At 46.8% G+C, this 55,549-nt stretch carries 64 protein-coding genes (2 of these 64 cut by a window edge); 29 read left to right on the top strand and 35 right to left on the bottom strand.

The window, feature by feature from the left end; genetic code table 11:
• A protein-coding gene (locus QRD89_RS05440; protein ID WP_286096461.1) for a transglycosylase domain-containing protein crosses the window boundary here: on the bottom strand, positions 1–1,934 show its 5' portion. The gene continues 211 nt to the left of window position 1, outside the view; only the first 1,934 of its 2,145 coding nucleotides appear in the window; the start codon lies at positions 1,932–1,934; the stop codon falls past the left edge of the window.
• A gap of 96 nt (positions 1,935–2,030) precedes the next feature.
• On the opposite strand from QRD89_RS05440, the gene QRD89_RS05435 reads away from it, so the two are divergent.
• Complete coding sequence (locus QRD89_RS05435; protein ID WP_008634803.1) at positions 2,031–2,537, top strand: antibiotic biosynthesis monooxygenase family protein; 507 nt, start codon at positions 2,031–2,033, stop codon at positions 2,535–2,537.
• A gap of 79 nt (positions 2,538–2,616) precedes the next feature.
• On the opposite strand, the gene QRD89_RS05430 is transcribed toward QRD89_RS05435, so the two are convergent.
• Together QRD89_RS05430 and QRD89_RS05425 are read right to left on the bottom strand one after the other, a co-directional pair.
• Positions 2,617–3,114 (bottom strand): thioredoxin family protein, encoded by a 498-nt coding sequence (locus QRD89_RS05430; protein ID WP_008634799.1) that lies wholly within the window; start codon positions 3,112–3,114, stop codon positions 2,617–2,619.
• Positions 3,111–3,536, bottom strand: a complete 426-nt coding sequence (locus QRD89_RS05425; protein WP_152522229.1) for a disulfide oxidoreductase — start codon at positions 3,534–3,536, stop codon at positions 3,111–3,113. Before QRD89_RS05425 ends, QRD89_RS05430 begins: the two co-directional genes overlap by 4 nt.
• A gap of 205 nt (positions 3,537–3,741) precedes the next feature.
• Between QRD89_RS05425 and QRD89_RS05420 the strand changes: the two genes are divergently transcribed.
• Complete coding sequence (locus tag QRD89_RS05420; RefSeq protein ID WP_008634790.1) at positions 3,742–4,179, top strand: ferritin-like domain-containing protein; 438 nt, start codon at positions 3,742–3,744, stop codon at positions 4,177–4,179.
• Between the two features lie 123 nt (positions 4,180–4,302).
• The gene (locus QRD89_RS05415) at positions 4,303–5,481 is read left to right on the top strand and encodes a M20 family metallopeptidase (RefSeq protein ID WP_286096460.1); all 1,179 of its coding nucleotides are present in this window, start codon (positions 4,303–4,305) and stop codon (positions 5,479–5,481) included.
• Here QRD89_RS05415 and QRD89_RS05410 read toward each other — a convergent pair.
• The 3 genes from QRD89_RS05410 to QRD89_RS05400 all read right to left on the bottom strand — a co-directional run bounded on the left by QRD89_RS05410 (position 5,478) and on the right by QRD89_RS05400 (position 8,240).
• Positions 5,478–6,179: an EcsC family protein gene (locus QRD89_RS05410; protein WP_008634779.1), complete on the bottom strand. Its 702-nt coding sequence runs from the start codon at positions 6,177–6,179 to the stop codon at positions 5,478–5,480. The genes QRD89_RS05415 and QRD89_RS05410 overlap by 4 nt on opposite strands.
• Positions 6,180–6,289: 110 nt before the next feature.
• Positions 6,290–7,504, bottom strand: coding sequence for an ABC transporter permease (locus tag QRD89_RS05405; RefSeq protein ID WP_286096459.1), 1,215 nt, complete (start codon positions 7,502–7,504; stop codon positions 6,290–6,292).
• Positions 7,497–8,240 (bottom strand): ABC transporter ATP-binding protein, encoded by a 744-nt coding sequence (locus QRD89_RS05400; RefSeq protein ID WP_062512852.1) that lies wholly within the window; start codon positions 8,238–8,240, stop codon positions 7,497–7,499. Before QRD89_RS05400 ends, QRD89_RS05405 begins: the two co-directional genes overlap by 8 nt.
• A gap of 135 nt (positions 8,241–8,375) precedes the next feature.
• On the opposite strand from QRD89_RS05400, the gene QRD89_RS05395 reads away from it, so the two are divergent.
• The 4 genes from QRD89_RS05395 to QRD89_RS05380 all read left to right on the top strand — a co-directional run bounded on the left by QRD89_RS05395 (position 8,376) and on the right by QRD89_RS05380 (position 11,109).
• Positions 8,376–8,798 (top strand): HIT family protein, encoded by a 423-nt coding sequence (locus tag QRD89_RS05395; RefSeq protein WP_062512850.1) that lies wholly within the window; start codon positions 8,376–8,378, stop codon positions 8,796–8,798.
• Between the two features lie 127 nt (positions 8,799–8,925).
• The gene (locus QRD89_RS05390) at positions 8,926–9,465 is read left to right on the top strand and encodes a tryptophan transporter (protein ID WP_008634771.1); all 540 of its coding nucleotides are present in this window, start codon (positions 8,926–8,928) and stop codon (positions 9,463–9,465) included.
• Positions 9,466–9,613: 148 nt separating this feature from the next.
• On the top strand, positions 9,614–10,021 hold the full coding sequence (locus tag QRD89_RS05385) for a YtxH domain-containing protein (RefSeq protein ID WP_008634769.1): 408 nt from the start codon (positions 9,614–9,616) through the stop codon (positions 10,019–10,021).
• Positions 10,022–10,536: 515 nt separating this feature from the next.
• Entirely contained in the window at positions 10,537–11,109 is a 573-nt protein-coding gene (locus QRD89_RS05380) for an HTH-type transcriptional regulator Hpr (protein ID WP_008634767.1), read from the top strand.
• Positions 11,110–11,161: 52 nt separating this feature from the next.
• Here QRD89_RS05380 and QRD89_RS05375 read toward each other — a convergent pair whose 3' ends face one another.
• On the bottom strand, positions 11,162–11,494 hold the full coding sequence (locus QRD89_RS05375) for a DUF1878 family protein (protein ID WP_008634765.1): 333 nt from the start codon (positions 11,492–11,494) through the stop codon (positions 11,162–11,164).
• A gap of 228 nt (positions 11,495–11,722) precedes the next feature.
• Here QRD89_RS05375 and QRD89_RS05370 point away from each other — a divergent pair, with 228 nt between their 5' ends.
• From QRD89_RS05370 to QRD89_RS05360, 3 genes are all read left to right on the top strand, one after another.
• Positions 11,723–12,274, top strand: a complete 552-nt coding sequence (locus QRD89_RS05370; RefSeq protein WP_008634763.1) for a DUF3267 domain-containing protein — start codon at positions 11,723–11,725, stop codon at positions 12,272–12,274.
• Between the two features lie 119 nt (positions 12,275–12,393).
• On the top strand, positions 12,394–12,576 hold the full coding sequence (locus QRD89_RS05365) for a hypothetical protein (protein ID WP_008634761.1): 183 nt from the start codon (positions 12,394–12,396) through the stop codon (positions 12,574–12,576).
• Between the two features lie 233 nt (positions 12,577–12,809).
• Positions 12,810–13,700 (top strand): peptidylprolyl isomerase, encoded by an 891-nt coding sequence (locus QRD89_RS05360; protein WP_008634760.1) that lies wholly within the window; start codon positions 12,810–12,812, stop codon positions 13,698–13,700.
• A gap of 40 nt (positions 13,701–13,740) precedes the next feature.
• Here the strand turns inward: QRD89_RS05360 and QRD89_RS05355 are convergent, their stop codons facing one another.
• From QRD89_RS05355 to QRD89_RS05330, 6 genes are all read right to left on the bottom strand, one after another.
• Positions 13,741–13,932: a sporulation YhaL family protein gene (locus tag QRD89_RS05355; protein ID WP_008634758.1), complete on the bottom strand. Its 192-nt coding sequence runs from the start codon at positions 13,930–13,932 to the stop codon at positions 13,741–13,743.
• Positions 13,933–14,004: 72 nt separating this feature from the next.
• On the bottom strand, positions 14,005–15,267 hold the full coding sequence (locus tag QRD89_RS05350; RefSeq protein WP_008634757.1) for an MDR family MFS transporter: 1,263 nt from the start codon (positions 15,265–15,267) through the stop codon (positions 14,005–14,007).
• A gap of 92 nt (positions 15,268–15,359) precedes the next feature.
• The gene (locus QRD89_RS05345) at positions 15,360–18,281 is read right to left on the bottom strand and encodes an ATP-binding protein (protein ID WP_286096458.1); all 2,922 of its coding nucleotides are present in this window, start codon (positions 18,279–18,281) and stop codon (positions 15,360–15,362) included.
• A complete protein-coding gene (locus QRD89_RS05340; protein WP_286096457.1) occupies positions 18,278–19,525 on the bottom strand; it encodes a metallophosphoesterase family protein in 1,248 nt (415 codons plus the stop codon). Before QRD89_RS05340 ends, QRD89_RS05345 begins: the two co-directional genes overlap by 4 nt.
• A gap of 120 nt (positions 19,526–19,645) precedes the next feature.
• Entirely contained in the window at positions 19,646–20,899 is a 1,254-nt protein-coding gene (locus QRD89_RS05335; RefSeq protein WP_286096456.1) for an ABC transporter permease, read from the bottom strand.
• Entirely contained in the window at positions 20,892–21,791 is a 900-nt protein-coding gene (locus QRD89_RS05330; RefSeq protein WP_008634754.1) for an ABC transporter ATP-binding protein, read from the bottom strand. The genes QRD89_RS05335 and QRD89_RS05330 overlap by 8 nt, the downstream gene beginning before the upstream one ends.
• Before the next feature lie 160 nt (positions 21,792–21,951).
• Here QRD89_RS05330 and QRD89_RS05325 point away from each other — a divergent pair, with 160 nt between their 5' ends.
• Complete coding sequence (locus QRD89_RS05325) at positions 21,952–22,137, top strand: YhzD family protein (RefSeq protein WP_026578335.1); 186 nt, start codon at positions 21,952–21,954, stop codon at positions 22,135–22,137.
• 46 nt (positions 22,138–22,183) lie between these two features.
• On the opposite strand, the gene QRD89_RS05320 is transcribed toward QRD89_RS05325, so the two are convergent.
• From QRD89_RS05320 to QRD89_RS05310, 3 genes are all read right to left on the bottom strand, one after another.
• Positions 22,184–22,954 (bottom strand): enoyl-CoA hydratase, encoded by a 771-nt coding sequence (locus QRD89_RS05320; protein ID WP_286096455.1) that lies wholly within the window; start codon positions 22,952–22,954, stop codon positions 22,184–22,186.
• Between the two features lie 162 nt (positions 22,955–23,116).
• A complete protein-coding gene (locus QRD89_RS05315) occupies positions 23,117–23,476 on the bottom strand; it encodes a YlbF/YmcA family competence regulator (RefSeq protein WP_008634748.1) in 360 nt (119 codons plus the stop codon).
• Between the two features lie 86 nt (positions 23,477–23,562).
• Positions 23,563–24,699 carry a DUF445 domain-containing protein gene (locus QRD89_RS05310; RefSeq protein ID WP_286096454.1) on the bottom strand — a complete coding sequence of 379 codons (1,137 nt, stop codon included), beginning with the start codon at positions 24,697–24,699 and terminating at the stop codon, positions 23,563–23,565.
• Positions 24,700–24,832: 133 nt separating this feature from the next.
• On the opposite strand from QRD89_RS05310, the gene QRD89_RS05305 reads away from it, so the two are divergent.
• A complete protein-coding gene (locus QRD89_RS05305) occupies positions 24,833–25,009 on the top strand; it encodes a hypothetical protein (RefSeq protein WP_008634745.1) in 177 nt (58 codons plus the stop codon).
• Positions 25,010–25,079: 70 nt separating this feature from the next.
• Here QRD89_RS05305 and QRD89_RS05300 read toward each other — a convergent pair whose 3' ends face one another.
• Positions 25,080–25,361 carry a metal-sensitive transcriptional regulator gene (locus QRD89_RS05300; RefSeq protein WP_286096453.1) on the bottom strand — a complete coding sequence of 94 codons (282 nt, stop codon included), beginning with the start codon at positions 25,359–25,361 and terminating at the stop codon, positions 25,080–25,082.
• A gap of 120 nt (positions 25,362–25,481) precedes the next feature.
• Here QRD89_RS05300 and QRD89_RS05295 point away from each other — a divergent pair, with 120 nt between their 5' ends.
• Both QRD89_RS05295 and QRD89_RS05290 read left to right on the top strand, forming a co-directional pair.
• A complete protein-coding gene (locus tag QRD89_RS05295; RefSeq protein WP_286096452.1) occupies positions 25,482–26,375 on the top strand; it encodes a PucR family transcriptional regulator in 894 nt (297 codons plus the stop codon).
• Positions 26,376–26,518: 143 nt separating this feature from the next.
• Positions 26,519–27,616 (top strand): ABC transporter ATP-binding protein, encoded by a 1,098-nt coding sequence (locus QRD89_RS05290; protein ID WP_008634738.1) that lies wholly within the window; start codon positions 26,519–26,521, stop codon positions 27,614–27,616.
• 98 nt (positions 27,617–27,714) lie between these two features.
• Here the strand turns inward: QRD89_RS05290 and QRD89_RS05285 are convergent, their stop codons facing one another.
• The 3 genes from QRD89_RS05285 to fumC form a co-directional block, all read right to left on the bottom strand.
• Complete coding sequence (locus QRD89_RS05285; protein ID WP_286096451.1) at positions 27,715–27,948, bottom strand: hypothetical protein; 234 nt, start codon at positions 27,946–27,948, stop codon at positions 27,715–27,717.
• A 64-nt stretch (positions 27,949–28,012) separates the two neighbouring features.
• Complete coding sequence (locus QRD89_RS05280; RefSeq protein ID WP_008634733.1) at positions 28,013–28,216, bottom strand: alpha/beta-type small acid-soluble spore protein; 204 nt, start codon at positions 28,214–28,216, stop codon at positions 28,013–28,015.
• A 131-nt stretch (positions 28,217–28,347) separates the two neighbouring features.
• Entirely contained in the window at positions 28,348–29,739 is a 1,392-nt protein-coding gene (gene fumC, locus QRD89_RS05275) for a class II fumarate hydratase (RefSeq protein ID WP_026578329.1), read from the bottom strand.
• Between the two features lie 340 nt (positions 29,740–30,079).
• On the opposite strand from fumC, the gene QRD89_RS05270 reads away from it, so the two are divergent.
• Entirely contained in the window at positions 30,080–30,700 is a 621-nt protein-coding gene (locus QRD89_RS05270) for an NAD(P)-dependent oxidoreductase (protein WP_286096450.1), read from the top strand.
• 218 nt (positions 30,701–30,918) lie between these two features.
• Here the strand turns inward: QRD89_RS05270 and QRD89_RS05265 are convergent, their stop codons facing one another.
• The 3 genes from QRD89_RS05265 to wrbA all read right to left on the bottom strand — a co-directional run bounded on the left by QRD89_RS05265 (position 30,919) and on the right by wrbA (position 33,055).
• Entirely contained in the window at positions 30,919–31,698 is a 780-nt protein-coding gene (locus QRD89_RS05265) for a M15 family metallopeptidase (protein WP_286096449.1), read from the bottom strand.
• A 126-nt stretch (positions 31,699–31,824) separates the two neighbouring features.
• Positions 31,825–32,067: an IDEAL domain-containing protein gene (locus tag QRD89_RS05260; RefSeq protein ID WP_008634724.1), complete on the bottom strand. Its 243-nt coding sequence runs from the start codon at positions 32,065–32,067 to the stop codon at positions 31,825–31,827.
• A gap of 382 nt (positions 32,068–32,449) precedes the next feature.
• A complete protein-coding gene (gene wrbA, locus QRD89_RS05255) occupies positions 32,450–33,055 on the bottom strand; it encodes an NAD(P)H:quinone oxidoreductase (protein ID WP_286096448.1) in 606 nt (201 codons plus the stop codon).
• A gap of 309 nt (positions 33,056–33,364) precedes the next feature.
• Here wrbA and QRD89_RS05250 point away from each other — a divergent pair, with 309 nt between their 5' ends.
• Positions 33,365–34,243 (top strand): cation diffusion facilitator family transporter, encoded by an 879-nt coding sequence (locus QRD89_RS05250; RefSeq protein ID WP_008634720.1) that lies wholly within the window; start codon positions 33,365–33,367, stop codon positions 34,241–34,243.
• 37 nt (positions 34,244–34,280) lie between these two features.
• Here the strand turns inward: QRD89_RS05250 and QRD89_RS05245 are convergent, their stop codons facing one another.
• The 3 genes from QRD89_RS05245 to QRD89_RS05230 form a co-directional block, all read right to left on the bottom strand.
• Entirely contained in the window at positions 34,281–34,814 is a 534-nt protein-coding gene (locus tag QRD89_RS05245) for a GNAT family N-acetyltransferase (RefSeq protein WP_008634718.1), read from the bottom strand.
• A gap of 582 nt (positions 34,815–35,396) precedes the next feature.
• Positions 35,397–35,690 carry an AzlD domain-containing protein gene (locus QRD89_RS05235; RefSeq protein ID WP_008634714.1) on the bottom strand — a complete coding sequence of 98 codons (294 nt, stop codon included), beginning with the start codon at positions 35,688–35,690 and terminating at the stop codon, positions 35,397–35,399.
• Positions 35,687–36,427, bottom strand: coding sequence for an AzlC family ABC transporter permease (locus QRD89_RS05230; RefSeq protein WP_286096447.1), 741 nt, complete (start codon positions 36,425–36,427; stop codon positions 35,687–35,689). Before QRD89_RS05230 ends, QRD89_RS05235 begins: the two co-directional genes overlap by 4 nt.
• Positions 36,428–36,827: 400 nt before the next feature.
• Between QRD89_RS05230 and nhaC the strand changes: the two genes are divergently transcribed.
• Both nhaC and QRD89_RS05220 read left to right on the top strand, forming a co-directional pair.
• Complete coding sequence (nhaC, locus tag QRD89_RS05225; RefSeq protein WP_008634710.1) at positions 36,828–38,228, top strand: Na+/H+ antiporter NhaC; 1,401 nt, start codon at positions 36,828–36,830, stop codon at positions 38,226–38,228.
• Positions 38,229–38,462: 234 nt separating this feature from the next.
• Positions 38,463–39,254, top strand: a complete 792-nt coding sequence (locus QRD89_RS05220; protein WP_193743870.1) for an MBL fold metallo-hydrolase — start codon at positions 38,463–38,465, stop codon at positions 39,252–39,254.
• Positions 39,255–39,274: 20 nt separating this feature from the next.
• On the opposite strand, the gene QRD89_RS05215 is transcribed toward QRD89_RS05220, so the two are convergent.
• Positions 39,275–40,054 (bottom strand): cobalamin-binding protein, encoded by a 780-nt coding sequence (locus QRD89_RS05215; protein ID WP_062512830.1) that lies wholly within the window; start codon positions 40,052–40,054, stop codon positions 39,275–39,277.
• Between the two features lie 95 nt (positions 40,055–40,149).
• On the opposite strand from QRD89_RS05215, the gene QRD89_RS05210 reads away from it, so the two are divergent.
• The 3 genes from QRD89_RS05210 (at position 40,150) to QRD89_RS05200 (ending at position 42,242) form a co-directional block, all read left to right on the top strand.
• Positions 40,150–40,977: an alpha/beta fold hydrolase gene (locus QRD89_RS05210; protein WP_008634704.1), complete on the top strand. Its 828-nt coding sequence runs from the start codon at positions 40,150–40,152 to the stop codon at positions 40,975–40,977.
• A gap of 20 nt (positions 40,978–40,997) precedes the next feature.
• Entirely contained in the window at positions 40,998–41,849 is an 852-nt protein-coding gene (locus tag QRD89_RS05205; RefSeq protein ID WP_008634703.1) for a hypothetical protein, read from the top strand.
• A gap of 195 nt (positions 41,850–42,044) precedes the next feature.
• Positions 42,045–42,242, top strand: coding sequence for a cold-shock protein (locus QRD89_RS05200; RefSeq protein WP_008634702.1), 198 nt, complete (start codon positions 42,045–42,047; stop codon positions 42,240–42,242).
• Between the two features lie 73 nt (positions 42,243–42,315).
• Here the strand turns inward: QRD89_RS05200 and map are convergent, their stop codons facing one another.
• Positions 42,316–43,071 (bottom strand): type I methionyl aminopeptidase, encoded by a 756-nt coding sequence (gene map / locus QRD89_RS05195; RefSeq protein ID WP_008634701.1) that lies wholly within the window; start codon positions 43,069–43,071, stop codon positions 42,316–42,318.
• Positions 43,072–43,158: 87 nt separating this feature from the next.
• Positions 43,159–43,713 carry a sugar O-acetyltransferase gene (locus QRD89_RS05190; protein WP_026578320.1) on the bottom strand — a complete coding sequence of 185 codons (555 nt, stop codon included), beginning with the start codon at positions 43,711–43,713 and terminating at the stop codon, positions 43,159–43,161.
• 89 nt (positions 43,714–43,802) lie between these two features.
• Here QRD89_RS05190 and QRD89_RS05185 point away from each other — a divergent pair, with 89 nt between their 5' ends.
• The 3 genes from QRD89_RS05185 to QRD89_RS05175 all read left to right on the top strand — a co-directional run bounded on the left by QRD89_RS05185 (position 43,803) and on the right by QRD89_RS05175 (position 46,725).
• Positions 43,803–44,306 (top strand): GNAT family N-acetyltransferase, encoded by a 504-nt coding sequence (locus QRD89_RS05185; protein ID WP_008634692.1) that lies wholly within the window; start codon positions 43,803–43,805, stop codon positions 44,304–44,306.
• 66 nt (positions 44,307–44,372) lie between these two features.
• Entirely contained in the window at positions 44,373–45,095 is a 723-nt protein-coding gene (locus tag QRD89_RS05180) for an ABC transporter ATP-binding protein (protein WP_008634682.1), read from the top strand.
• A complete protein-coding gene (locus QRD89_RS05175) occupies positions 45,088–46,725 on the top strand; it encodes a putative ABC transporter permease subunit (protein WP_286096446.1) in 1,638 nt (545 codons plus the stop codon). The genes QRD89_RS05180 and QRD89_RS05175 overlap by 8 nt, the downstream gene beginning before the upstream one ends.
• Positions 46,726–46,778: 53 nt before the next feature.
• Here the strand turns inward: QRD89_RS05175 and QRD89_RS05170 are convergent, their stop codons facing one another.
• Positions 46,779–47,198: a universal stress protein gene (locus QRD89_RS05170; protein ID WP_026578319.1), complete on the bottom strand. Its 420-nt coding sequence runs from the start codon at positions 47,196–47,198 to the stop codon at positions 46,779–46,781.
• 241 nt (positions 47,199–47,439) lie between these two features.
• Here QRD89_RS05170 and QRD89_RS05165 point away from each other — a divergent pair, with 241 nt between their 5' ends.
• Positions 47,440–48,912, top strand: coding sequence for a SulP family inorganic anion transporter (locus QRD89_RS05165; protein WP_286096445.1), 1,473 nt, complete (start codon positions 47,440–47,442; stop codon positions 48,910–48,912).
• A 29-nt stretch (positions 48,913–48,941) separates the two neighbouring features.
• On the opposite strand, the gene QRD89_RS05160 is transcribed toward QRD89_RS05165, so the two are convergent.
• Both QRD89_RS05160 and QRD89_RS05155 read right to left on the bottom strand, forming a co-directional pair.
• Positions 48,942–49,508 carry a GNAT family N-acetyltransferase gene (locus QRD89_RS05160; RefSeq protein WP_008634676.1) on the bottom strand — a complete coding sequence of 189 codons (567 nt, stop codon included), beginning with the start codon at positions 49,506–49,508 and terminating at the stop codon, positions 48,942–48,944.
• Between the two features lie 24 nt (positions 49,509–49,532).
• Positions 49,533–49,829: a hypothetical protein gene (locus QRD89_RS05155; RefSeq protein WP_008634674.1), complete on the bottom strand. Its 297-nt coding sequence runs from the start codon at positions 49,827–49,829 to the stop codon at positions 49,533–49,535.
• 129 nt (positions 49,830–49,958) lie between these two features.
• On the opposite strand from QRD89_RS05155, the gene QRD89_RS05150 reads away from it, so the two are divergent.
• From QRD89_RS05150 to QRD89_RS05140, 3 genes are all read left to right on the top strand, one after another.
• On the top strand, positions 49,959–50,828 hold the full coding sequence (locus QRD89_RS05150; protein ID WP_008634668.1) for a DMT family transporter: 870 nt from the start codon (positions 49,959–49,961) through the stop codon (positions 50,826–50,828).
• Positions 50,829–50,922: 94 nt separating this feature from the next.
• Entirely contained in the window at positions 50,923–51,462 is a 540-nt protein-coding gene (locus QRD89_RS05145; protein ID WP_286096444.1) for a dihydrofolate reductase family protein, read from the top strand.
• 117 nt (positions 51,463–51,579) lie between these two features.
• Positions 51,580–52,557 carry a S66 family peptidase gene (locus QRD89_RS05140; RefSeq protein ID WP_026578317.1) on the top strand — a complete coding sequence of 326 codons (978 nt, stop codon included), beginning with the start codon at positions 51,580–51,582 and terminating at the stop codon, positions 52,555–52,557.
• A gap of 37 nt (positions 52,558–52,594) precedes the next feature.
• On the opposite strand, the gene QRD89_RS05135 is transcribed toward QRD89_RS05140, so the two are convergent.
• Entirely contained in the window at positions 52,595–53,344 is a 750-nt protein-coding gene (locus QRD89_RS05135) for a (S)-benzoin forming benzil reductase (RefSeq protein ID WP_286096443.1), read from the bottom strand.
• Between the two features lie 133 nt (positions 53,345–53,477).
• On the opposite strand from QRD89_RS05135, the gene QRD89_RS05130 reads away from it, so the two are divergent.
• Complete coding sequence (locus QRD89_RS05130) at positions 53,478–54,113, top strand: YczE/YyaS/YitT family protein (RefSeq protein ID WP_008634660.1); 636 nt, start codon at positions 53,478–53,480, stop codon at positions 54,111–54,113.
• A gap of 25 nt (positions 54,114–54,138) precedes the next feature.
• Here QRD89_RS05130 and QRD89_RS05125 read toward each other — a convergent pair whose 3' ends face one another.
• Positions 54,139–54,585 carry a hypothetical protein gene (locus QRD89_RS05125; RefSeq protein ID WP_235601453.1) on the bottom strand — a complete coding sequence of 149 codons (447 nt, stop codon included), beginning with the start codon at positions 54,583–54,585 and terminating at the stop codon, positions 54,139–54,141.
• Positions 54,586–54,698: 113 nt separating this feature from the next.
• Positions 54,699–55,549, bottom strand: the 3' portion of a protein-coding gene (dat, locus tag QRD89_RS05120) for a D-amino-acid transaminase (RefSeq protein ID WP_286096442.1). 40 nt of this gene lie beyond the right edge of the window; only the last 851 of its 891 coding nucleotides appear in the window; its start codon lies off the right edge, out of view — the gene reads right to left on this strand; it ends in the stop codon at positions 54,699–54,701.

The following is a 55,549-nucleotide window of genomic DNA, read 5'->3' as shown; positions in this document are numbered from 1 at the left end:
ATCGTGTGCCGGAACGAAGCAATACCGCCAAACCCGGCATCAGCACGGGCATCATCAATGACCGGCAGTTCGATTGGATCAGGCAGGCTCTCCACGCCGTCCGGTTTATCGAACGTTTCCTGCAGAGGTTGCTGCTGATCGATCCGGCTAAGAATTTCTTTCATCAACCGTGTCGGATATACACTGCTCCCATTCAGGACCTGATTGCCTCCGCTCTCATCATAGCCCATCCAAAGAGCGCCTGCGTACTGCGGGGTATAGCCTGTGAACCATACATCCTTCTTACCATTCGTGCCCGTCTTGCCCGCAAGCGCCTTCGGATAATTTCCAGCACCAGCTGTACCTTCTTCCACTGTCGCTTGCAGCATTTCCGTCATATACCAGGACGTCTGCGCATCAAACACTTTCGTTACAGAAGGCTTATGCTCATGGATGACTTCATCATTCCGGTCGAGGACCTTCCGAATCGTGTAGCTGTCCCGTACCGCTCCTCCTTCCGGAAAGGCGCCGTAAGCTTCTGTCATTTGTATAGGCGAATAGCCGGTCGACAAACCTCCCAGTGCGATAGCAAGACCTTTATCTTTCGTCGGCAGGCCAAGCTTATCCAAGTACCCTTTTGCATAGGATATTCCGATTTTATCGAGCAGCCAGACGGCCGATACGTTCTTTGATTCCATCAAGGCCTGATACAGGGAAACTTCCCCGTCATATTGACCATCATGATTCTTCGGTTCAAAATCTCCGAACCCCTGAAACTCATCGGACAAAAGGGAGAACGGGTCATAGTCGCCGGTCATAAGAGCCGGCCCGTACACCGCCAGCGGTTTAATGGTGGAGGCCGGGGGCCGCTTCGCCTGTACCCTGTTGAAGTCTCCATGCTGGAAATTGCGTCCTCCGACCACGGCTACCAACGCACCGGTTCGATGATCCATCAACGTGAAAGCACCTTCGACTTCTCCCGCTGATCCGGGCACGAATTCCCCATTCTTCATTTCCCCTGCTGCGATCTTTTGAATCTCCGGATCCATTTCTACGATGATTCGGTATCCTCCCCTTTTCAGTTCATCACGGGAAATATGGTACCGATCCGCTGCTTCATCGATGACGAGATCCACATAACTGTTCGACCACGTTTCCGGCTCTTCGTCGTCTTTTTCAACAGCAAGTGTCGATCCCTGCATCTGCTTCATCGTGGCAGCGTCAATGGCGCCCACGTCATACATACGGGAAAGTACAACATTTCTTCTTTGTTCCGCTTCTTCCGGATGATCAAAAGGAGAGTACGTGTTTGGTGCTTTCGGAAGTCCAGCGAGCAGGGCTCCTTGAGCCACGGTCAAATTTTCCACGGATGTCTGGAAGTAATGCTGGGAAGCGGCCTCAATTCCATAAGCGCCTTCCCCGAAATAAATTCGGTTCAAATACAGTTCCAATATCTCATCTTTCGTGTAATTCCTTTCCAGGTAGGAAGCCGCCATCATTTCTTTCGTCTTTCTCATCCACGTCTTCTCATTGGAGAGGAACAGGTTCTTCGCCACCTGCTGGGTGATTGTACTCGCTCCTTCCACTTTCTTCATGGCGATAATATCTTTATAGACGGCTCGCATAATGCCTTTAAAGTCTACACCGGAATGGTCCCGGAAGCGGCTGTCCTCCACTGCGATGAAAGCTTCCTGCACGTGCTCCGGAATTTGGGAGATCGGGACGACCTGACGATTCTCCGTATAGATCCGCTCGATGACGTCTCCATCCGGCGTTTCTACCGTCGTCATTTCATTCAATATCAAATCTTCTTCCTCTACAACAAACCGACCGCCGAAAAGAATCGTCATATAGCCGATGAGTGCAAGCAGGAAGAAGGAACCAAGGACAATGCCCGGCCACTTCAACCGTTTGCTCCACGGCGGCAGTTTTTCTGTTATTTTCTTGAAGTTCAACTATTTGCATCCTTTCCTGCTATTCTCCTTCCTGCTTGCCATGGTGGATCGGCGGTTGGTAAACTGGAACCAACGTGAAGAAAGGAGACATCGGTTATGAAGGTTTCGATGACGCATGGTACATTAAACTATCTATCCAAACTGAAAGAGCAGCATCCACAAGCCCCTCTGTTTTTCATGCAGGACGGAGATAAGACCGTCGCTTATTATGAAGGGGAGGATACATCCATCTTTGAAGAAGGACGGGATTATGAAACCGTCGACCACGTCGGAACCGTTCAAGCGGACGGCTTCGTGGTCATGAATAACATCCCTGTCAGCGACGAAGGCCGTCCCGTATTCGAGGACCGCTTCAAACAACGGGCTGGAAATGTGGAACAGCGCGAAGGTTTTCAAGCCATCCGCATCCTCCGTCCTTTGAAAGGTAACACCTATGTCGTCTTCACCCAGTGGCGGAACGAACAGGATTTTGAAGATTGGAAGAACTCCAAATCCTTTGACGATGCCCATAAGAAGTCCGGACCGAAGCACGCGAAGAAGCCTTCTTTCATCGACGGTGACGCTTATATCACCAAATACCATATGACACAGCTAGACGGGTAGTATAGAAAAGTGAGCGGCACGAGGCCGCTCACTTTTTTTGTTGCCTGAAATATCAGAGGAAACCCGCGAAGCTGCTCGTTCAGCCCTGCCCTTCCTCTTCTGCGTCCTTCAGCACTTCCTGATGAAAGAAATCATCGAAAGCTGTGACGGACTGCTCGCCGACGATCCGTGCCTGCTCTTCCCCGTCTTCAAAATGGACGAGCGTCGGCGTCGATTCAATGCCGTATTCCTGGAATTGATCTTCAAACTCATCCAAATTCAGCTTCTTCATATCAACTCCGAGTTCATCGGTCATCGGAACAAGCACCGGGGTCGTCCGCTGACAGTGGACACAGGTAGGACTGTAAAAGTAGACCGTAACCGGCTCCCCGGACGCGATTTCTTCCTGTAGATCGTCCGGCTGGATCTGGTTCTGATAGTTCGGATCATCGAGCTGATCGATCGTCGCCTGATCCAAGTTGTCTTTTCCATAAGGATTATCCGCCGTCTTCTGGCCGTTTTGATAGTTCACGACGACAATCAGGACGACAATTAATACAGCGAGAATACTTGCAAAAATGATCATATTCTTTTTCATGCTTCTTTTCTCCCCTTCTGTCTAACAAGTGTCAAATGAATGATGAAGATGATAAGGAATGCGATACCGGCCAGAAAAGGAATCGTGATGAAGCCGAATACGTTGATGTATTGCCCGTTACAAGGGACAAGTCCGCAGCTGTCGGTCGTCGACAGTGCAGGAATTTTCTGGATACAGTAATGATAGATCGATACGAGTGAACCGATTCCACTCATGAAGAGCCCCGGCAGGGCGATGTCCATATTTTTCTTAATCAGAGAAGTACCGTAAATCAGGACGAGCGGGTACATAAGGATCCTTTGATACCAGCACAGCTCGCACGGAATATAGCCGAGCACTTCGGAAAAGAACAAACTCCCGGCGGTAGCGACGAGCGCCACTGCCCATATAAGGAAAACCCGTGTTTCCATGTCTTTTTTCATACGCCAAATCCTTTCTTAACCTCTCTCTCACCTGCCATTATACAATGGATCCAAAGGAAAACAAAGGGATTTCCCGGCTGCCGGACAACCGCCTATTTCCAGGGAAATACCCACCGTCTTCCTCCATATATGAGTGCTGATGTTTAAAGGAAAAGGCACGGGGAATGATAATTATAGACCATGTTTTACGAAAGGATGTTGCTCGATGGATGAAAAAATGAAAGCATTGATCGAAGGCTTAAACGAGGATTTGTCCCATGAGTATGCGGCATCGATCATGTACACGTATAATGCCGCTGTCGTCACAGGCTTGTACCGGTCTGTTTTAAAGCCGTTCTTTGAAAGTGAAGTAGCCGACGAGCAGGGCCATGCCCTCTATCTGGCTGAAAAAATCAGCACACTGGGCGGAACGCCTACGACGACTCCGGCAGAAGTAAAACAGTTGAAGGATGTCCGGCCGATGCTCGAAGAAGCGAAAGAGGCAGAACGCCAGACGATTCAACGGTATGAAGAACGTAAAGCGCAGGCAGAGGAACTCGGGCTGACAGAATTGTCCGTCAAGCTTGATGATATGATTGCAGATGAAACCGGCCATATGGAAGAAATCGGCCGCCTGCTGCAGGATTCACGCCTTCACGATTAACAGCATATCCAGAAAAGCCCCGGCCGTGCCGGGGCTTTTCTTATTATCAGAATAATAATATTTGTTTGTGAATGCCTCGGGAGTGTATTAAAATTTACACATAGGAAAAGGAGGCAGATAAACATGTGGGAAAATATTTTCCAAGCGATCGACGATTTGTACGACAAGATGGTCGAAACGAGAAGGTACTTACATCAGCACCCGGAAGTTTCCTTTGAAGAGGAACAGACAGCGAAATACATTGCAGATACATACGAGAAGCTGGGCATCCCGTATGAAACGGGCATAGGAGGTAACGGCGTCATCGCCACTCTGAAAGGCGGGAAACCAGGTAAGACCGTCGCTCTGCGTGCGGATTTCGACGCACTTCCGATTCAGGAGGAAAACGATGTCCCCTACCGCTCGAAAAACGACGGTGTCATGCATGCCTGCGGCCATGACGGTCATACAGCAGCGCTCCTCGGGTTAGCAGAAGCCGTTCTGCCGTATAAAGAAGAGATTCCGGGAACGATCCTGTTTCTTCATCAACATGCCGAAGAATATGCTCCCGGCGGGGCGAAGCCAATGGTGGAAGCCGGCGCTATCGACGGCGTCGATGCTGTCTTCGGTACCCACTTATGGGTCGATGCCCCATTCGGAACGATCCAGACGTCCAAGAGCGCGTTCATGGCCGGTGCCGACCGCTTTGAGATCACCATTCACGGTAAAGGCGGACACGGAGCAATGCCTCATCAAACAAAAGATGCTATTGTCATCGGCTCCCAGCTCGTCACTTCCCTGCAGCAAATCGTGAGCAGACGTGTAGACCCACTTAAAACGGCTGTTGTCACTATCGGAACGTTCGAGGCAGGACAAACATTCAACGTCATTGCTGACTCCGCTAAAATTACCGGTACCGTCCGGACGTTCGAAACAAAAGTCCAGGATTCCATTATCGAAGAAATCGAGAAGATCCTGAAAGGGACATGTACCGGTTATGATGCAGCGTACACCCTGGAATATCATAAAGGATATCCTCCCGTCATTAATCATGCGGAAGAGGCCGAGTTAATCCTAAAAAATGCTCCGAAAGCAGAAGCCGGGCTGAAAACAGAAGAAATAGCCCCAAGTATGGCCGGCGAAGACTTTTCCTATTATTTGCTGGAGAAACCGGGCGCCTATTATTTCACCGGAGCAAGACTACCGGACCACTATTACCCTCATCATCACCCGAAATTCGACTTTGATGAGCGGGCAATGAAACACGCTGCAAAGACGCTGTTCCAAACATTCCTCAGCTACCAGGAAAACCATAAACATTAAAGAATCCGGAGACGGCAGCACTGCATCGCCGTCTCCCCTAAATGATGAAGCATTCTGCCATTTACGGCGAATCCCACTACAGCCCCGACTCCAGGGAGCAGTTGGAACAGCTTCACAAAATCAATCGTATCCCGATATTCCTGCTGAAGAGTCTGCCAATCCATCTGCTTCGCTTCTTCCGGAAGCTCTTCCCACTTCCAAAGCTTTTCTTTCACCCCTGCTCTCGCCTCATCACTTGAGAAAGCGAGCAGAAATATATGAAGAAGATAAAGCCTTTCTTCATACCTTTCCACTTGCCATCCATAAACCTGACCTGCATCAAATAAAAACTTCATTTTTATACTTAAGAGCAGTGGGAAGTCGGCCAACCCAATCCAGAAACCTCCGAGGCCTGTTCCAGCCCCCTCTAATGCCGCACTCCTGCTATATTTACGGCGCAGTTCCATCACTTTCTCTTCCTTTTCTGCAAACGTCCATTCCGGGTCTACTTCGACCCGATCTATATATTTCGATGTTGTCAAAGCGGTTTCGATCATTCCTTTGACGGCTTCCGTGACTACCTTATGCACGTTGTCCGGAATTTTATCATTCACTTTCGTCTGAAACCGCTTGGATGACCGCTGCAGCCGGGAAGGTCGTTTCTCAAGCGCGCGGGCCCATCGCTCGGCTTCACTCTTTACACGTGATTCATAGGACATGTATCTCCCTCCATTCCGATTATTATATGAAAAATCCGGACATGCCGGTCTTCCGAGGAGGAATGCCGGGACAATGTCCGGATGAAGCCGGGCCGTAAACGTGTACGTTTCTAAACCAGCTTTTGTTTCACATAACTATTTATAAATAGATAGCTGAATACTGCTCCGCCTCCCCAAACGATGACGAGACCGACAGGGTTCCATTGGACAAGGAATAAGAGTCCGAAGAGAAATGTCTGAAACAGCATAAGCTGCTTCATCCAACTAAGCAGCGCTTTCGTTTTCCATTCCTTCTTTAATGGATAAATATCCATCCAGGCAATCGTCCGGTGATGGTTCCAGAGCGACATCATTTGAAAAGCGGTCAAATAAAGAAACAGGAGAGCGAAGGCCGCTTTGAACCAGACATTCGGAACGAACCAGACAGCGAGACCGCCTATGACGATCAAACGGAAATACATGCCCAGATAATCACTGCTTCTGACGAACGTAATCCGGTATAAATAAGCGAAAGCCTGGTCTTGCCGATAGGTAAGTCCACCAATCAGTGCCCGCACTAAACCATGTCTTTTCTTGACGGTGTTCTTCAAATGAGGGACATCCGTAAACATATTGGCGATCCTGTAAAACGTACGCATCCTTTGCTGGTCTTTTTGTACAAGCAGATCCCAAGTCAGCCCGGCTTTTTTCCTGGAAAGGTTGTACGAATAAAGAACGACGACTACAAGCAGAACGGTTACGATACTTGCAAACAACCACTCCCCTTTCGCCAGGAAGTAAAAGATGACCATATTCAGGACGGCTTTTACAAGCTGGTCCGTGACTCGGATCCGCGGACTGCGTTCTTTCAGCATCCACCAGTTCGACAACATATTCCACACCTTGATGATGAGTGCGACTCCGATCATCATTAAATAATGGCGGGTGCCGAATTCCGGATAAGTGGCGAAATACAGCGGCCCAAGTGCAGCACCTATCAGGAAAATGAGGTATAGCTGGATGACATAGCTGTAGTACAAGCAGCGTCTGAAATAATCTCCAAGATGATATTCTGCAGGAAGAAGAAATACTAAGTCCGGCTCTTTGAGAAGCGTGCGTACCGGGCTGTAGCTCACCATATATCCGAAAGCCGCACCTACGATCAAAGCCGTTGGAAAGCCTTCCGGGATATCCTGCAGCCACTGCTGATAGAAATAGGCGAGAGCGGAAACGAAGAAGAACATCGCGACGGCCATGTGACCGTTAAAAATGTACTTCAAGTACCGGTTCGTTTCTTTCATATGTGCGGAGAAGCGTTTTTTCCAAAATTCCTTGGCATTAATCATGCTGCTCTTCCTTCGTCAGTTCCACATAGATATCATCAAGTGATGCCTGCGCTTTACCAAACGAACGGCGCAGTTCTTCCAGCGTGCCTTGTGCGCGTATTTCCCCGTCATGAAGAATGATGAAACGATCGCAGTACTTCTCGGCCGTCGCGAGGATATGGGTCGACATCAGGATTCCAGCCCCTTTGTCGCGCATATCCTCCATCATCTGAAGATAGGACTGGATTCCGAGCGGATCGAGACCGACGAACGGTTCATCGACGATATACAGCTCTGGTTCGATCAGGAAAGCACACATGATCATCACCTTCTGTCTCATCCCTTTCGAGAAATGAACAGGGAACCATTTCAGCTTCTTCTCCATCCGAAATTCTTTTAAGAGCGGGTCCATCCTTTTCTTGAATTCATCCTCCGGAACGTTGTAAGCCATCGCGGTCAAATGCAGGTGTTCATAAAGAGTCAGTTCATCGTACAGGATCGGCATTTCCGGTATATAACCGAGCTGCTGCCTGTATTTCTCCGGCTCTTCATCAAAAGAAGTTCCGTTGATGGCGACCTTTCCTTTCTTCGCCTGCATCATGCCGATGATGTGTTTGATCGTCGTACTCTTCCCTGCTCCGTTCAGTCCGATCAGACCGACAATTTCCTGTGGATTTACATCGAAGGAAATGCCGTGCAGGACGTTTTTGTGCGTATAACCTCCGTGGAGATCTTCAATATGTAATAAAGGTTCCATTGTATTCCCCCATTTTCTTGAACATCACGTTTGCCAAAATTTTATCATATTTCCTTCCGCGATACACTTTTCGCCGTCGAGAACAGCAGAGTTTCTGTGATACAATGAATGACAAAAGAAAAGGAGTGTTGACATATGGCAGAATCGTGTATTTTTTGTAAAATTATCGACGGCGAAATCCCGTCGGCAAAGGTATATGAAGATGAAGACGTGTACGCCTTCCTCGACATCAGCCAAGTGACGAAAGGACATACCCTCGTCATCCCGAAACACCATACACAAGACGTGTACCACACCGATCCGGAAACAGCTGCCCGCCTGTTTTCGAAGGTACCAGCCATAGCGAACGCAATCAAAAAGCAGTATGAACCGATCGGAATGAATATCCTGAACAATAACGAAGCTCCGGCAGGACAGTCGGTTTTCCATCTACATATCCACCTGATTCCCCGCTACGGCGAAGGGGATGGGTTTGATGCCAAGTGGGAAGTGCATACCGACGACTACTCAAGCGATGACCTGCAGACAATCGCAGCCCAGATCGGGAGCCATCTTTAAAACAGCCGTCTTTTTTGATTTTTAACGAGCTTTTGATATAATATCTGCATACGATCGCAGGTGGTCATGAGGACACACCTGGACGTAAATACAGTAGAGACCAGCATAGTTGAGGAGAGGTTTGTAAATGAATATTCGAGTATTAGTCATGTTATCGTTGTTAGTAGGAATTGGAGCCGTGCTTCACGCCGTAGCACCGCCGTTTTTCTTCGGGATGCGTCCGGATATGATGCTTGCCATGATGTTCTTAGGGATTCTGATGTTTCCAAAAGTACCATATGTGCTTTTAATTTCCCTTGCGACTGCGTTCATATCCGCACTTACGACCACAGCCCCGGGCGGCCAACTGGCCAATATCATTGATAAGCCCGTTACTGCTTTCGCATTTTTCGCTCTCGTACTGATGACGAAGAAAATCTCTCATCATAAAGTCACACAGCCTGTACTTGCCGGCATCGGCACGATGATCAGCGGATCGATTTTCCTAGCCGTTGTTCTTTATATCATCGGGTTGATGGATGCCAGTTTCGGTATTATGTTCGCAACCGTCGTGTTGCCTGCAACTGCCTTTAACATCCTGTTCATCGCGGTAGTCTACCCGATTGCCACGAAAATCATGAAACGGACATCCATCGCCAAGACAGCCGCCGGTGTGACAGCAAAATAACAGCAGAGGATGCTGCAAGGGCACTACGGGCGTAGTGCCCTTGGTTTACTACTTCGGGGAGCAAGGAATTTTTTGTTGTTTTTCATGTTTCAATCATACATATTAAGAGAAAATATAAATAAGAGCCATTTTCGAAAGGAGACGGAATATGCCAAACGGTAAATCATTAGCTTTAGGTTTTCTTGTCGGAGGTACGGCAGCAGCCATTTACACCCTGCTTAATACGCCTTCTTCCGGGCGGGACTTCAGGGAGAACGCGAAACTGAGGAGTGAGAGTTTGAAGAACACCGTCCTCAGTTTGAAAGAAGAAGGATTCCAGTTGAAGGATCAGATTGCTCAGACTTCCAAAGAAGGCGCGGAGCTGATCAAAGAGCTGTCCGAAGACGTGAAGACTTCCATTGAAGGCTGGAAGCGTACCGTAGAGCCTCATCAGAAGAACATTCAAAAGTACTTGGAACAGATCGAAGAAAGCTTGAAAGAGCTGGAAGAGAAGGCCAAAGCAGAACAGCCGGGCCACACAACCCAGCCAAGTCATGAAGTCATTAACCACCAGTAAACGACACGGAATCCCGCTGCATGAAGCGGGATTCTTTTTTATTCAGCCGTCTGTTTGGAGTGTATATCAGATAGGGCTTGGTCGATTTCAGCTCTATGCAGATTTTTCACGAGCGATACTCCCCTTTTGTTCTTCACGTCTGTTTTTTTAAAAAGATTCTGAAACGACTCAAATTCCATGGAACGAATGGAAAATGAAATCCTCCATACTTTAAAAGATGTATTTTGACCCAAAACCTTGAAGCTTCCATCCAAAACGAACCAATTTATGTTAAAATACCTATACATTTATAGTTTGAAATCGTCAGTCTCGGGAAAGTGTTCCATAAGGGAGGACACCCGGCTGCGAGAAATTTTTATACTATATCAGCACATTATATCTTGATAATTCATAGAAATTTTATATCATTAGTAGTGGAGAAAGATATCATCGTAAACTAACGCATTATATCTTTTTATGTTAGGACAAACGTGTCAAAATATAAGCTAAGACAAAACCAAAAGAAGGTGAGATGTATGAAGGATAAAGTTTCCAAGCGAGAGGCGATTTTCTATAGTCATAAAATGGCGCAGTTGTCCAAGGCGCTTTGGAAAGCCATCGAAAAGGATTGGCAAGATTGGATTAAGCCGTTCCAGTTGAACATTAATGAACACCATATTTTATGGATTGCTTACCATTTAAAAGGTGCGAGCATCTCAGAGATCTCAAAATATGGAGTCATGCATGTATCCACTGCCTTCAATTTCTCGAAGAAAATGGAAGAGCGAGGCCTTCTGCAGTTTTCCAAACGGGAAAATGATAAGAGAAACACGTACGTGGAATTGACTGCAGACGGAATCGAACTGTTGGAAGCAACACTAAATGAATACAATCCAGAAGATAATTCTGTGCTGCGTGGTGTGATGCCGATGACAGAAATGTATGGGAAATTACCGGAATTCCTTGATTTATCTGCCCTGATTAAAGAGATCTACGGAGATGAATATATGGAAATTCTAGAACGTTCTCTTGAGAATATTGAGCAGGAGACAAACATCAAACAGCCTACGGATATCGAAAGTTACAAGCAACAGTCTAAATCTTCGTAAATAACAGGCAATAAAAAACCCTTTCCTCGAACCGATTCGGGGAAAGGGTTTTTTATGGTTTATGTAGTAGTAATAGTCTGCTGATCAACTCTTCGTACAATCCTTCTTCTAAAAGAGCTTCCAAGGATTCGCCGACAGGGAGCTTGGGACAGAGCATCCCGGCATAGTGCAGCAGCAGCGGCGTATGATCCATTAATCCGATTTCCTTCTCCTGTTCATAGCGAGCTTCTAAAGTATCCAGCAGATGCATCGTCTGCCGATACTCCCTCTTTGTCACTTCCCGATCAATAACCAGCCTTGTAAAAGGATATCTATCCATCTCTTCCACGTCCAGCAGCAACTGCAAATGAAACGCACATAAATCCCCATTATTTTCTTTATTCACAATCTTCCCTCCACAACGCCTTGTTAACGCTTTATTTACAGGGGTTACCTATCCGTTCCCTGCAAGTTTAAAAGACAATCATTTTTTTACATAAAACCTATTGCTTTTTGTGTAGAAACATACTATTATTCCATTTGTGCCGCTTAATCGGCTGTCAAACAATCAAACATATCTTATTGATATTCATTATACAATTACACCATTTTTAGTAGCAAGGGAGGGATTCTTATGATGAACTGCTGGAAATCAGTCAACATCAATAAAGAATTCGGCTTGAATCGTCTTTTACTCATGTCTTTCATGACAGGTTTACTGTCGTTTTTACTTTTGTATCTGCCTTTTTCCATGATTCATGGCAGCCACGATGTGAACGATCGAGGCTTTCTGCCATTTCTATTACTGATGTTCTTTCTGCCGTCGATTCACCGGCTGATGCACATGCTGCCACTTATTCTTAGTTATAAGCGGCTGCACGTTAAGTTCCGGGTCAAGAAAAGATGCGTTCCGACTTTCACTTACCAATGCAAGACAAAGCTTTCGAAACAGACATCCATCGCTATGGCTCTTGCGCCAACGATGTTAATTACGTTTCCGGCGTTGATCATGGGATATATGTTCCCTCACTACTTCGCTTACTTTGTCCTGCTGGCATCTGTGAACATCGGCCTGTCTTTCCCGGATTACCTTTATCTGAATCATTTCGCGAAAGCACCGAAGAAATGCCTGATCGAAAACGCCAAGGAAGGATACGACATCCTTATCCACCAGCCTAAAGCGTGACAATAAAACAGCGCCCGTTAAAAGGGGCGCTGTTTTTTATCATGAGGGGTGTTTTTTCTGTTCATTCCATCCAAATTTTGATAGAGTAGTTTCATAGGGAATAAAGGAGGTTCTTCAACATGGCAATTGGATTCAGCTTGTACGCGCTCGTCATTCTATTCGTGTTTAATTCACTCACTCATTCCTTATGCTTAAAGACGAAAATGTCGAATGAAAAGCAAACCCGCGTCTTCCGGACTATTAATGTGTTGATTACAATCTTATTGATTTCATCATATGTGGAAGTACTGAATACACTATAAGAAGCAGGCAGGCAGGTTCTCCTAACCCGGCCTGTTTTTTTATGTCTTCCATCGCATCCACTTCTTATTCCCCCTTCTGCTATAAGAAAAACGTCGATTAACCAATTATTCACACATTTTATAGGGTCCATATAGAACTGACGAAGGAAAATATGTTATATTAACTCATAGGCTGTTAAGATAAAACCTCTACGTCAGGAAAACTACATTACAGGTTTAGGAGTGTCCAAGCTATGAAGAAAATAGTCATAAGTGCTGCCTTAGCAGCAAGTGTACTTACCCTGTCCGCATGTTCATCGGATGCCGATGAGTCCGAAGCGGTCGTGAAAACAAAAGATGGAGAAGTGACGAAGGAAGAGTTCTACCAGGAACTGCAAAACCAGGCTGGAGAGCAAGTCCTGAATCAACTTGTCCTGGAAGAAGTGCTGAAGAGCAACTACGAAGTTTCCGATGAGGAAGTCGACAAAGAATTGCAGAAGATCAAAGACCAAACCGGTGATCAATTTGAAGACCTTCTGAAACAGAGCAATATTAAAGATGAAGATGAATTCAAAGAAACGCTTCGTTTAAGCCTACTGCAGGAAAAAGCAGCTACTGAGGACATCGAAGTCAAAGAAGAAGAAGTGAAGGAATATTATGACCGCATGAAGACGGAACTTCAAGCGAGCCATATCCTTGTAGAAGATGAAGAAACAGCGAAGGAAGTCGAGCAGAAACTTGCCGACGGGGGAGATTTTGCTGAGCTTGCGAAAGAATACTCCACAGATACAAGTGCAGAGAGCGGTGGAGAACTCGGCTGGTTCGGTCCGGGACAAATGGTTGAAGAGTTTGAAGATGCTGCATACGGATTGGAAAAAGGCGAAGTAAGTGACCCTGTCCAAACTTCTTATGGATTCCACATCATCAAACTTACAGATACGCGTGAGGTGGAAGACGTAGGTTCTTACGAAGATGAAAAAGCTGAAATTGAACGCACACTGAAGAGCAGCAAGCTCGATCAAGCTGCCATTCAGGAAAAAATGGATCAAATCATCGAGGATGCCAATCCTGATGTGAAAATCGACCAATTCAAAGATCTTTTCGATAAAGAAGAAGCCGATTCCGAGCAGCAGACAGAAGAATAATACTCCATCAAAAAAGCCAGGTGAGCATTCACCTGGCTTTTCATTTGGAAACGACTGCCTTCTTCTTCCGCTCCCGTTCCTGTTCCATCCGCTTTAAATACACTTGCCCTTCCCTCTCGATATGTTCCTGCTCCAGACTCTGCTCCGCTTTCATTGCACGGAATGCCATATAGCCGCTTAAAAATATAAAAACAACACACAAGATGACCCAAATTGGAAATCCGAATAGCATGGATATATCCTCCCTATCCCATTTGTCACTATCTTATGTAGGAAAGAAGTAGTTTATGAACAAGCTTCTCCATTAAGCTGCACTTTCCTTTTTCTCCAGCCTGTGAAACATGACACTATATACTCCGGCACTCAACAAAGCGAAGACTCCTAACAATACAAAGGTCATGGTAAAGCCTAAGTAGTTGGAGAGGATGAGGCTGAATGGTGCTAATAAACGCCCGAGGGTAAACCTCAACGATGCCGCTGAGAAATATTGACCGCGCATATCTTCCGGGGCAAGTTTCGATACAAAGCTCTCCTGTATACCGACGACCATCAATTCAGCAAACGTAAAGAGTGCCATGGCGAGGACAAATACCCAAATGGATTGCGTGAAACCGTACAGAACAATCCCGCATGCGTACAAGAGACTCGAACCGATAAAAACCCATTTTTCTTTATAACGAGTCATCCATCTGGTGACAATGACCGTGAACAAAGCAACAAGCAGGCCATTTTCAGCCAAAATCAAACCGAAGGCCCTTTCGCCGGAAACGGTCCATTCCCAATTCCCGAATGCAAGCAGGGTTTGATTGTCGATGACTTCACTTGTGTACACAGCTATCAATAAATCAAGCTGCATGAATGTTTGAGCGACGAGGACACCGGCCACAATGAACAATAGGAACAGCTTGTCCGTTGCGATGAGTCTGTAAGCAGCCAATTCCTCCCATAAGACGGCAAAGAACCCTTTCCCCTCTGTTTTATGACGCTCTTTCACCTGCACCGTTTCTTCAAGGAAATACCAAAGCACAAAGGCAAGCACTGCGGTAACGACGATCCCTGTCAAAAGCATCTCAAATCGGTGCTCATAGAAAACGTAACTCCCGATCAACGGTCCGATGACGACCGCGATATTAATGGACGTATAGAACACAGCGAAAACACCTGCGCGGTGCTTCTCTTCCACGACATCCGCCACCATTGCGTGCGAAGCCGGCCAGTATAACGCTCCGAAAACCCCGAGCAGGCTGAAAGCCGTGAAGGTCAACCAAGGTGAATCCAGCCAGGGGGAATTCGCAGCAGCAAACAGCACGAATGCCCCGCATTCTCCAAGAGCTGAGAAAACCATCATCTTCTTTCGGCCGAAACGATCGGCACAATAGCCGCCGGTCAGACTGGCGACGACCGAAAATGCCTGTGACATGATCAACATCAGGCCGGCTTGATCTTTTCCGAAAGAACGTTCAAAAAAGATGGTCATGAAAGGGAAGAATGCCCAGAACAGTACATTCATCGTCCCTTCTCCAAACAAACGGATCTTTAAATTTCTATCCCAGTCTTTCCACTTCATTTTTTATTTCTCCTGTCCATATAAAATGCTCCACTTCCACACGTGTTCCATCATACGGCATCGTGCGCATAAGCAGAGCACCATCCTTTTTATTACGATGTTAACTCGATCGTATGGGCAGAGCGGAAATGCACAGACAAGTCGCTTCTCCATGAGAAAAGCAGCACCTGATTCCTCAAAGAAATATCTTCCAGAATCTGCAGCATCGTATCAAGACGATCCTTATCAAAATGGACAAACGCATCATCCACAAGAAACGGCAGCTGGAACGAATCCGCCATGGTTTCCGCCAAGGCAAGACGGAAGGAAACATACAACTGGTCCCTCGTACCTCTGGATAGTTCTTCAGGATTGTAGACGACGCCATCCCCATCCCTTACCTGTATAACCTCCGTACCTTCCGAAAGAAAAATCTCCCCGTACTTCCCCTTCGTAAGCTTATGGAAATAACGTTCCGCCGTATCCATCACACGAGGTAGATAGCCATCCTTGTACGCTTGCTTGGTTTTTCTAAGAAACTGAAGTGCCACTTGATATTTCGCCCACTCTTTCACTTGTTCCTGAAGGCGGTCTTTCTCTGTTTGAAAACGATGTGCCGTTTCCGAGCGCCGACCGGAACGTTCCAGTGATTGAAGCTTGCTTGTCGTTTCCACAAGCAATTTCTGGGTATCTTTCTTCTTCGCTTCCAGCTGCTCTTTCTCTGCCTGAAATTTCTCCACTGTTGCATGAAGAAACGATTCGTCAGGGACCATCGACCATACGGCGTATTCCTGCTGCTCTTCGTCCGACAGCATTCCCTCCACTCTTTGTCCGAGTTCATAAAGCCGTGCGTGAAGTTCTTCTGCTTCCTCTTTCTCCTTCGACTTCAACAGGAAGTCTTCTTCCTTATCAACACCTGCCATGGAAAAAAGCTCATACTTTTTATCCTGATAGACTTTCATCCGATCCAGGCAGGTTTTCTTCTTTTCCTTCATTCCTAAAATGGATTGTTCCAGCTGCTGCCTTCTTTCATCGATCCTTTCCTGCTCATGAATCCAGTCCGAGAGCCGCTGCCACCCTCTCTGCACATCCTTCGAGTTAAATTCCCAATTCATCTGGTGATGAAAAGCTTTCAGCCGCTCTTCAGAAAGAAGAAGCTGCTTTCTATTCTCTTCCATTCTCTTCACCGTTTGATTCAACTCCAACTTCTTATCCCGGGCTCTCGTCAATAGATGATAGAGTTTTTCCCAATAAGCGAGCTGCAACGATGTCAGGAATGGGTACAGACTTTTCTGTTCGTCGATGCCGGCGTCCAGTCTATTCTTTCTCTGCGACAAATGGCTGCGCTTCTCCTCAAGTCGAATCTCCTCTTGGCTGAGTCGTTTCCATTGCTGGTGCAAATGTTCCCACTCCGCCTGAAGCTTTTCCTCTCTCTTTATCTGTCTTCTCGCTTCCTCCAGGCCGTGCGGGGATATAGGAAGCTTATTTGCCGCAGATACAGCGAGGATGCGGATCCTTTTATGACTCATAAAGGCGGCTGCTCCGCTTATGGCGGCGAGTCCAAGGAGGAGTAGATAAAACCATCCATTACCAGCGCCTGATGCAATCAGAATACCGATAAACAGGACAAAACCCGCAGCTGCACCTGCACCAACCGTTCTCCGTTTATAGAGCTGATCCTTTGTCGTACGTCCCTGTCTGTCCGGATTGGAAGCGGCAGCCGACTCATAAGCAGCTTCTATCTGCTTTTCATACCTGTCCCGCTGATCCCTGCTGATCCGTTCTTCCTCGATCTCTGCCTTTCGGACTTCTACACGATCAAAAGTCCGCGACATCTCCGTCCACTGTTCTTCTATACGACGCTCTTCCTGCTCCACCATTTGGGACTCTGCATGTAGATCACGCCATGTTTCCTCAATATAGAAAGGCAGAGTATACTCGTCGAGTTCCTCCACTCCCACCGGAACATCCATATTCTTCAAGTCCCTGGTGACAGATTCATTCAAGGACAGTCGGCGCTCTTCCAACTGTTCCTGTTCATGGCTGAGCCTCTCGTAACCCTCTTTTTCAGCTAAAACAGACGGGGCCACCCCCCCCATATCTTCGTCCACCTTGTCCAGGAGTTCCGCCTGTTCCTCTCTCAGCTCTTCTATCCTGCTTTCCAGCATTCTTTGTTCCGACTCTAACGGAAGCAGAGATTCTCTTAACTGCTGGTAACGTTCTCTTCCGGACACCGGGAAGGGGAGGTTCTTATCTTTGCCTTCCGCCTCTTCCTTCGTTTGGTGATACTGCAGCAGCACCGGCCTCGCTTTGATTAGCTGCTGCGCTCTGTATAGACGGTTCAAATTCTCCTGCCACGCTTGGTCAAGATAATCGAGCTCCTCGCGCGTACGCTTCTCTTCCTCCAGGAATCGCTGGTAATCTTTCTCTTCCATTTCAGCCGCTCTTCGCTCGCGATCGAGATTTTCCAATCGTTGCAGCTGCTCGTTAATGATCGGCTTTCTCCCTTTCGGCTTAAAACGGTCTTCCGTCATCTTCTCCAACCATTTCTCAGTTTGATAAATTTCGTCGGACCCTGTGAGACCGATATTCAGCAGTAACTCGCCAAGATTTTCTCCGGTAACTTCCTCCAGGGAAAGAAGGTCTTCAGAATTGAAGCTGAATATCGATTGATACACATGCCGATCAGCGGCTCCGAGATGCTCTCCTAACCATTCTTCCCCATATTCTTCCCCTGTTTCCATCCTGCAGACGGCACGGCCGTTATGACGATCATAGATGCGCTCGATCGATACGACCCCTTCTGTTTCCGTCTCTATCACCAACCGCCCCCCCATTGCTCCGCCGGATTTCGGCAGATAACGTTCCCTTTGTTTTGGATTCATACCGAAAAGCATGAACAGGATGAATTGATACAACGTCGACTTACCTGCTTCATTCGGGCCGGTTAACAGGTTCACCTGAGTAGTGGAGAGCTCCATCGACTGGTCGTTCCATTTTCCGAATCCGTAAATTTTCCACTCGAGGATTTTCACTCGCTGTCCTCTCCCTTCCATAACCGGTCAATGGTCAGCGCCTTCGCTTCCTGCATGATGGAAAGTCGTTCTTCGCTGGACATCTCTGCCGCATATTTAGCTATTTTCCGATGTTGAAAGACTGGAGCCAGCCATTCCTCCAGTTCTGCGTCCCCTATTTCATCAGATATCTTTAAGAGCTCACCAGGAAAGTGGTTTCCACGTCGAAGTTCCGCTTCTTCCCAGCCAGGCTGATCATTAATAACGACACGATCGATCCATATCCAATCTTCCCTGTTTACATCTTCCGCTTCGTTCAGGACTTCCACCCACTCATCGACTGTCCCTTGCTCTGCCCATCGCTTGAGCACTCCACCTTCTGCTGTCAGCGTCACCTCCAGCATAACAGCAGACTTCGCTCCACCGACTTGCGACTTCGCTTCGTCTAATGCCTGTTCAATCGCCTGTGGATGATCGGATAAACAAGCTGCCTTCTTCGCTACGAACGTTACCGTATGCAGCGGCAGGAAGCTGCGGCTCCAGGTTCCGTCTTTATTTTCCACCAGATAGCAGCCTTTTTCCCCTTGTTCCTTCATGGATCTTCCCTGGATGTTTCCCGAATACACGATTGGCGGATCCTCGGAAAGTATGCTTCGCTTATGAATATGACCGAGCGCCCAGTAGTCCATGTCACGCTCCCTCAATTCACTTATTGTGAACGGAGCATATACATCATGATCGCTGTTCGAATCCAAGCTGCCGTGGAGCATTCCGATATGATATGCCGGGGCCCCTGTACGCTTGTATTCGAGTGCTTTTCTGTCTTCCACCGCTTTTGTTTCATAACTGAAGCCATATATATGAGCGAGTGGCTCCCCCTGCTTTTCATATATAAAATGTTCTACATTCTCTGATCGAAAAATATGTACATTGTCAGGGAACTCAATCGGATCTTCCATCCCCTTCGTAAAGTCATGGTTACCGTAGCTTAAAAACACAGGGATTCCAAACTTCTTCAAGCGTTTGAATCCTTCCCGGAGGTGAACCTGTGCTTTCAGACTCCGGTTTTCTTCATTATATAAGTCACCGGTAATCAGCACAAAATCCACCTCATGCTCAATAGCTGCCTGGACCAGCTTATCGAATGCATGGAAGGTACTTTCGCGCAGCTGCTCCAGTATACGATCATCGAGATGTCCCTTCGTCTTGAAGAGGCTGTCGAGGTGCAGGTCCGCACTGTGGATAAAACGGATCGGTTTATGCATGTAGACTTTCCCCTTTTCCAATAGCTTTGTCTTCATTTTACCAAACGAAAGAAACGAATGCACGTTCCCCTATAACACAAAAAAAGATCTGCGGAAGCCCTCTCCCGCAGATCTCCAGCTTTACTTTTCCTTTTTAGATAATTGAAGGGCCGTCTTCACATCCTTGAGTGACGTTGATTTCCCGTACATGAGAACACCGCCGCGGTAAATCCTTGCACCGATGACGGCAAGCAGTACGATCGATCCAATAAGAACCCCTAGGGATAAAGCTACTTCCCAACCGGGTACATCCAGCATACCTACACGCAGGAACATAAGCAGCGGCGTAAAGAATGGGAAATACGAGGCTGCCGTGATGAATGTGGCATCCGGCATGCTTAAGCCTACTATTGCCAGGAAGAAGGCGATGACGATCATCATGATCATCGGTGCAACGATCTGCTGGGCGTCCTCCAGTCTGCTGACAAGAGAACCGAGCATAGCTGCAAGCGTAGCATAAAGCAGATAGCCAAGCAGGAAGAAGATGACGGCATAGATAATGGTCATCGGCTCAATATTGGTCAGACCGATGAAGCTGAGGAACGTATCTTCGCCTCCATCAGCACTCTGTTTCAAGCCAATATACCCAGCCAGGATAAAGACGGCAAACTGAGTCAAACCGAGCAGAGCAATTCCGATGATTTTTGCAAACATCTGCGATACAGGTGAGACGGAAGAAATGAGTATTTCCATGACGCGGCTCGACTTCTCCGTCGCCACTTCCGTCGCTATCATATTGCCGTACATGATGACGGAAAAATACATAAAGAACAGCATGATGTAGACGATCCCACGCGTTTGTTCCAATTCTTCGGCCGTTTTTGCACTCTCTTCCAAAGCTACCAACTCGAAGACGACCGGCTGATTAATCTGCTGAAGGACTTCCGGAGCGACGTTCGCATCTTGTGTCACCTGAAGGACCTTCATTTGTTCCAGTGCTTGGCGGACAGGTTCACTCTCTCCTGTATTAGCGATCTGATCCGCATAATACGTCGCGACAGGCAGGCCGGATTCATCCGCTTCTATTTCGATAATGGAATCATAATTGCCGGATTCCACTTCCTCTTTAGCTTCATCGAGGTTCCCTTTGTAATTCGTTAATTCCATCTCTTCATTGGTCGATAGTGTCTGTTCCAGAGCAGCGTACCATTCCGGATTTTCAGAAAGGACTGCTACTTCCCGGCTGTCTTCTTCTCCTGAGAATGTTTCGATGATGGATTGAAGGTTGGAAACTAGAAAAATAAGAGCAACCATCACAACCGTCGTGATGACGAATGACTTCGACTTCACTCTGTTTTTATAGGCATGCCCCATCATAATGAAGAATTTATTCATAGGAAGACCCCACTTTCTCAATGAAAATATCATTCAAGGTAGGCTCTTCTAAATCGAAGGTGCGTACGAATCCTTTCCCATGAAGCGCTTCGAACACGCGGCCGGCAACCGATTCCTCCGCAATCTGCAATTCGCATCCTTCCGACATGGACTTGTAAGCCGTCACCCCTTCCACCGCCTCCAAGTAGGACGTATCGAAGTCCGCATGTACACGGATATTCTTTTTTCCGAAAGAACGTTTAATGTCCTTCAACTTTCCATGGACAACCGGGCGGCCGTGATGCATGATGCATAAATGCTCACACAATTCTTCTACATGCTCCATCCGGTGGGAAGAGAAAACAATCGACGTGCCCGCTTCTTTCAAATCGACGACAGCAGACTTAAGCATCTCTACATTAACCGGGTCTAATCCGGAAAAAGGCTCATCGAGAATCAGCAGCTTCGGCTTATGTAAAACGGCAGATATGAACTGAATTTTTTGCTGGTTTCCTTTGGACAACTCCTCGACTCGTTTCTGTTCATACTCCGGCACTTTGAAACGTTCGAGCCAGGCTTTAACTTCCTTTACGGCTTCTGCCTTCTTCATCCCGCGTAAAGAGGCGAGATAGACGAGTTGGTCACGAACCTTCAGTTTCGGATACAGCCCTCTTTCCTCCGGTAAATAACCAATTAAATGACTCTTATCGTAACCGACGGTCTCGCCCTCCCACGTAATCTCTCCTGCTGATTGATCCAGCAGCCCGAGAATCATCCGGAACGTTGTCGTTTTTCCCGCACCATTCGCACCAAGAAACCCGAAGATCTGCTTTTCCGGTATTTCCAGCGATAAATCATTCACAGCTGTAAACGACCCGAACTGCTTCGTCACAGATTTTAATTTCAATGTCATGCTTTTCTCTCCCCTTTCTGTACTCTATACGTACGCCCTCTTTGAACAAAAGGTTTCATAATCAAGGAAAATAAAAGAAATCCAGCTTCCATGCAGGATTTTCCCGTATGAAAAGCCAATGTAAGAAAATGAACGATTATTCACCTGAGGAGGCATTGCCATGAAGCGTTACTACTTAACCGTATTCGAAAAGGACGGCACAAATGTACTGGATGAAGCATTCGAAGCAGAGAACGATGACAAAGCGAAAGATATTGGTTCTCAAAAGTTAGCAGAGAAGGGATACGACAGCTACACTCACCGCTGTGTATCTCCGGACGGCCGTCTCGTCCTGTTTCACCGATGAAATAAATCAAGCCACGCATCTTCAGGTGCGTGGCTTTCCTACTTTTTTATCTCCCGGTAAAATGTGGTCTTCGCTTTTCAACGAATGCACGAACGCCTTCTTCATGATCGGCGGTCTGCCTCAGCTGCCACTGCGCTTCCCTCTCATCTGCAAGATAACGCTGCAGTTGAGGCATTTGATATTGATGGTAGATCTGCTTTGTTGCAATCATCGAAGATAATGGACGCCTGCTCCAATAGGCAGCGAACGTATCCGCTTCGGCCTGTATGTCTCCCTCTACAACTTTATCCACCAGTTTATGCTCGAGAGCTTGTTCGGCCGTCATCTGTTCTCCAGCCCAGACGAAGTGCTTTGCTTGATGGGTTCCAAGCCGTTCTTGAAGCCAGAAATGACCTCCTCCATCCGGAGCGAGACCAATACCAATGAAATTCATCGAAAGCTTGGCGTCCGCATCCGCGATAATATAATCAGCCGAAAGGGCAATGCTTAATCCTAATCCTACAGCTGGTCCGTGAACAGCGGCTATGACAATCTTAGGCATACGGAATATCGACGTCACGATGGATTCAATATCATCCATAACAGCAGCAAATACATCTTTATCCGCCACTTCCGTCATCATCGTAACATCCCCACCCGCACAAAATCCCTGCCCGTCTCCTGAAAGGACGACAATCTGCGCCTCACACGCCTCTACATCGTGGAGCGCCTGGACAAATTCCTTAAGCATTCCCGCATCAAGGGCATTGTATTTCTCCCCTCGGGCGATTTTCAAATGGACGACATTATCTTTTTCTTCTATGATATATCGACTCATATCCATTCCCCTTCGTTGATAAGAATTGAACCATGCATACTCTTTCGTGAATGACCATTCATTTTCCTGCTTTGATCGACAGCATTCCCTTGTTTTTTCCCTTTTCATCTTTAAAAAGGCAAAAAAAAACGCCGCCCTTTTCAGGCGGCGTGTACGAATTACTTACTGTTGAGGTGCTTCCGGGTTACCGTAAAGCTCTTCCAACGGCTTCGTGATGATGCGGCTGATGTCATTGATAACCGTGTTCAGACGCTGCTCTTCTTCCATAAGCTTGGAGATTTGAGGGTGCTGCTGAACAAGCTCTACCACGTTGCGTGCCTGTTCCACTTCTTCCTCTGTAATTTCCTGACCCTGCATTTGTTTCTGCTGCAGGTTGATTTGTGTTTCGCGGAAATCATCGAACATTTTCTTCGCAGCTTCGTCGTTCATGACTGCTTCATAAGCACTTTTCAGTCCGTTGAATTCCTCGCTGTTGCGGATTGCTTTCTCAAGATCATATGCGTGATCGTATAGGTTTGACATAATTTACGTACCTCCTAAGATTTCGTTCTTTCAAAACTCCTACCCCACTATAACAAACTCATTTCGTTCTGTATAGGAATTACCGGTTATCCCATCAATAAGACAATCAAGCCCTGTAATATTCCGATTAATCCACCGAGAAGAGCACCAAGATACGTAATCATCTTAAATTCCCTTCTGGAAATGCCGAGAACCATTTCCTCCAGTCGATCGACTTGAAAGGCTTCCACTTCTTCCTGAACAATGTCTGCAAGTTTCATCGTAGACATGAGACCTTCTATCTTCGAGGATAACAGGACGATCGATTTCTGAACGACCACAGGTACGAACTCTTCTACAATCTTCTTCTGATAAGGAGCTGTCCACTCCTGTACCGTCCGGTTCATCCACTCTTCCACAGGGAGGGCGTTGGAGGCTGCCCTGCCTAGAGTTTTGCTGATCGTCCGGCTTCCGACCTTATCTTCAAAGAAACCGACCGGCTGCTCGAGCAGCTTGTCCTTCTCTTTACGAAGCATCGACTGCAGCCAGTCATTCATCTCTCTATCGGAAACATACTTTAGTATAAGGGGATAAATACGCTCCGTCAGTCCCTCCGGACCGATGAATGAGGAAATCATGCTGCCAAGAAAACCTTGGTTGTCCATATAATTTTCAATGAGTGCCTCCACTTTCTCCCGGCCTTCCCCACTTCGGAAGTATTGTTCGACGCTCGCCTGCAGATGTCCGGCCAGAGCTTCTATACTTTCGTCCGCCTGTTCCAGCCATTGCTCTTTCAGAACCTCTTTAAGCAGAACCGTGCGATATCGTTCCATAACCAGATCATAACGCTCTTCGACCCATGTTTCTATCTGTTGTTCCAACTTAGCGGTCGAAACGTCCACGTGATACTTGTTGAGCAGGTCACGTAAAGGCTTGTCCTGCTGCAGTAATTTTTGAACCTCACGGCCGGCAAACACGGTCATCTGTTCCTGAAATTTCGGATGCTCCAATTTCCTTCGAAGTCCTTCTGCTGTCAACAGATGGTTGACGACCATCTTTCCAAGCTGCTGCGCCAGTTCTTTCTGACGCTTAGGAATCAACCCGGGTGTAAATGGAAGTCGGAATTTCCCTATATAAACCGCCCGGTACGGACGGAAAAGCATCTTAATAGCCAATGAATTCGTCAAACCACCAATCAGGGCCCCGATGGCGACCATCATGATGATGAGTAGTACTGGATTCATGTTCAACCTTCTTTCCAATCATAGTGTACCAAGTATAATCGATTTCCACGTCTCGTGCCAATAAGAGAAGAAGCGCTTCCTTTCCTCATCGTTTCTGCCATATCGGGCAGAATGTAAAAAAGGAGGTGAGAAAATGACGAAGAAGCGAAAGGAAGCTCCCGAAGGAAAAGATAAATATGAGCTGGATGTCGACCGTATGATCAATGAAGGTATGGCCGGCGGCACGGTCCTCCCTGTGTACGGCAGAGAACAAATAGGAGAAGCCCATGAGATCCCGGAACAGGCAGAAAATAAGAAAGACGGGAAATAAAAAAAAGCTGTCGCTAAAAGGTCTGGGTTCCAGACGCGGTGAAGCGACAGCTTTCTTTATTCCGACGAGCTCATCGGCTTTTAACAATCATTTGAACGGCTTCATTAATTAAATCCTCCGCTGATTCTCCTTCTTCATGTGCCTGACGAATGCATCCTTCCAGGTTCTTCGCCACGATGTACCCGATTGCACGGTCCATTGCAGAACGGGCAGCGGAAAGTTGGGTGATGACATCTTTGCAGTCCTTTTCTTCGTCCATCATCTTCAACACGCCCCGGACCTGTCCTTCAATTCTCTTCAACCGATTCTTGGTCTCCTGACCGTAGACGCTTTTTTCCTTCAATTGATCCATGTCTTTTTCCTCCTCTCCACTAACACCCTTTATCTTATTTTGATAACAGCGCTTTGCGTAATTCCTATATTGTACTACTATATTATTAAATATTCTAATGAAAAGGAAGAGAGCCGAGCTATGACGATAATCGATCAACTCACACGTATATACCCTTCGATCTTATTACAGAAACCTAAAAACAGAAAAGAGGCAGCAAAATTCCAATGGTTTACGACGGAGGACGGCGATTTGGTCGGTATTGACAAAGCTGCACTTCACGATAAAGAAGCAGACCTGCTGTCGATTTTCCTCACGCCGATCAACGAGAAGCACGGGGAGCCGACAAGAGAAGCCCAATGGCGGCAAATACTTAAAGGCCAGGACAAAGCTCCTGATTTCCATCCGCCTCGCGCCTTTCGTTTCTTAATCTTCTCCATCAAGGATACAACGCCTGATAAGGAATCGATACAAGAAGCTTTCCAATCGCTTTTCCCGGAGGAAGTACCAATTCTTTGGAAGAATAACCGGGAAGGAATGATTATTGAAGAAGTATTTCAGGAAAATCAGGAACTGCTCACTTTGGAAGGCATCCCGGACATATTGATGAGCGATCTCTATACCGACATCCGCTTCTATGTCAGTGATACGGAAACGCATATTCAAGATGCGCGCACCGTATTCCTCTGGTCCGAAAGGGCAGCAGCTATTGCAGCCGCTTATCATTTGGGTCCCGTCGTGTCCTCCATCGAAATCCTGCCGTACCTTTTTCTAGATTCTCTGAACAGAGAGGATTGGAATTATATGAAACGAACCGTTTTTTCAGATATGGACGAGGAGAAGGAACTGCTTGATACCATCCGGGTGTTCCTCGAGTCCGGTTCCAACACGACTCTCGCGGCTAAGAAATTGTATATGCACCGGAACAGCCTGCAATACAGGGTCGACAAATTCATTGAAAGGACAGGACTGGATGTAAAGAAATTTGAAGTGGCAGTCCCGGTATATCTGGCTCTTTTGCAAATGGAACAGTAACATCCGACAAAGTGCACAAACCAATTCGACAGAGGTTTGTGCACTTTGTCCATTTACCAGATCAAGGAACTCCGCTACACTGAAGCTAATAAGAAAACGTTTTCAGAAAGCGTTTTTAAAAATTAGCACAGGGGGAAATGATCATGGCAGAGTTAATGTTGAAGAATATCGATAAGATCTATGATAAAAATGTGAAAGCGGTAGATGATTTCAATTTACATATCGACGATAAAGAGTTTATCGTTTTCGTCGGTCCTTCCGGCTGTGGAAAATCCACCACTCTCCGGATGATTGCCGGATTGGAAGAAATCAGCGGCGGCGACTTCATGATCGATAATAAGCGCATGAATGATGTTGCTCCTAAAGACCGCGATATCGCGATGGTCTTCCAGAACTACGCCTTGTACCCGCACATGAACGTTTATGATAATATGGCATTCGGCCTGAAGCTCCGTAAAATGGACAAGAGTGAAATTGAGCGACGCGTAAACAATGCTGCCAAGATTCTTGGTCTCGAAGCTCTTTTAGACCGTAAACCGAAAGCGTTATCAGGCGGACAACGCCAGCGTGTTGCGCTGGGTCGTGCCATCGTACGTGATGCCAAAGTGTTCTTAATGGATGAACCGCTCTCCAACTTGGATGCGAAACTTCGTGTGCAAATGCGTGCCGAGATTCAGAAGCTGCACCAGCGTCTGCAGACGACAACGATTTATGTTACCCACGACCAGACGGAAGCGATGACAATGGCGACGAGACTTGTCGTTATGAAAGACGGAATCATTCAGCAGGTCGGTGCTCCTAAAGAAGTTTATGACAAGCCGGATAACGTGTTTGTCGGTGGTTTCATCGGTTCTCCCGCCATGAACTTCCTGAACGGAACGCTGGCAGATGGGCACATTGAGCTCGGTGAAATTAAGATTGCCGTTCCTGAAGGTAAGATGAAGCCGCTTCGCGAGCAGAATTATATCGGCAAAGATATTATTCTCGGCGTCCGCCCGGAAGATATGCACGACGAACCTTTGTTCATTGACGCCAACCAGGATAAGAAAATCACAGCTGATATCGAAGTTGCGGAATTAATGGGATCCGAATCCTACCTGTACTCTAAAGTAAACGATCAGGAATTCATCGCACGTGTGGACTCCCGCTCAGACATTCAAGGCGGAGATAAGATTGAATTAGCGATCGACATGAACAAAGTCCACTTCTTCGACAAAGATACAGAACTGCGTATCCACTAATATACGTCAATCTTACAGCCACCGATTTTACGTATAAACGAAAAGAATCCGGCAGAACCAATAATGGTCATGCCGGATTCTTTTTTTTATTCCTCTCCTTACACCTGCCGGATATCCTGCCACCCGCATGAATCACATACAAACAAATGAACACATGTACCGGTGCCAGAGTTCTCCACTCCGTCCACGAGATTGGTGGCATTCTGATCGAGATAAGGACTGTAATCATCGAAATAATCCGCCGCACGGCCTTCGTCCTTCATGAGGTTCGGGCATCGCGGGCAGTTATACTCCTGGTCCCCCCAGCCATTGCATGCACTGCATTCCTGCATAAGTGGACTCCTTTAACAAAAAATAAGGAGGAAGGGCTCACCCTTCCTCCTTCGTCACCAATATTTATTTTTGGTATCCACCGAACTGTTGTTCAGCCATTTGTACAAGACGCTTAGTGATCTCTCCACCTACAGAACCGTTAGCGCGAGCTGTAGTGTCAGCACCAAGTTGTACGCCGAATTCTTGAGCGATTTCGTATTTCATTTGGTCTAGAGCTTGTTGTACGCCAGGTACAACCAACTCGTTTGAACTGTTGTTGTTAGCCATCGTGTCTCACCTCCTGTCCTGTGTAATCGTAGTATGGGTCGGACATCTGTTTTTTATGTCAAAAAAAACAGAGGAAATTTTTGGAGATAAAACGAAAAGAGATCACGATGGCTGAAAACCCTTGGTATTACTTACTTTGCGTTCGGTTTCGTCATGGATTTAGGATCTACATATTCTTCAAATTGTTCTTCTGTTAACAGATCCAGTTCGACTGCCGTCTCTTTCAGCGTCTGATTTTTCTCATAAGCGGTCTTGGCGATTTTCGCCGCATTCTCATAACCGATATGCGGGTTCAGGGCTGTGACAAGCATCAAGGAATCGCGCAGATTCTTTTCAATTTGTTCGTGATTCGGTTCAATTCCACTTGCGCAGCGCTCATCAAAGGAAACGATGCTGTCGGCAAGGAGCTGTGCAGACTGGAGGAAATTATAAGCAATGACAGGTTTGAATACATTCAGTTCAAAATTTCCCTGACTGGCTGCAAATCCGATGGTCGCATCATTTCCCATTACTTGGGCCGCCACCATCGTCACGGCTTCACTTTGAGTAGGGTTCACTTTACCAGGCATAATGGAGCTTCCCGGTTCATTGGCCGGGATCGTAATTTCACCGATGCCGCAGCGTGGTCCGCTGGCAAGCCAGCGCACGTCGTTGGCGATTTTCATCATATCCGCGGCTAATGCCTTTAAAGCTCCGTGAGCATGGACGAGTTCATCATGAGATGTAAGCGCATGGAATTTATTTGGTGCAGAAAGGAAAGTTTTTCCTGTCGCTTTATTGATTTCAGCTACGACATGATCGGAGAAATCGACATGAGCGTTGAGCCCCGTTCCTACAGCTGTGCCGCCGATAGCTAATTCCTTCACATATTGAGTGCTTTCAATCAGCATTTTTTCCGTCTTTTCAAGCATACGGTGCCAGCCGCTGATCTCCTGTCCCAATGTTAAAGGAGTGGCATCCTGCAAATGGGTTCGGCCGATTTTAACGATCTCATGAAACGCTTCCATTTTTTCATTCAATGTTTGTTTCAATTGTACGAGAGCCGGAAGTACAACGTCTTCGACTTTTCTTACGGATGCGATATGCATCGCCGTCGGGTAGGTATCATTCGAGCTTTGTGATTTGTTTACGTCGTCATTTGGATGGAGACGCACTTCTTTGCCTTGTTCCTCCAGCCATTGGTTTCCTACGTAGGCAATGACTTCATTGACGTTCATATTGGACTGTGTACCACTACCTGTCTGCCATACGACCAGTGGGAAATGCTCCTCCAGCTCCCCTGCGATAATCTTATCCGCTGCGTAGGTGATGGCATCCGCTTTATCCGCTTCTAAAAGCCCGAGCTCTGCATTCGCCCTGGCTGCACTTTTCTTCAATATAGCGAATCCTTCCACAACTTCCTTCGGCATCTTCTCTTCCCCGATCGGAAAGTTCTGCTTACTCCGCTGTGTTTGTGCTCCCCAGTATTTTTCACTTGGCACTTTGATTTCACCAATGGTATCCTTCTCCATACGATAATCCATAAGAATCCTCCCTTTCACCATTTCATTTTCTGCCATTTCATTGTATCAAGAATCTTTTGAACAATCACGTACCGTTCCGATTCTTTTTGACAAAATACTACTTATTTTAATTCAGATTATTTACATTTTTCTGATTTTTATGTATAATGACCGTATCAAGCAACCATTGAACACATCGTCCATAATTGCTTGATCTCTCAAGTGGGTATAATGTGGTGAAAAGGGGCCTTGCAACGGGCTCCCTTTTTTTGTAGCGTCTAAAATGGACGAGTGTTTACATAGGAGTCTTGTGTGTAAGGAAAAAGAAATAAGATAATTGAGAAACACGGAGTTGATCTATATGAAAATAGCTGTATTTGGAGCAACAGGACGAGTTGGCTCGCTTGTTGTCAAGCATGCCATAAAAAGAGGGTTCGCCGTAAAAGCGTTGGTAAGAGACCGCTCGAAAGCAGAAGCGATGATCCCCGATGCGGAGCTTATCGTCGGAGATACGAAAGAAGAGGCAGCCGTCAGACAAACCCTGGATGGCTGCGATCTTGTTTTCAGTGGCCTGAGTACGGATAAAACAGATACATTAACCACATCATTTCCTCACATTATTCGAGTAATGAAGGAAAAGGGAATCAGCCGCATTGTCACTATTGGAACCGCCGGCATACTGAACAGCCGGCACGAGGAAGGGAAATTCCGCTTTGAAACCAATGAATCCAAGCGGAAGCAGACATTCGCTGCGGAAGAACACGCCCAGGTTTATCGACTATTGCAAGCGTCCGACCTTGAATGGACGATTATCTGCCCCACTTACCTTCCTGACGGTGGAAAAGAAGGAATTGTGCGTTATGAAATAAACAAACTGCCGGAAGACGGCAAAAAAATAACGGTTGCAGATACTGCGGAATTTGCTATGCAGGAAATGATCGACAGCCGATTCCCCCAAAAAAGAGTCGGCATCTGCTATTAAGATAGCTTTTGTATTGGAGTGTACGATGAAAAGAAACGTTGGACAGCTGCGGACTGCATGAAAGAAGTGCTGGTCCCGGGATAGCTTCCGGAACAGCAAAAAGAAGTATTACCGGCAGCCCTTAAAGCAGCGTCCCATTTGAAGCATCCTGCTCCTTAAACATCACTTCTTGAAAAAAAAGAACTCCCGTTCATTGGAAAGGGAGTTCTTTTTTTTACTCATTCCTTATAAAAACCGAAAAATTCTTCCAATGACTTGGATTCTTCATGGACTTCCGTAGAGTATTCCGTCCCTACATACCTCAGGTGCCACGGCTCATACGTATAACCTGTTATGTCTTCTTTTCCTTCTGTATATCGGATAATGAATCCATATTCGTGAGCATGCTCAGCGAGCCACTTTCCTTCCGGTGTCTCCCCGAATGATTGATCGAGCTTGAATGCCATTTGAGCGGACGTCACGTCCATGGCAAGCCCTGTCTGGTGCTCACTTGTACCAGGTTCGGCGGAAAAGGTATCGGTCTCCTCTTTTCCGTATATCTCCACATTGCGATCGTAAATTTCCGTCTGACGGTCATACGAGCGATAACCGGAGGCAGCGACGATGTTCATCCCATCTGTCTCTGCAGCAGCAATCAGATCCTCCAGAGCCCGTGCCGCAGGTTCACGCAGCTGCTTCTTCTCCTGGAATTCTTCAAAATAGAACGGGACGTCTGGAACGGTCAGATCATTCGGTACATAATCACCGGGCAGCTTTCTTTCCTTGTTGACCACAGCGGTGATGCTCTCCGGCTCACCAACCTGTACTGTCCCATCCTCCAAGGCTATATCTTCGGACTGCTCCTGCTTCGTTTCCTGAGACTGTTTCTGTTCGGATGTCTGTTGCTTCTGTTCCGCCGAAGCCGGAACGGTTTCGTCCTTCTGCTCTGTCGTTTGATTGTTGATGGAACACGCAGTCAGCGACAGGCTGATCATAGTTATTGCCAGTGCTTTTTTCAATGTTATTACCTTCCTATATCTGTATTCATATAGTCTACTATAACACTCAGAGGAAGATGTTGCATATGGGAAACCCTTCTCTTTTCCATTAAAAAAAGCCACTGCATGTCCCAGTGGCTTTATCATTTATTCCCATGTGAAGGGTTGATATTGTTTACTCAAGCGCTCGAATTCTTCGCGGTCATGGTTATCAATGGCCCGGTTTATCTGCTCGTCCAGGCGTTCTTTATTGAATTGATAACTTAAGTGATCTAAAAGCAGACGTGAGGCAAGTTGAATACCATAGGACAATTCTCTCTTTGCCGTAATCTCTTTCCCTTTGTATTCGGGGTCCCGACGGATAACGTAAATGATCTTTTGCTTTCTCATTTTGAATACCCCCTTCATGCTTTTTTTCATTATGCAGGATTTATCAAGCAAACGCAACAAGTTTTCTGAATATTTAGTTATATGATTCCCATTTTAAAAATTTATAAACCTGCAAAAACGCATTAATAGAGGGCTGATTCCAAGATTCCCACCTTACCTCTAAAACAAAAAATGGTAATTAAGAACCAATTGGAATTCGTATCCGATTCTATACACGTCTGAAATAAAAATAGACGCGCTTTTTGAAGCAGTCATGTATCCAGGAGAAGGAGCCGGGCCGGCAGGTGGAATCGTTCCAACGTCGATGAAGGAGATTGTATTCTGCATTGCTGAGGGTTTTCCGACATAAAAAAAGCAGCTTCTTAAGAAGCTGCTTTCTCCCTTACCTGTTAATTTTACCGGCGACATCGAGTGTGCGTCGGACCTGATGACGAACGGCCGGTTCAATATCTTCTTTCATATTGCCATCCGCATCGACGCTGACGCTTGTACCGTAGGGATTTCCACCGGAAGCAAATATTGCATCATCCGTATATCCGGGCGCAGCAATGAGTGCCCCCCAGTGAAACATAGTCGTGTAGAGATTCAGGAGTGTCGATTCCTGTCCTCCATGAGGGTTTTGCGCAGAGGTCATGGCGCTGACCACTTTGTCGACGAGCTTCCCTTGGAACCAAAGTCCACCCGCCATATCCATATACTGCTTAAACTGTGCCGGTACGTTACCGAAACGGGTGGGAACACTGAACAAAATGGCATCAGCCCAGTCCATGTCATCCACCTTCGCTTCTTCCACTTCATCCTTCGTCTGTAAGTAATGTTCTTTCCAGGCAGGGTTCTGCTCAATGGCCTCCATCGGTGCAAGCTCCGGGACGCGAAGAAGCTTCACCTCTGCTCCTGTTTTCTTCGCTTCCTCTTCCGCCCACTTCGCCATCTTATAGTTCGTTCCTGTCGAACTGTAATAAATGATTGCCAGTTTGACTTGAGACATACAGATCACTCCTTTTTTTAAGTTAAAGGTAAAATCGTTACTCTCCTACTATCTGTCATATTCTTCGTACAATACACTGCCTTCTATACCCGATTGCCTCTAAATGGAAACAAATAGATTTAATTATCAGATATATTTATTATCAAAAAGATTCCACATACTAAACACCATTGAGTTTTTGAACAAAGGCAACTATCCTTACCTCAGCCAAGCAAGATGCCTGTGGAAAGCATTTTTTCTCTAGACTCAACGAAAATGTATCTGGTAAGCTATATCTTGCTTTTATCCGAATACATCGGGGGTTGAAGAATGAATGATTACGATAATTTGAAGAAAGGTGAGCGTGGAGCTTGGGTAAGTATCATTGCCTACGTCATCCTCTCCATCGCCAAACTGACGATTGCTTCCATCGGTGATTCCGAAGCGCTTCGAGCCGACGGATTGAATAATACAACCGATGTAATCGCCTCTATCGCTGTACTGGTGGGGCTGAAAATTTCCAGGAAGCCGCCTGATGCTGATCATCACTACGGCCACTTCCGCGCAGAGACAATCGCTTCCCTGATTGCAGCGTTTATCATGATGACCGTCGGTCTGGAAGTAATTATCGGTACCGTTCAGGACATCCTGGAACAGAAATCAACGCAGCCGCAGATGCTGACCGCCTGGACCGCTCTTGTCGCCGCTGTCATTATGTATGGCGTTTACCGCTATAATTTAAACCTTGCTAAGTCGGTCAACAGCAGTGCCGTCTATGCCGCAGCACAGGATAACCGCTCCGACGCCCTTGTCAGTATCGGCGCAGCTATCGGGATATTCGGCGCCCAGTTCGGAGTCTTTTGGCTGGACCCTCTGGCAGGTCTTATCGTAGGCCTCATCATATGCAAAACCGCTTGGGATATTTTCAAGGACTCCACCCATACCCTTACCGACGGATACGATGAAGGGGACTTGGAGCACATACGTGAAGCCATTGCTTCTCATCCGGAAGTGTGGGCGGTAAAGGATGTGAAAGCGCGTCTTCAAGGAAACAAAACACTGGTCGATGCGATCATTCACGTCGATCCCAACATCACCATTCAACAGGGGCATGATATTACAGATGAAATCGAAGACCACCTGGAGAAAGAGAACAACATTACTTATGCCCACATTCACATCGAGCCCTACGAAAAAGAAGAGGATTAACAAAAGCCCCTGCTGGAATTCCAGCAGGGGCTTTTCTTCAGTTTAATTTTCCTAAAAGATCTAAAAGGTTACGCCATCCATACGCAGTCTCCTCGTATGTTCCTTGTCCGATGGTCACCTTTTCCGCTTCCACCGGGTCGGCGCCATATTTAATATAAAAACGGCTGGACGGGTTATTGGTCAGCACCCATACGAGCAGCGATTGATATCCGGCTTCCAGCATTCCTTCCGTAAATGCTTTCAGCAGCTGCTTTCCGTATCCTTTTCCGTGGTATTCTTCCAATAAATAAATCGCATATATTTCTCCATCATACCCGTAGTTTTTCGTCCGCTCTTTCCCCCCGGAAACAAATCCTACGGGCTCGTGATCATCGTTCTCAATGACATAGGCAATTTGACCGTTCACCGGCTTTTTCAGGACGGTTTCCCATAACGCGATTCGATGTTCGACCGTCGTATTGCTTAAGTCCTTCTCTGCTATTAGATCCTCATACGTGGATTTCCAGCTTTTCACATGTATTTCTGCTATAGTGGCTGCATCTTCAAAACGGGCCGTTCTTACTTCAGGCATGGTACTCGTCCCTTCACTTAAGATGCTTCTATTGTATCAGAATGCCTTGTAAATAGCAGTCTTCTTCCCGTTGCGGCCGTCAATAAAAAAGGATGATACCTGAGGGCATCATCCTTTCTCCCTTATCTACACTGGAAGCTTGCTATTAACCGGGTGTCGAAACCGGTATAAACCCATTGCTGCCGGCGGCGCTGCCATCTGTATCCCGCGACCGACGTCCTCCCGATGAACGTCGGATAAAACCAGAAAGAGCTGCCATTCTCTAAGCGAATCCACGTATTCCGGTACATGCAGCCAAACAGAGACTGCGGATCCACAGCAAGGGGGGCAGGAGACTGGAACTGATTTTGCTGCGGTTCCGGCGGAGGAGGGGGCGGAGGGGGCGGCAGCTGTCCTGCACCACTTCCACCTCCAAACGGCGGTCCTGGAGGCCCGGGTGGGAGCCCTGGAGGTCCAGGGGGGCCTGAAGGGCCGGGCGGTCGTCCCGGCGGCCCGAAAGGAAACCATTGTTGTCGGTACATAACGATCAAATCCCTTCCGCGAATTATCCTTATACGATATGCACCCCAACCAGAGGTGTGCCTACAACGTCAGGAGGAACACCACGATGACCGCACCAAGAACCACTCCTATGACGGGTACTTTCAGCCAGGCTAACAAAACGGCCGCAAGACCCGCAATGATACCGACCTGCGGGGCATCCGGCTTTACACGCAGAATACCAGGAAAGATTAACGCTCCTAACGCGGCATAAGGAACGGCATTTAACCACCGATCCACCCAAGGAGGAAAGCTGACGAACCCGGCAATCCAGACCGGAGCAATGCGAGGGATGGCTGTAACAACGGCCATTCCGATAATCATCCAAACGATCACTTACCTTCTCCCCCTTCTTCATCCGGCATCCATATCCCGAGGAAACCGCCGAGTACCGTACCGAGAACAATCGACCATCCTTCACTCATCTCAAAGGATTGACAAATAAAATTAATGAGCATAGCCGCTCCTGCTATGGATGCGACTCGAACACTCCCTTTTAAAGATGGAATTAATAGTCCGATAAACATCGCATATAACGCAATTCCCATGCTGTCACTCAGACGTTCCGGCATGACATCCCCGAGCACTCCTCCGAAGAAAGAACCCGCAACCCAGGAAACATAAGCAGTCAAAATAAGAGACGCATAGAAATACGCTCCATGCCGCTCGTCGGCAGGATCCTTATATAAGGAAGACATAGCAAACGTTTCATCCGTAAGTCCAAGCGCCATCGGAAGCTTGGCTTTAACGGCAATCCCTTTTAAACGATTGACAAAAGAAAAGCTCATGATAAAATGACGAAAATTAAGAACGAATGTAGCAAGGATGATTTCGATGATTCCGGTTCCCGAAGCCACCATACCTACAGCCAGGAATTGCGCAGCTCCGGCGAACACCAATACGCTCATTAAGGTCAATTCCACCATAGTCATCCCCGACCTCCCTGCCAGTACGCCATAGGTCAAGGCTACAGGGAGATAACCGAGCATGATCGGCATACCTGCAACAATCCCGTTCCTTACCATATGTAAACGTGTCGCAGGAACAGGCATTCCAATTAGTGATGCTCCCATCTAGCAACCCCTCCTGATCGACTAAGAACTTCACAATATTTACAATATACAGAATATCAAGATCAAAGAAAATAGACTAGCATAAAAAACCATTGACATGGAGCCTTGTTTTTCATATTATGTATTTACTTACTTCATTGCACAAAAGCGTTCAAGCGAAAAAGAATATATACGTATCAGGAACTCCGAAGTAGAAGTGGAAAGAGCAGCAGTCAGAGACCGGATGAAATGGTGGAAATCCGGGCCCTTCCAACTTTGAATTACAGGGTTCGCTGCAGATGATACACCAAATGAGCGGGTAAGTTATCTTACCAACAAGGGTGGTACCGCGGAGTAAAGCTTCGTCCCTGATCCAGGACGAGGCTTTTTTGTATGCAGAAAAGAACAGGAGGAATAGGATATGTTACATTTACAGCCCAAATCACTGCCCGGCATCATAGAATCCATTATTATGCTTTTGATCACAGTGGGAGTCATCAGTTATTTCATTATAGGTCTGCAGGCAACTCCCCATGTACCGATTCTGATCGGCATCTTCATCATGATCGGTTACGGTCTCTTAAAGAAGATGTCGTTTAAGCAATTGCAGCACGGTATGGTCGAAGGTGCTCAGACGGGAATGGGAGCCGTTCTGTTATTCTTCGTCATCGGAATACTTATTTCCAGCTGGATGGCGAGCGGTACCATTCCCGTACTTATGAATACAGGCTTCCTGCTGGCCGGAGGTCCTTGGTTCCTGGCCATCATCTTTGCGGTCACAGCCATCGTAGGCGTCGCCCTGGGGAGTTCTTTTACAACCGCAGCAACTGTCGGTGTCGCCTTTATGGGTGTAGCACAGTCCGCAGATGTTTCCTTACCCATGACAGCGGGAGCAATCGTCTCCGGTGCTTTCTTCGGAGATAAAATGTCACCATTGTCAGATACAACCAACCTAGCCTCTACCGTCGTAAAGGTCGACTTATTCGATCATATCAAAAATATGGCCTGGACGACTATTCCGGCTTCCATTCTGACTTTCGTGCTTTTCATATTTCTGTCTCCTGATGCATCGACGAATACAGAAGCACTGGATGAATTTCGTATCGGTCTTGTGGACACCGGATTAATGCATTGGACGTCTTGGATTCCTCTTCTTGTCTTAGTTATCATGACGATGACCAAAAGACCGGCGTTCTTATCTCTCGCCATCAGCAGTATGACTGCCACTGTCATCGCAGGTTTACGGGGAATCCTTGACTGGCAGGCATTATGGAGTACTTGGTTTGGAGGTTTTCAGGGAACGACTGGAAACGAAGTCATCGACCAGTTGCTAACCCGTGGCGGGATGAACGGAATGCTCTTCACCGTTTCTCTCGTCATTCTGGCACTCGCATTAGGAGGATTATTCTTTGTTACAGGAGTGATACCAGCCGTTCTCTCCAGCGTTCAGAGCACTTTGAAGTCCGCACGGGCAGCGACCGTTTCGACAGCACTCACAGCCATCGGGATCAATGTTGCTATCGGAGAGCAATACCTTTCCATTCTCCTGACAGGAGAAGCATACCAAAGCGTGTATGAGAAAGCAGGTCTTGCGAAGAAGAACCTCTCCCGGACACTGGAAGATGCCGGTACAGTAATCAATCCGCTCGTTCCGTGGAGCGTGTGCGGTGTCTTCCTTGCCGACGTTCTCGGGGTTTCGGTGCTGGATTACCTACCTTTCGCCTTCTTCTGTATCCTCTGTCCGATACTCACGATCCTTTTCGGATTGACGGGAAGGACTCTGACACCGAAAGCAGAAGAAACATATCGAAAAGTGAATTGAACAAAGGTAAAAAGAGCGCACTCTGCGCTCTTTTTTTCAGCTTTCAGAAGAAATATTGACAGGAAAAGCCATACCTTTAACGCAGATCGGAAGCCTTATTACCATTTCCTGTTTCCGCATCCCCTCTTCTTGAATAAAGCAGGAGCGAACCACTCAAAATAAAGAAAGGAAAAGAAAGAGGTGAAGCGATTGGAAACGTTCGAGCATGGAGAACATTCGAATGACGATTGGCATATGGGGCATGCAGAGGCAGAGGAAGTTCTTCCGGACCTTGCATTTTATAGAACACTGATTGCAAATGTGGTATTTATAGGAAACAAGGACACCAAGGACTGGGTATTGATCGATTGCGGCATAGCTCATTACAGCAAACGGATTATTGAAGCGGCAGAAAAAAGGTTTGGACAGGACAATCCCCCGCGGGCGATTCTCCTCACTCACGGTCACTTCGACCATGTCGGATCTGCGAAGAAGCTCGCACACCATTGGGAAGTACCCATATATATTCACCCGTTGGAGATGGATTATGTAACAGGCAAACGGGATTATCCGGTTGGAGATGCTACAGTTGGAGGCGGGCTCTTCTCGCTGTTGTCCCCGTTCTTCCCAACAGATCCGGTCGATCTGAGCAAATACGTTCACCCGCTTCCGGAAGATGGAACACTTCCTTTTTTAGAGGATTGGCGTATCGTTCACACCCCGGGACATACACCGGGACACGTCTCCTTGTTCAGAAAGCAGGACAGGACGCTGATCGCAGGCGACGCCTTTATCACGGTTCAACAGGAGTCAAGTATGGCTGTGTTCATTCAACATCAACACGTCCATGGGCCACCTGCCTATTTCACTCATAACTGGGACGATGCGGAAAAATCCGTCAAGGCATTGGCTGCACTGAACCCTGGAGTAGCGATTACCGGTCATGGGCTTCCAATGGAAGGAGAGCTCCTGACGACCCAATTGGAGGAGCTCGCAAAAAACTTCAAAGAGCTCGCGGTGCCGAAGCATAAGCGAAACATCCATTAGCCCGGCGAAGAGACGGAAATTCATCCGTCTCTTTTTTCATTTAGTAAAGTATCAAGCTGTCTAAGTCCAGCCAGCAGACGTGGACCAGGACGACAGAACAACGATTCCTCCAAGACGTGAATCCTCTCGTATTTTAACGCCTTAAGCCCGTTCCATCCTGGTCTTTTCTTTAGTAGATCGGGATTCATCTTATCCTCCGCAACGCCGACCCAGACCATGCAGATATGATCGGGATCTCTCCTCTTCACTTCTTCCCAATCGGTCTTATAATTAGCGATATCCTTGTCAGCAAAAATATTGACAGCACCAGCCAGCTCGCTTATTTCCGTCAACCAGTTCTTTCCTCCAGGACTGAACACCGGTTTGGGCCACCACTCCCAGTAAAGAGAAGGACGAACCCCACTCTCCCTGTTTTTCTGTCGATAGGAATCAATTTCTGCGAGAAATGCCGATGCTTTTGCTTCTCCTTCCCGCTTTACTCCAAGAGCTGTGCCTACTTTCCTGATTTCCTCGCCGATCTCATAAAGACTGTCCGCCTTCAATATAATGTAGGGCAAGCCCCGGTCTTCCAATGCTTCGATATTTTTCTCCATTCCCGGAACGGATAACGACGCAAGGACGAGGTCAGGCTTCAAAGAAGCCACTTTATCCATATCTATGGACAAATCCGGGCCAAGTTTTGGAAGCTTCTTTACTTCCACCGGGTAATCAGAATAATTGTCGACACCAACCAACAGATGTGTCTGATTCAAATACGCGACAATCTCAGTATTGCTAGGAGAAATCGACACAATTCTCATGTTCCCACCTCTTTTTTCAGAATCATCTGATGTTTCAATTTCCTTCATTATAGCTTATATTTAATTTATGGAAAATGAAAGAAAGGGCTGATTTCATGACGACAGCATTACTCGATACGTCCAAAGGAGTCGTTGAATATACATATAAAGGAGTCGGCCCCGTTGTGCTGCTTCTGAAAGGCGGGCACTGCACCAGGGAAACCGACCTTTCCCACGGCAGCCTTGTCTATGAAGGCTATTCCCTGCTTACGATTTCCCGTCCAGGATACGATGGAACGGATATATCCACAGGACGCACGCCTGACGCTTTCGCCGATACGATCATTGAAGTTCTCAATCATTTACGTTTGGAGAAGGTCCATGTCATTGCTGTATCAGCCGCAGGTCCTACCGGCATCGCCCTGGCACTGCATCACCCTGATCGTGTGTCCAAGCTGATCATGGAAGCGGCAATGACCATGCCTTGGGAAGAAAAAGTAAGACGGCGGGCACAAGTGTTATTCGGCCCGGCTGAGAAAGTATTTTGGAAAAGTTTGAAGACGATGCTTACCCTATTTCCGGACCTCGTCATCAAACAGATGCTGGCAGAGTTAACAACGAAAGATGCCGATCATATCGTCCGGGAGTTGTCTACAAACGACCGTCGCTTCATTTATGACATGATTGCCACTTCCCGTTCCGGCAAAGGATTTCGGACAGATTTGAGACATCAGGTCCCGGTGATGGATCGTCTGGAAGTACCGGTACTTGGGATGTATTCCCACTATGACCGCTCCGTCCCCTATGCCCATGCCGTTCTATTGAAGTCAAACGTCCGTGATTGTGAAATATTTGAAGTCGACTCGGACAGTCATTTGATTTGGATCGGCAGTGATGCTCAAGAAGTGTGGAATAAACGATTGGAATTCTTAAATAAACCATAATCCATTGGGAGGAGATCATCATGACTGCTGTCAAGTGTGAACAAATGTTGGATCGTTTCTTAACGTTTTATGATTTGGCATCCAAAACACCTCCGCATGAACGCTTAAGCCTTTGGAAGGAACATTACGCTTTTCCCCACACACCTCCGGGATACCAGAATGACCAGCTCGCTAAAGAAATGCTTGAATATGGGTGGGGACAGTACCCTCTCGCCTACGAACGTATCAAGTATTTTGAAATGGACCCGGTGGACTTGAACGATCGTTTCGATTATATAAAACAAACAATGCGGTACACAGAACCGATATCTTTGACCGTGCTGTTCTTCGTAGGCACCTTTGAAACGGACCCTTTCATCGTTAAAGAAGAAGATACTTATACCCTCTGCTTCCCGGTTGAGCTGGAAGCGAGTGAATCCCGGTTGATTCAGGAACTGGCCCGAGTCGTACACTGCAGCCGTTCGGGTCTTGCCCCGAGCTTCACCAGGACGCTTGGACAGCTCCTATTCCAGGAAGGGGTCGCTCTCCATACGACTCAGGCTCTTCTCGAGGACGACAGCAGATTTGACCCCTGCTTCACGTGGGATCAGGAGGGATGTACCCGTGAACCTAACCGGGTGATGATCAACATTCTTCCACACCTCCATCGGACGGATTATGAAGCACTCTATTCCTTTACAAAAGGTACAGGCGCATCCGGTTACGAAAAAGAGGCCAATTACACCGGATGGCTCGTTGTTTCCCACCTTCTCGAACAGGGATATTCTCTGCCGGAATTAGTCAGGATTCCTAAGGGGGATGTGGATGCGATTGTAGAGAAAAGCCTCTTCGCTCTGCTGAATAAAGCGTACACAAAACAGCCCCAGGAATAACATCCAAATTAATGGCAACTTTCTTCGAGATAGGGCTTTCATTCAATTGGGCCATCTGTTATACTGATGTTAATTATTCGTTGTTCAATCAGATTCATGCAAGAGAAGATGTTTTGAAAGATGTCGTCTTGATGGAATTGAAGAGAGCAAGAATAGTAATACAATGTGGATGTTCCACGCAGGAGGTAATTGTACATGGTTGAAGGTACAGTAAAATGGTTTAACGCAGAAAAAGGTTTCGGATTTATTGAAGTAGAAGGTCAAGACGACGTCTTCGTACACTTCTCTGCAATTCAAGAAGAAGGTTTCAAAACTCTTGAAGAAGGTCAAGTTGTAACTTTCGAAATCGAAGAAGGTCAGCGTGGACCACAAGCAGCTAACGTTCAAAAATAAGGACGTATAAACTCCCCTTTCCGGGGAGTTTTTTTATACGAAAAAGCCCGGCATCCATTGCCGGGCTTTTTCTTTATTCTTCGCTTTGCTCTGTTAAGATGATTGGACCATCTTTCGTAATCGCAATGGTATGCTCGTACTGAGCAGACAAGGATCCGTCTACGGTGCGTGCTGTCCAGTTGTTTTCATCCATCTGGCTTGCCCATCCACCGATATTGATCATCGGTTCAATCGTAATGACCATACCATCTTTCAAACGTGCCCCTTTACCGGCAGCCCCGAAGTGAGGGATATATGGGTCTTCGTGAATGGATTCACCAATGCCGTGTCCAGTAAAGTCACGGACGACAGAATACCCTTCTCCTTCCGCGTAACTTTGAATGGCATGACCGATATCTCCAATGCGGTTACCCGGCACTGCCTGCTCAATCCCTTTATAAAGGGACGTTTTCGTTACATCCATCAGCTTACGGGCATCCTCACTGATTTCTCCAACCGCGTGCGTCCAGGCGGAGTCAGCAAGGTAGCCGTTCAAGTTGACGACCATATCAATCGTTACGATATCGCCGGCATTTAATTTCTCGGTGCGAGGGAATCCATGGCAGATTTCATCATTAATGGAAGCACATGTTGTGAATTCATACCCTTGGTACCCTTTCTGTTCCCCTGTCGCTCCGTGTTCCGCCAAATATTTCTCTACGAATTGTTCAATTTCCATCGTCGTTACGCCCGGCTTGATGAAGCTGCGTAGACGTTCATGTACACTTGCCAGCAGTTTACCAGCTTCGTGCATCTTCTCAATTTCTCTCCGACTCTTACGTTTAATCATTTAGGTTCAACCCTTTCTATCTTCTTACGTATGTGTTCACCATATAGTATGATAACGAAAAAATGAAAGAACGACCACCCATAGCCCTTATTCCACTTCTTTAATGATGGACGCAGGGTTTCCTCCAATGAAAACATCGGAAGGGACGTCTTTCGTTACGACAGCGCCGGCACCAATTATGACATTATCACCGATTGTAACCCCGGGACAGATGACGGCATTACCACCAATCCATACATCATCTCCAATGGTGACCGGCTTCCCCGATTCCAGCCCGCTTGCTCTTGTTTTTCTGTCCATCGGGTGGGTAGCGGTATAAATCTGCACCTGCGGGCCAAGCAGTACCCTTTTTCCAATTGTAATCGCGCATACATCCAGAAAGATACATCCAAAATTTGCAAAGAAACCATCCCCGACGTGGATGTTGGAGCCGTAATCACAATGGAACGGCGGCTCCAGGCTCATTTCTCCTTCAATGGATCCGAAAAGGTCGTGCAGCAATTGATTCCTATAATGGGATTCAGACTCTTTCGTATGGTTCAACGCGTAGGTGAGCTGTCTCGCCCGCGACCGCTCCACAACGAGTTGATCATCCCACGATTCGTATAATTCTCCAGCTAACATCTTTTCTTTTTCCGTCATTCTCGCACCTCCGTCATAGGTTTCCATTTCTTTCTTTACTTTACCATAGTTTTCCGCTAGTCTAGGAACCACTACTAAGGGGGAATTCGATGCAAGTTAGAGAACTGAACGGGAAAGATGCAGCGGACTATTATGAACTCCGACTCGAAGCACTGCTGACAAATCCGGACGCTTTCCTCACCACATACGCCCAGGAGAAACAGCGACCGGACCCTATTCCAACAACGGCAGATAGACTGGACAACGATCTTTCCAGGACATTCGGACTTTTCTCAGACGGAAAACTGTCCGGAGTTGTCACCCTTGTCAAAGAAACGCATCCAAAGTACTTACATAAAGCAAATATCGTAGCCATGTATGTCACACCTTCCATCCGCGGATCGGGCGGTGGGGAAATGCTGATGAACGAAGTGATGCAATTCGCCAAAGCCATCCGCATCGAACTGCTTCACCTTTCCGTCGTCACAGAAAACAAAGCAGCAAAAAGACTTTACGCCAAGGTTGGATTCAAGACATACGGTACGGAGAAACATGCGGTCAAACTGGAGAAACGGTACCTTGATGAAGAGCATATGGAGTGCTTCCTTACATAATGAAACGTTTCCCGGCCCTCGACCGTACATGTAGTGAGAACTTGTTGATAAAAGGAGTAGATAAATATGATAGAAATCAACCGGATATCCAAGAGCTTCGCCGGCAAACAGGCGGTCCGGGAACTGGACCTCTCCATTCCTGACGGGAAGATCTTCGGATTTTTAGGACCAAACGGCGCCGGCAAATCGACGACTATTAAAATGATGACAGGTATTCTTCCGATCGATGATGGGAGCATTACCCTGAACGGGGTTGATATATCAAAAGATCCAATGAAAGCGAAGCGCCTCTTCGGATATGTTCCGGACCGCTCTGATATATTTCTCCGCCTGAAAGGAATCGAATACTTAAACTTCATTGCCGATATTTTCGAGGTTCCAGAGGATTTACGACGCCGGAGAATCGATGAACTTACAAAAAGCTTTGGTATTTATGATGCACTGAATGACCATATTCAAACCTACTCTCATGGGATGAAGCAGAAAATAGTCGTCACCGGCGTGCTGCTGCACGACCCGGATGTGTGGATTCTGGATGAACCTTTGACAGGACTCGATCCAAAGTCCGCTTATACATTGAAAGAGCTGATGCGTGACCATGCCGCCAGAGGGAAGATCGTCTTCTTCTCGACACACGTCTTAGAAGTGGTGGAGCAGCTTTGTGATGAGGTAGCTATTATACATAACGGCCATGTCCAGTTCCAAGGCAATATGACGGAAATGCGGCAGCAGTTCAAAGAAGATGACAACCTGGAAAGGCTGTTCCTGGAGTTGACGGAAAATGAATAAAGCGTGGATCCTGACGAAAGCCATGTTGAAAATGCAGCTCTCCATGCAGGGGAAGAGCAATAGTGAAAAGCTGGGCTACGGTTTTCTCGTTATTGCACTCATCCCCTTCGGATTAATGATCCTTTATTTTCTCAACGGTATCATAGGCAATATGTACACCGCCTTTGAGCCGCTCGGTATGGAAAATCTTATTCTCGGACTTTTATTTGTGTTGATGACGATTTTGTTCTTTTTCTTAAGCATTGGGACGGTTCTGAGTTCATTTTATTTTGCGGAAGACGTTGAATCCTTTATTCCTCTTCCTTTACAGCCATATCAAATCCTGTTTGGGAAATCGGCTGTCCCTTTTCTTTCTTTATACTTATTAAATACAGCTTTGCTGCTGCCTTCGTTAATCTTTTACGGGTTGAACAGCGGAGCCGGCGTGCTTTATTACTTTTTTTCCATCATCATGTGGGTGATTACACCGATCATTCCGTTCGTCGTGACGTCGATACTGGTCATGTTCATCATGCGTTTCGCTAATATTTCTAAGAACAAAGACCGCACGAAAATCATCGTCGGAATGCTTGGTTTTGTATTTGCTATCGGTATCAATGTCCTTATCCGTATGGATGGTGGGACAAACAGCGACATAGCTGCTCTGCTCCTTGAGCAGAACGGCCTTCTGGAAATGGTAACGAAATTCGTTCCGACTGCTTATTTCAGCAGTATCGCCCTTACAGAACCTGCCAGTGTGGGAGGGATCCTTTACCTGCTGCTGATGATTGCCTTGGCGATCGCCGCTGTTATTCTATTCGCTTCCATAGGTCAGAAACTTTACTTCCGCGGGGTGCTTGGACTATCCGGCGGAAGACGCAGCACTTTCCAATCCGAAGATTTTGATAAAAGCCTGCAAAGACGTCCACTTCTTCTTCGTTTATGGCAGAAAGAGATGCGGGTCATCTTTCGGACACCGACGTTCTTTACACAGATTTTCGTGCAGAGCCTGTTCTTTCCTGTGTTTTTGATCGTCATCCTTCTAATGGATATGAATGGTCCGATGGCCGGCTTCGGCCAACAGTTAGCTGATATTCCCGGTAAAAAAGCCATACTGGGGACATTTGGTGTAGCTGTCATTGCTCTTGGAGTTAATCCAGCTTCCTTTTCTTCTATCTCCCGGGACGGGAAGAGCTGGTTTAATCATTTATACTTACCCATCCAGCCAAAGCTTGTCATCTTCAGTAAGCTGTGGACTTCCTTTACGATGAACCTGCTCACGTTGGTCATTATCAGTGCCGGGGCGCTGATCGTACTCAAAGTTCCACTGCTTATCTGGGGGATCTGGTTCCTTCTTTCCCTGGCTATGAGCTGGCTTGCCGGCATCGGGGGAATGCTGATCGACCTGTACAGTCCGAAATTGAATTGGACAGATGAACGGGAAGTATTCAAGGGACGGTTCATTACGATTGTACCTCTCGCTGTCGAAGCAGTCCTATTCGGATTGTTCATCTTCTTCCTGTGGCACAGCAGCCTGGAAGGACTTTGGATGACTACCGGAATCGTATTTGCTTTCCTATTACTCTTAATCACCCTCGGCCATCTCCTATTAAATAAAATGGTCAGAGAGAAGTATCATAAAATCAGCTGATCAAAAGGCATGGGGACTCCCCATGCCTTTTATTACTGAAACAGCCTTTCTCTTCATTTGACGATCATGACAGGGCAGTCGGCACGCTTCGCTACTTTATGGCTCACACTTCCCAGCACCATTTCCTGCACAGTATTCAATCCCCGGCTCCCGATAACAAGGAGGTCGAAGGCTTCCGTGTTAGCGTAGGTTACGATAGTCGGACCAGGGTCCCCATGACAGATGACCGTTTGAAAAGGGACCTCTTTTTCCTTATAAATAGCTTCCACAGGTTGAAGCCTTTCCTTTCTCCTTTGATCGATTGTCTCCTTGTCACCAGCATTTAACACATCCGACTTCGCTTTCTCTTTATCCACTACGTAAAGAACGGTCACCTCCGCATCTTCCTGCATTGCTGCAAGCTCCCCCGCTTTTTCTGCAGCCCGGAACGAGTGCTTGGATCCGTCAGCAGCAACTAATATCTTCGCGAACATGGTTCCTCCCCCCTTCTTATCCTTATTCTACCATGATTGTTTCCACCTATATTCACTCCACTAACCGAATTGCGAAAAACAGAGAATAAAAGAGTAAAGATAAGAATATAAGCGCATGAACAGGATTTTCACGCTTACACCGCATTATGTTTCATCTGGAATAAGTGTTATAATCTCATCGTTCTTGCCGGAATGAAGGACTGTCATGGACAGTTCAAATAACAAGGAAAGAGGTGCACGATTGAACACTCTTACAATTAAACAACAATGGTTTGGAAACGTAAAAAACGATGTGCTCTCAGGCTTGGTCGTCGCTATGGCGCTCATCCCTGAGGCAATCGCATTCTCTATCATAGCTGGAGTCGACCCCATGGTAGGTTTGTACGCTTCCTTCTGTATCGCTGTCGTCATCGCATTCATCGGCGGACGTCCCGGGATGATATCCGCTGCTACAGGTGCGATGGCTGTTTTGATGGTTACTCTGGTCAAAGATTACGGACTCGAGTATCTGCTTGCCGCCACAATTCTGACAGGTATCCTGCAGTTTCTGCTTGGTGTTCTGAAAATCGGCCGGTTCATGCGCTTTATTCCGCGCTCCGTCATGGTCGGATTTGTGAATGCACTGGCCATCCTTATTTTCTCCTCTCAGCTCGTTCACTTTGAAGGAGCAGGGTTGGCGATGTATGCGATGGTTGCAGGTTCACTGGCTATCATCTATATTCTGCCCAGGTTCACAAAAGCTGTGCCGTCCCCGCTCGTTGCCATCATCGTGATGACAATCATCGCCATTACAACAGGGACAGGACTTAAAACGGTAGGAGACATGGGGGAATTGTCCAGTACCCTCCCCGTTTTCCTACTGCCTGACATTCCGTTGACGTTTGAGACATTACAGATCATCTTTCCGATTTCCCTGGCTTTAGCCTTCGTCGGGTTGCTAGAGTCCCTGCTTACTGCTCAAATCGTTGACGATATGACAGACACGGAAAGCGATAAGAACAAAGAAGCTCGCGGCCAAGGGGTCGCTAACGTTGTCTCCGGCCTTTTCGGTGGTATGGCCGGTTGTGCGATGATTGGCCAATCTGTCATCAACGTCTCTTCCGGCGGACGTGGACGATTGTCTACTTTAGTTGCCGGCATCTTCATGATGCTGCTGATCATCGTATTTAACGATCTGCTTGTACAAATACCGATGGCTGTGCTCGTAGGTGTTATGATCATGGTTTCGGTCGGAACCTTCGACTGGTCTTCCTTAACTAAATTTCATAAGGCACCGATTACCGATACAGCCGTGATGGTCATTACAGTCGGTACTGTCGTCATGACGCACGATTTATCACGCGGTGTCCTTGCGGGTGTACTTTTGAGCGCGATTTTCTTCGCTGCTAAAATATCTAAAGTACATGTCGAACGTTCCTTGGATGAGGGGGCACAGAAAATCGTGTACCGTGTCAGCGGACAGGTGTTCTTTGCTTCTACCGAGAACTTAATTAAGCAATTCAACTACACCGTCGATGCGGATCACGTAGAAATAGACTTTACAAACGCCCACCTGTGGGATGATTCCGCAGTCGGAGCCGTTGACAAGCTTGTCATCAAATTCAGAGAACATGAAAAAGACGTTTCCGTTGTTGGACTTAACAAGGACAGTTCCAAACTCGTAGAACGCCTTGCTGTGTACGACAAACCCGGCGCATCGGCGTCTAATCATTAATCATAAGTAAACAAAGAAGCGCAGGAAGCCTAATTCGCAGGCTCTGCGCTTCTTTTTCCTTGTTCCCACTCTTCCTTTAACATACTGTAAACACAAGAATCCATCCATTTCCCCTTAATAAAAAGATCCTTCCTCAAGAGGCCTTCTCTAACCATCTTCGCTTTTTCCAGAACTCGGATGGATGCCTTATTTTCCGGACAGGAAACCGCTGCAATTCGATGCAAACCGCATAGACCGAAACTATAATCCAAGATAAGGTGTACGGCCTCCGTGGCGTACCCTTTTCCCCAATAATCAGGATTAATGATGAACCCTATTTCCCCGACACCATCCCAGTCCCTTATATTCAATTCCATATTACCGAGAATCGCACCATCCTGCCTGCTCACAATAACGAAAACGAAGCGACTGCGATGCCTTTGCTGCCGGTCATACATTACCTGGCGGACGAAAAACTGGCAGTCCTCCGGAGTATTAGGCCCCCACGGCTGATAGCGAACCGCTTCTTCATTGGAAGCAAACGGGTAGAAGGCCGGCCAGTCCCCCTCTTCCACTTCTCTGAAATATATTCGTTTACTCTCTATTACCGATCGCACATATATCCCTTCCTATCACTCGTGTCACCTGCACGTCCGGAATGCCTCGATCCAGTGCAGGGGCGTCTCTTTGACGATAAACGTCCGCACACCCTTAATCGTGTGTAAATAGAAGAAACCATACGTCTCCGACAATCCTCTATAGGAAACATCGTGAATTTGATCCATGGTGAATTGTTCATCAGGAGCCTGGACTCTGTCTTCGAACAGCTCGAGCACCGCTTCATGCTCTATATAAACTTGTCTGTTATTCTCGATCTTCCGCTCTTTCCAATAAACCGGATGGGAACAAATCATAAGAACCGTCCTTTCCTTATTCACTTTTAGTATACCTCATTCTTTTCTAAAGAACAGGGCTTGAGTGTTCTCCCTTTTCTTCGCAGGAAATTTGTATTAGGATGGAAAAGGTGTTTTTTTGTATATCCTAAGAACAACAGGAGGTCACCCATCATGAGTAATCGAAACAAAGGAATCATCCTATTATTGATATCAGCATTCGGCTTTTCCATGATGGCTGCATTTGTCAAGCTGTCAGGAGATGTGCCCACCGTTCAAAAGACATTATTCCGTAATCTGGTTTCTGCCGTCATCGCATTCGGTTTCGTTCTTTACAATAAAGAGCGGCTCTTTGGCAAGAAGGAGAACCAGGTGCTTCTGCTTTCCCGATCCACCTTAGGAGCAATCGGTATCGTTCTTTACTTTTATGCGATCGATCATCTGGTCCTTTCGGATGCGGACATGCTTAATAAATTGAGTCCCTTTCTTCTGATCATTTTTTCAGCGATTTTCTTGAAAGAGAAAGCTCGTCTTTATCAGATCATTGCTGTTATTATCGCATTCGTAGGAACCTTGTTTATTATTAAGCCACAGTTTTCGGTAGAGTTCATTCCCTATGTCTCCGGGGTGCTGTCGGCAGTATTTGCGGCAGGTGCCTATACGCTGCTTCGTGTGCTTGGAGACAGAGAAAAATTCTACACGATCGTTTTCTATTTCTCTTTCTTCACCACCGTCATTCTTCTGCCGTTTACCATCGCGTTCTATGAGCCGATGACGGTTAAACAATGGGTTTACCTGCTCTCTGCCGGGTTATTTGCTACCCTCGGACAGTTCGGACTGACTATTGCTTACAAGTTCGCACCAGCAAGAGAAATCTCTATTTTCTTCTATTCAACAGTGGTGTACTCGGCCCTTATCAGCATTCTGCTCTTCGGACAAATACCTGATATTCTGAGTGTGATCGGCTATGTCGTCATCTTCGGTGCTTCTCTGTACATGTTCCTGCGTAATAATAAAGAAGCAAAGAAAACAGAACAAGCCTGAAGAAGAAAGCGTCCATGTGAATGGGCGCTTCTTTTCTTTCGCCACTTTTTTCTTTATGATTAGTCTGAAGTACGATTAAGAAGGAGGACCTGATATGGGAAAAGTGATCCTTTACATCGCCCAGTCGTTGGATGGATATATTGCAAGAGAGGACGGGAGCATTGACTGGCTCTGGAGTGATACCGATGAAGATTACGGATATGAAGCGTTTCTCCAAACGATCGATACCATCATTCTCGGTCGGAAAACGTATGACCATATTTTCGAATTGACGGATGAGTTCCCTTACAAGTCAAAGGATGTTTATGTGGTCAGCGATCACAGACAAGGTCATGATCATTTTGCGACGTATTTAGAACCAGAGCAGATTGTTCCTTTCATTCAAATTATGTCGAAGGAGCAGGACCGCAACATATGGGTGGTCGGTGGCGCCCAGTTGATTCACCACTTCATTGGTGCAGGCTTGATCGACGAATTCCAAATAGCCATCCAGCCGACGTTAATTGGCAGAGGCATTCGACTGTTTCTCCATAATGAGCACGAAGAAGAGTTGATGACCAAAGACGTGAAGCACTATCCTGATGGTATGCTGCTTGTCACCTATGCGCGCAGAAATACTGCCACGGAGAAGTAGGCGCATCTTCTTTACGGCTGCACTCTTCTATTCGATCCATTTTCCAAATTTATCTAGACTCTTTCTTCCCTATTTGATATAGTTGAGTAATTTCAAAAGAAAGAGAGGGCTTGGACTATGTTTCCTGAAAAATTGAAGCAAGGGGATGAAATACGTGTGATTTCCCCTGCCGAATCGCTGGCTATTGTAGCGGAGGATCAAAAGCAGTTAGCTGTACAACGGATGACCGACGCAGGATTTATCGTGACCTTCAGCACTTATGCAGATGAGCACAGATCTCTGCACTCGAACCCTATTGAACATCGCATATCGGACTTGCACGAAGCGTTTCTCGACCCGGCAGTGAAAGCAGTGTGGACGACTCTCGGCGGTTATGACAGCAATCAGCTGCTCCGCTACATCGATTATGAGTTGATCGGTAGAAATCCGAAGATTTTTTGCGGATACTCTGATATTACGGCTCTTTCCAGCAGTATTTATAAACAGACAGGTCTTGTCACCTACAATGGTCCCCACTTTTCAACGTTCGGAATGAAAAGCGGGACGGCATACACCTTCAAGCATTTCATTGATATGATGACATCAGATAAACCCATCAGCATCACACCTGCTGATCATTGGAGCGATGATTTATGGTACATAAATCAGGAAGACAGAACGTTTCATCCGAATCCGGGCTGTATCGTTCTGAATGAAGGCGAAGCAGAAGGGATATCCCTGGGGGGAAATCTCTGCACGCTCAACCTCCTCCAAGGAACAGAGTATATGCCGTCACTGGAAGGCACGGTTTTATTTCTGGAAGATGACAAACTCACGAACGCAGGGACATTCGATCGGGATTTGCAGTCCCTGCTCCATCAACCAGGTTTTGATAAAGTGCAGGGGATCGTATTCGGAAAGTTTCAGGAAGTTTCAGACATCACAGACGAACAGCTTACAGCCATCATCCGCTCCAAACGGGAACTCGACCACATACCGATTATTGCCGGAGCAAGCTTCGGTCATACGACGCCTATGTTCACCTTCCCAATCGGCGGACGTGTACGGATCTCCACTTCCAATGAGAGCCCGTGCATTGAAATTCTAAAGCATTAATAAAACGAAATCCGCCCTCCAAAGGGCGGATTTCGTTTTAAATTAAATCGTAAAGCCGATATACTTTACCATTTTCTATACTTTTATCCCCAAGCAGTTTCATCAGGACAGCGGCCACCTCTTCCGGTGACCTCAGCCCGCCTTCTTCCTTCAGCTTTTTAAATTTTTCTACATCAGCAAAAGCATCCTTGGATGATGAGCGGATATCGCCCTGCATCTCCGTATCCATGACGCCTGGACTAAAGGAAATAATGGTATGCGTACGATCTTTCTGCTCAAGTGCCAGTGTCTCTGTAAACTTATTCAGTGCTGCTTTCGAACTGCTGTACACACTCCAACCATGAATCGTTTTCTCTGCCGCTCCGGAAGTAATATTGATGATTCCCATCTGTATGCTGCGGCTGTTAGCTTCCTTCAAAAAATGATTAGTGAGGACCATCGGTGCCGTTACGTTTATTCGAATATGCTTGGAAACCGAATCAGGGTCCAACTGACCTACCGTCTCGATGGGTTCTACGACACCGGCATTATTTACAAGGTAGATGTAATCCGTATCCGGTCGGAAGACAATTTCGGATGCACGCGCCACCGCTCTTTCTGTATCTTCTGCTTCACTTAAATCACAGGCAACGTGGTAAAAAGAGACCCCTTTCTCCTTTGCTCTCTGTTTCAACGCTTCATTAGAAGTTCGAGATAAGGAAAGTATAGATACCTGTTGATCCATCAACTGCTCGGCTATCGCTTCTCCGAGACCACGTGAAGCACCGGTAATAATTGCATAGTTCATTCATCTTCTCCTCCTTTTCTTTTTTCTGTTCCCGTTATAGGACGAAACCACTCCATACAGCATCGCTTTACATCCCCCACCGGTAGCGATATGATATACGCAGTCCATTTGAATCTTGCCAAAGGAGACGACCATGAAATACTTTTTATTGTTTATCATCTATGCAGCAGGGCTGATCGTTTCCAGTCTCGGCCTGGCATTGATTATCCGTTCGGGTCTTGGTGTCGGTCCCGGGGACAGTATCGCAGTAGGTTTATCGATGCACCTGCCTGTGACTGTCGGGAGCGTCATGATTGCGGCATTCATCATACTACTTCTCATTAATGCCAAACTGGAGAAAAAGCGGCCGCAATATGAATCGCTGATTCCAATCATTATACGCGGCCGCACGCTCGATATCTTTCTTTACGGGATGCTTGCCGACGTTGAATTGGAAGCATGGTGGAGCCAATGGGGGACCTTCTCGCTCGGTTTGATCGCCACCGCTGTCGGAATCGCTTTTTATCTGCGTACACCATTCCCAAGAATCCCCCTCGATCACTTCATGATGATTATGAATGAAAGGACCAATCAATCAAAGAGTACCGTCCGGATATTTACCGAATCGGGAATGGCTTTGATCGGCTTCCTGTTAGGAGCGCCGGTCGGTATCGGAACATTACTTGTTGCCATCCTGCTCGGGCCGTTTATTCAATGGTCCTTCCCGCTCGCACGACCCGTTGCGGGCATGTGGACGAAATCAAATAAAAAAGAGAAACAAAAAGCGTGACGCCTTGCCTCACGCTTTTTGTCCGTTACTTATCAAAAGAAAGCTTCGTTACTCCAGTTTCTTCAAGCTTCTGCCCGATCTTCTCCTCGATCTCCAGACGCTTCATCATTTGCTCTTCATTCATAGAACCTTCCATCGGTCCATACTTCTCTGTCCATTCCTTTTCAGTAAGCTTCTCCACAAGCTTGTCCCAGAAACTGAATTCATCATAATCCTCCACATGCGTATCAAGCAGCTTAGACTCATAATCCACATCGAGGTCATGTATATCCATGGCATCCTGATAAACGATACGGTCTTCTAATCCGGCTTCTTTATATTTAGATAGAACAAGTTCCCGAACATCTTCAAACGCTTCGTCCAGTTCCATCTTCGTTGAGTTAACCATCCATGTTCCAAGAAATACCGCTTCCACAAGCGTTTCATATTGTTCTTTCGTCATTTCGATTTTGACGTCTGCCAAATCGCTCACTCCCTCCGAAGATTTCATTAAGCATTATAGCATACCATAGAAAAAGAAAGGGAGCCCCGTGAAACCAGCGCACACGAAAAACCCGCCCGGTTCATGCCGGGCGGGTTCCACTTCTATTCTGCTGCGACTTCGCTGGAGAATAGAGATGCGTCTGCAGAAAGCTTTGCATCTTCTTCATATTTCTTCTGAAGCGTACGTGTAACGGTCCCGGGAACACCGTTCCCTACCTGTTTTCCATCAACCTGGATGACAGGCATCACCTCTGAGGTACTGCTGGAAAGAAATACTTCATCCGCATTCCATATGTCTTCCACCTGGAACGCCTGCTCGATGAAAGAAACGCCCTCCTCACTGCAGAATGCCTCTACTCGCATACGTACACACCCATGAAGGATGTTCTTCTTAGCCGGATGCGTGTACACGCTCCCGTCTTTTACCAAATAGATATTCGATGAACTGCACTCGGTCACTTCCCCCTGTTTATGGAGAATGGCTTCGTAACAGTTTTGTTCTTTTGCCGCCTGCTTGGCAAGGACGTTCGGAAGCAGGTTGAGGCTCTTAATGTAGCACCAATCCCACCTTACGTCCTCCTGTGTTACAGCTGATACACCCTCACGAAGGAGTGCCTCCGGACGCGGAAGATCTTTCACATAAGCATAAAGATTCGCATTTGTATTTAAAGGAAAGACGTGGTCGCGTGGAGCAGATCCGCGTGTGATCTGAAGATAGATTTTGGCATCCCCGTCGATCCCGTTCTTATGAAGCAGCTCTTCCATCTTGTGGTACATGTCTTCTTTGGAAAAAGGAACATTGATCTTAACAGCCGCCGCTGAGCGGTACAGCCTCTCGACATGTTCCTGAATTAAATAACTGATCCCGTTGTAAACCCGGATGACTTCGTAGATGCCGTCTCCGAATTGGAGTCCCCGTTCCTCAAACGGGTAACGCAGATCGTTCTGGTCAA

Origin of the sequence: Halobacillus sp. ACCC02827, assembly GCF_030291935.1 — a bacterium.
GTDB lineage: Bacteria > Bacillota > Bacilli > Bacillales > Halobacillaceae > Halobacillus.
This window is presented reverse-complemented; position numbering and strand designations above follow the sequence as displayed.

Bases quoted from the DNA above. Each gene is read 5' to 3' on its own strand.
- QRD89_RS05435 (WP_008634803.1), top strand. From the start codon at position 2,031: ATGAAGGTTTCGATGACGCATGGTACATTAAACTATCTATCCAAACTG.
- QRD89_RS05430 (WP_008634799.1), bottom strand. From the start codon at position 3,114: ATGAAAAAGAATATGATCATTTTTGCAAGTATTCTCGCTGTATTAATT.
- QRD89_RS05425 (WP_152522229.1), bottom strand. From the start codon at position 3,536: ATGAAAAAAGACATGGAAACACGGGTTTTCCTTATATGGGCAGTGGCG.
- QRD89_RS05420 (WP_008634790.1), top strand. From the start codon at position 3,742: ATGGATGAAAAAATGAAAGCATTGATCGAAGGCTTAAACGAGGATTTG.
- QRD89_RS05415 (WP_286096460.1), top strand. From the start codon at position 4,303: ATGTGGGAAAATATTTTCCAAGCGATCGACGATTTGTACGACAAGATG.
- QRD89_RS05410 (WP_008634779.1), bottom strand. From the start codon at position 6,179: ATGTCCTATGAATCACGTGTAAAGAGTGAAGCCGAGCGATGGGCCCGC.
- QRD89_RS05405 (WP_286096459.1), bottom strand. From the start codon at position 7,504: ATGATTAATGCCAAGGAATTTTGGAAAAAACGCTTCTCCGCACATATG.
- QRD89_RS05400 (WP_062512852.1), bottom strand. From the start codon at position 8,240: ATGGAACCTTTATTACATATTGAAGATCTCCACGGAGGTTATACGCAC.
- QRD89_RS05395 (WP_062512850.1), top strand. From the start codon at position 8,376: ATGGCAGAATCGTGTATTTTTTGTAAAATTATCGACGGCGAAATCCCG.
- QRD89_RS05390 (WP_008634771.1), top strand. From the start codon at position 8,926: ATGAATATTCGAGTATTAGTCATGTTATCGTTGTTAGTAGGAATTGGA.
- QRD89_RS05385 (WP_008634769.1), top strand. From the start codon at position 9,614: ATGCCAAACGGTAAATCATTAGCTTTAGGTTTTCTTGTCGGAGGTACG.
- QRD89_RS05380 (WP_008634767.1), top strand. From the start codon at position 10,537: ATGAAGGATAAAGTTTCCAAGCGAGAGGCGATTTTCTATAGTCATAAA.
- QRD89_RS05370 (WP_008634763.1), top strand. From the start codon at position 11,723: ATGATGAACTGCTGGAAATCAGTCAACATCAATAAAGAATTCGGCTTG.
- QRD89_RS05365 (WP_008634761.1), top strand. From the start codon at position 12,394: ATGGCAATTGGATTCAGCTTGTACGCGCTCGTCATTCTATTCGTGTTT.
- QRD89_RS05360 (WP_008634760.1), top strand. From the start codon at position 12,810: ATGAAGAAAATAGTCATAAGTGCTGCCTTAGCAGCAAGTGTACTTACC.
- QRD89_RS05355 (WP_008634758.1), bottom strand. From the start codon at position 13,932: ATGCTATTCGGATTTCCAATTTGGGTCATCTTGTGTGTTGTTTTTATA.
- QRD89_RS05350 (WP_008634757.1), bottom strand. From the start codon at position 15,267: ATGAAGTGGAAAGACTGGGATAGAAATTTAAAGATCCGTTTGTTTGGA.
- QRD89_RS05340 (WP_286096457.1), bottom strand. From the start codon at position 19,525: ATGCATAAACCGATCCGTTTTATCCACAGTGCGGACCTGCACCTCGAC.
- QRD89_RS05335 (WP_286096456.1), bottom strand. From the start codon at position 20,899: ATGAATAAATTCTTCATTATGATGGGGCATGCCTATAAAAACAGAGTG.
- QRD89_RS05330 (WP_008634754.1), bottom strand. From the start codon at position 21,791: ATGACATTGAAATTAAAATCTGTGACGAAGCAGTTCGGGTCGTTTACA.
- QRD89_RS05325 (WP_026578335.1), top strand. From the start codon at position 21,952: ATGAAGCGTTACTACTTAACCGTATTCGAAAAGGACGGCACAAATGTA.
- QRD89_RS05320 (WP_286096455.1), bottom strand. From the start codon at position 22,954: ATGAGTCGATATATCATAGAAGAAAAAGATAATGTCGTCCATTTGAAA.
- QRD89_RS05315 (WP_008634748.1), bottom strand. From the start codon at position 23,476: ATGTCAAACCTATACGATCACGCATATGATCTTGAGAAAGCAATCCGC.
- QRD89_RS05310 (WP_286096454.1), bottom strand. From the start codon at position 24,699: ATGAATCCAGTACTACTCATCATCATGATGGTCGCCATCGGGGCCCTG.
- QRD89_RS05305 (WP_008634745.1), top strand. From the start codon at position 24,833: ATGACGAAGAAGCGAAAGGAAGCTCCCGAAGGAAAAGATAAATATGAG.
- QRD89_RS05300 (WP_286096453.1), bottom strand. From the start codon at position 25,361: ATGGATCAATTGAAGGAAAAAAGCGTCTACGGTCAGGAGACCAAGAAT.
- QRD89_RS05295 (WP_286096452.1), top strand. From the start codon at position 25,482: ATGACGATAATCGATCAACTCACACGTATATACCCTTCGATCTTATTA.
- QRD89_RS05290 (WP_008634738.1), top strand. From the start codon at position 26,519: ATGGCAGAGTTAATGTTGAAGAATATCGATAAGATCTATGATAAAAAT.
- QRD89_RS05285 (WP_286096451.1), bottom strand. From the start codon at position 27,948: ATGCAGGAATGCAGTGCATGCAATGGCTGGGGGGACCAGGAGTATAAC.
- QRD89_RS05280 (WP_008634733.1), bottom strand. From the start codon at position 28,216: ATGGCTAACAACAACAGTTCAAACGAGTTGGTTGTACCTGGCGTACAA.
- fumC (WP_026578329.1), bottom strand. From the start codon at position 29,739: ATGGATTATCGTATGGAGAAGGATACCATTGGTGAAATCAAAGTGCCA.
- QRD89_RS05270 (WP_286096450.1), top strand. From the start codon at position 30,080: ATGAAAATAGCTGTATTTGGAGCAACAGGACGAGTTGGCTCGCTTGTT.
- QRD89_RS05260 (WP_008634724.1), bottom strand. From the start codon at position 32,067: ATGAGAAAGCAAAAGATCATTTACGTTATCCGTCGGGACCCCGAATAC.
- wrbA (WP_286096448.1), bottom strand. From the start codon at position 33,055: ATGTCTCAAGTCAAACTGGCAATCATTTATTACAGTTCGACAGGAACG.
- QRD89_RS05250 (WP_008634720.1), top strand. From the start codon at position 33,365: ATGAATGATTACGATAATTTGAAGAAAGGTGAGCGTGGAGCTTGGGTA.
- QRD89_RS05245 (WP_008634718.1), bottom strand. From the start codon at position 34,814: ATGCCTGAAGTAAGAACGGCCCGTTTTGAAGATGCAGCCACTATAGCA.
- QRD89_RS05230 (WP_286096447.1), bottom strand. From the start codon at position 36,427: ATGGGAGCATCACTAATTGGAATGCCTGTTCCTGCGACACGTTTACAT.
- nhaC (WP_008634710.1), top strand. From the start codon at position 36,828: ATGTTACATTTACAGCCCAAATCACTGCCCGGCATCATAGAATCCATT.
- QRD89_RS05220 (WP_193743870.1), top strand. From the start codon at position 38,463: ATGGGGCATGCAGAGGCAGAGGAAGTTCTTCCGGACCTTGCATTTTAT.
- QRD89_RS05215 (WP_062512830.1), bottom strand. From the start codon at position 40,054: ATGAGAATTGTGTCGATTTCTCCTAGCAATACTGAGATTGTCGCGTAT.
- QRD89_RS05210 (WP_008634704.1), top strand. From the start codon at position 40,150: ATGACGACAGCATTACTCGATACGTCCAAAGGAGTCGTTGAATATACA.
- QRD89_RS05205 (WP_008634703.1), top strand. From the start codon at position 40,998: ATGACTGCTGTCAAGTGTGAACAAATGTTGGATCGTTTCTTAACGTTT.
- QRD89_RS05200 (WP_008634702.1), top strand. From the start codon at position 42,045: ATGGTTGAAGGTACAGTAAAATGGTTTAACGCAGAAAAAGGTTTCGGA.
- map (WP_008634701.1), bottom strand. From the start codon at position 43,071: ATGATTAAACGTAAGAGTCGGAGAGAAATTGAGAAGATGCACGAAGCT.
- QRD89_RS05190 (WP_026578320.1), bottom strand. From the start codon at position 43,713: ATGACGGAAAAAGAAAAGATGTTAGCTGGAGAATTATACGAATCGTGG.
- QRD89_RS05185 (WP_008634692.1), top strand. From the start codon at position 43,803: ATGCAAGTTAGAGAACTGAACGGGAAAGATGCAGCGGACTATTATGAA.
- QRD89_RS05180 (WP_008634682.1), top strand. From the start codon at position 44,373: ATGATAGAAATCAACCGGATATCCAAGAGCTTCGCCGGCAAACAGGCG.
- QRD89_RS05175 (WP_286096446.1), top strand. From the start codon at position 45,088: ATGAATAAAGCGTGGATCCTGACGAAAGCCATGTTGAAAATGCAGCTC.
- QRD89_RS05170 (WP_026578319.1), bottom strand. From the start codon at position 47,198: ATGTTCGCGAAGATATTAGTTGCTGCTGACGGATCCAAGCACTCGTTC.
- QRD89_RS05150 (WP_008634668.1), top strand. From the start codon at position 49,959: ATGAGTAATCGAAACAAAGGAATCATCCTATTATTGATATCAGCATTC.
- QRD89_RS05145 (WP_286096444.1), top strand. From the start codon at position 50,923: ATGGGAAAAGTGATCCTTTACATCGCCCAGTCGTTGGATGGATATATT.
- QRD89_RS05140 (WP_026578317.1), top strand. From the start codon at position 51,580: ATGTTTCCTGAAAAATTGAAGCAAGGGGATGAAATACGTGTGATTTCC.
- QRD89_RS05135 (WP_286096443.1), bottom strand. From the start codon at position 53,344: ATGAACTATGCAATTATTACCGGTGCTTCACGTGGTCTCGGAGAAGCG.
- QRD89_RS05130 (WP_008634660.1), top strand. From the start codon at position 53,478: ATGAAATACTTTTTATTGTTTATCATCTATGCAGCAGGGCTGATCGTT.